The following is a 56,633-nucleotide window of genomic DNA, read 5'->3' as shown; positions in this document are numbered from 1 at the left end:
GGAGAAACGCCCCGGCCCGTAACCGCGGGAGCGCGATTCCGGTACGCCGGCGAACAACTCGCGAATTGGCGTGAACAAGCCGGTGTAGGTCGCCGGGTTGGAGCGCGGTGTGCGACCGATCGGGCTCTGATCGATGTCGACGACTTTATCCAGGTGCTCAAGGCCCTTGATACTGTCGTGAGCCGCCGCTTCCAGTGTCGTTGCCCCATTGAGTGCGGTAGCGCTCAAGGGAAACAACGTGTTGTTGATCAGCGTCGATTTGCCCGAGCCGGACACGCCGGTCACGCAGGTCAGCAGGCCGATTGGAATCTCCAGATCGACATTGCGCAAATTGTTGCCGCGAGCGCCCTTGAGGGATAACGACAACTTCTTGTTACGGGGTGTGCGTTTGGCTGGAACGGCAATCTTCACCCGGCCCGACAAATACTTGCCGGTCAGCGAATCAGGGTGAGCCATGACTTCGTCCGGCGTCCCTTCGGCAACGATATGTCCACCGTGCACACCTGCGCCCGGGCCAATGTCCACCACATAGTCAGCCAGACGAATCGCGTCTTCATCGTGCTCGACCACGATGACCGTGTTGCCGATGTCGCGCAGGTGCTTGAGGGTGCCCAGCAACCGGTCGTTGTCCCGCTGGTGCAGGCCAATTGATGGTTCATCGAGGATGTACAGAACCCCAACCAGGCCGGCGCCAATCTGACTGGCCAGGCGGATACGCTGGGCCTCACCGCCGGACAGCGTGTCAGCACTGCGATCCAGGGAAAGGTAGTCCAGGCCAACGTTGACCAGAAACTGCAGGCGTTCGCGGATTTCCTTGAGGATCTTGTCGGCAATTTCGCCACGGCGGCCGGTCAGCTTCAGCACGCCGAAGTATTCGCAGGCATCGCCGATCGGCAAGTTGGTCACCGCCGGCAAGGTCTTCTCGCCAACCCACACGTGTCGCGCCTCGCGACGCAGACGGGTGCCACGGCAATCCGGGCAAGGCTGGGTGCTGAGGAATTTGGCCAGTTCTTCGCGGACCGAAGCCGATTCGGTTTCGCGGTAGCGGCGTTCCAGGTTCGGCACGATGCCTTCGAACGGGTGCGAGCGCTTGACGATGTCGCCGCGGTCGTTCAGGTACTTGAAGTCGACGTTCTGCGAGCCACTGCCGTGCAGGATGAATTTCTGTTGATCGGCCGGCAGTTCGTTGAACGGCACTTCGAGGCTGAACTTGTAGTGGGCGGCCAGCGAGCCAAGCATCTGGAAGTAATAGACGTTGCGCCGGTCCCAGCCGCGGATCGCGCCTTCGGCCAGGGTCAGTTCACCGTTCACCAATCGTTTGGTGTCGAAGAACTGTTTAACCCCCAGGCCATCGCAGGTCGGGCAGGCGCCGGCCGGGTTGTTGAAGGAAAACAGCTTGGGTTCCAGCTCGCTGATGGCGTGGCCACAGATCGGGCAGGCGAAGCGTGCGGAGAAGATGATTTCTTCGCCGGACTCGTCGTCCATTGGCGCCACGAGAGCGATGCCGTCCGCCAGTTTCAGCGCGGTCTCGAACGATTCGGCCAGGCGTTGTTGCAGATCGGCGCGGACCTTGAAGCGGTCGACCACGACGTCGATCGAGTGCTTCTTCTGTTTATCCAGCTTCGGCAACTCGTCCAGCTCACAGAGCTTGCCGTTGACCCGGGCCCGCACAAAGCCCTGGGCGCGCAGTTCTTCGAAGACCGAGAGGTGTTCGCCCTTGCGCTCGCGGATTACCGGAGCCAACAGCATCAGTTTGCTGCCTTCCGGTTGCGCCAGCACCAGGTCGACCATCTGGCTGACGGTCTGGGCTTCCAGCGGAATGTCGTGGTCCGGGCAGCGCGGAATACCGACGCGAGCGTAGAGCAGGCGCAGGTAATCGTAGATTTCGGTAATGGTGCCAACCGTCGAGCGCGGGTTGTGCGAGGTCGACTTCTGTTCGATGGAGATCGCTGGCGACAGACCTTCGATGGTGTCGACGTCAGGCTTTTCCATCATCGACAGGAATTGCCGGGCGTAGGCCGACAGCGATTCGACATAGCGGCGCTGGCCTTCGGCGTACAGCGTGTCGAAGGCCAGGGACGACTTGCCGGATCCGGACAGGCCGGTGATGACGATCAGTTTGTCCCGTGGCAGGGTCAGGTCGATGTTCTTCAGGTTGTGGGTTCGGGCCCCACGAATCAGGATCTTGTCCAAAGTGGCCTCGCTCGGCGGGCGTCGAAAACGTAGGAGTATACGGCCAAATACTGGATGGATGCACACTATCAAATGAGGGGCGCGCAACCTTGCATGAAGATTGCGTCATCTGCGCGCGTCATAGCGTCGCTATATACCCCGTCAATCGATGGGACTGGTAGAATCGCCGCCGGTTCAGATGAGGTTTTTCCATGCACGATCCCCACAGCGAACGCATGAGTGGCAGTGAGACCCGCGCAGCAAGCGGTCTGGCCCTGGTGTTCGCCTTCCGTATGCTTGGCATGTTCATGGTGTTGCCGGTGCTGGCGACCTATGGGATGGACCTGGCAGGCGCGACCCCGGCCCTCATCGGGTTGGCGATTGGCGCTTACGGCCTGACCCAGGCGATTTTTCAGATTCCCTTTGGCTTCATTTCCGACCGCATCGGTCGTCGTCCGGTGATTTACCTGGGGCTGATCGTCTTCGCTCTGGGCAGCGTGCTGGCGGCCAATGCCGATTCGATCTGGGGCGTCATCGCCGGACGCATCCTGCAGGGCGCCGGGGCGATTTCTGCGGCGGTCATGGCATTGCTGTCGGACCTGACCCGGGAACAGCATCGGACCAAAGCCATGGCCATGATCGGCATGACGATCGGTCTGTCGTTCGCGATTGCCATGGTGGTAGGGCCATTGCTGACCCGTGCCTTCGGCCTCTCGGGGCTGTTCTTCGCCACCGGCGGCATGGCGCTGCTCGGTATCGTCATCGTGATGTTCATGGTGCCGCGCGCCACCGGGCCATTGCAGCACCGCGAGTCTGGTGTCGCGCGTCAGGCACTGATCCCGACGCTCAAGCACCCGGACCTGCTGCGCCTGGACCTGGGCATTTTTGTGTTGCACGCGATGTTGATGTCGAGCTTCGTTGCATTGCCCCTGGCGCTGGTCGAAAAAGCCGGTTTGCCCAAGGAGCAGCACTGGTGGGTGTACCTGGCCGCGCTGCTGATTTCCTTCTTCGCCATGATCCCGTTCATTATCTACGGCGAGAAGAAACGCAAAATGAAACGAGTTTTATTGGGCGCGGTGCTGACGCTGATGCTCACTGAGCTATTCTTCTGGCAGTTCGGCGACAGCTTGCGGGCTCTGGTGATCGGCACGGTGGTGTTTTTCACCGCGTTCAATCTGCTGGAAGCGTCCTTGCCGTCGCTGATCAGCAAGGTTTCACCGGCAGGCGGCAAAGGCACGGCGATGGGGGTTTATTCCACCAGTCAGTTCCTCGGTTCGGCACTGGGCGGGATCCTCGGCGGCTGGCTGTTTCAGCACGGCGGTTTGTCGGTTGTGTTCCTGGGATGTGCCGGGCTGGCTGCACTTTGGCTGGCCTTTGCTGTTACCATGCGTGAACCACCTTACGTCACGAGCCTGCGCTTGCCGTTGTCGCCCGAGGCGATCCGCGAAGCGGGTCTGGTTGAGCGCCTGAAGGCCGTCGTAGGGGTAACAGATGCGGTGATCGTTGCTGATGAAGCGGCGATTTACATCAAATTGGACACAGAACTATTGGATCGCACGACCCTTGAGCGCCTGGTGAACAACCCGGCCGAGGCAGCGTGCGTAGCCTAGGAGAACGTTATGGCCCGTGGGGTTAACAAAGTCATATTGGTCGGCACTTGCGGCCAGGATCCCGAAGTTCGCTACTTGCCTAACGGTAACGCCGTGACCAACCTGAGTCTGGCGACCAGCGAACAGTGGACCGACAAGCAAACCGGTCAGAAGGTCGAGAAGACCGAATGGCACCGTGTTTCGATGTTCGGCAAAGTGGCCGAAATCGCCGGCGAATACCTGCGTAAAGGTTCGCAGGTCTACATCGAAGGCAAGCTGCAGACCCGCGAGTGGGAAAAAGACGGTATCAAGCGTTACACCACTGAAATCGTGGTCGACATGCAAGGCACCATGCAACTGCTGGGCGGCCGTCCACAACAGGGCGACCAACAAGGCGGGGGCAATAACTACCAGCAATCCGCTCCAGCCCCACGCCAGCAGGCTCCGCGTCCGCAGCAGTCGGCACCGCAACAGTCGCGCCCGGCTCCACCGCAGGCTGCTCCGCAACCGGCTCCGGATTTCGACAGCTTTGATGACGATATTCCGTTCTAAGGACTTACCTGAGACTTTTTTGTAAAGTTTAGGTCTGGAACCCCCGATCAGTCCTCTCGACTGGTCGGGGGTTTTCTTTTGCGCACCATATTGTAGGAGCCGGCTTGCTGGCGATGAACGATAACTCGGTTTGCCTGGTTAACCGCGGCGCCTGGATCGCCAGCAAGCCGGCTCCTACAGGGCGGTCATGTTGGCCCGCGCCATGTGCAGTTTTTTGTAGCTCTCGATCAAGCGCAAATGCCTATCGAGCCCCTCCAGTTTCATGCTGGTCGGCGTCAAGCCATGGAAGCGCACGCTGCTATCTACCGATCCGATCGCTGCATCCATCCGCTCGTTGCCAAACATCCGGCGGAAGTTGGCCTCGTAGTCTTCCAGTTCCAGGTCTTCGTCCAGCTTCATCTCCAGCACCACATTCACGGCTTGATAGAACAAGCCGCGCTCAACCGTGTTGTCGTTGTACTGCAGGAACATTTCCACCGCCTCTTTCGCTTCTTCAAATTGTTGCAAGGCGAGATAGATCAGCAGCTTCAACTCCAGGATCGTCAGCTGACCCCAGGCGGTATTGTCGTCAAATTCGATGCCGATCAAGGTGGTGATGTCGGTGTAGTCGTCCAGCTCACTTTCCACCAGACGCTCAACCAGCGCTTGCAGCTCTTCTTCGTCCAGGCGATGCAGGTTCAGGATGTCGGCGCGGAAGAACAGCGCTTTGTTGGTGTTATCCCAGATCAGATCGTCTACTGGATAAATTTCCGAATAGTCTGGCACCAGGATGCGGCAGGCCGTTGCACCGATATGCTCGTAGACCGCCATGTACACTTCCTTGCCCATGCCTTCGAGAATGCCGAACAAGGTCGCGGCTTCCTCGGCATTCGAGTTTTCACCCTGGCCGGAGAAGTCCCATTCCACGAATTCGTAATCCGATTTTGAGCTGAAGAAGCGCCACGACACCACGCCGCTGGAGTCGATAAAGTGCTCGACGAAGTTATTCGGCTCGGTCACCGCATGACCTTCAAATGTCGGCTGGGGCAGGTCGTTGAGGCCTTCGAAGCTGCGGCCCTGCAGCAATTCGGTCAGGCTGCGTTCCAGCGCCACTTCCAGGCTCGGGTGCGCGCCGAACGAGGCGAACACACCGCCGGTACGCGGGTTCATCAACGTGACGCACATCACCGGGAATTCACCTCCCAGGGACGCATCCTTCACCAGCACGGGGAACCCTTGCTCTTCCAGTGCCTGAATCCCGGCCAGTATCCCGGGGTACTTCGCCAGCACGTGAGCCGGCACATCCGGCAGGGCAAATTCACCTTCGATGATTTCGCGTTTTACCGCGCGCTCGAAGATCTCCGACAGGCACTGCACCTGGGCTTCGGCCAGCGTGTTACCGGCACTCATGCCGTTGCTCAGGAACAGGTTTTCAATCAGGTTGGACGGGAAATACACCACCTCGCCGTCGGACTGGCGCACGTAAGGCAGTGAGCAGATGCCGCGCTCTTCATTGCCCGAGTTGGTGTCGATCAGGTGGGAGCCACGCAGCTCGCCGTCGCGGTTGTAAATCTTCAGGCAGTACTCGTCGAGGATTTCGGCCGGCAGTGCATCTTTACGGCCAGGCTTGAACCAGCGTTCGTCCGGGTAGTGCACAAACGCTGCGTCGGCGATGTCTTCTCCCCAGAACTGGTCGTTGTAGAAGAAGTTGCAGTTGAGTCGCTCGATAAACTCGCCCAACGCCGACGCCAACGCGCCTTCCTTGGTCGCACCCTTGCCGTTGGTAAAGCACATCGGCGAGTGCGCATCGCGGATATGCAACGACCACACATTGGGCACGATATTGCGCCAGGAAGCGATTTCAATCTTCATGCCCAGGTCCGCCAGAATGGCCGACATGTTGGCGATGGTTTGCTCCAGCGGCAGATCCTTGCCGGCAATATAGGTGCTCGCCTCTGAGCTGGAAGCAGGCATCAGCAACGCCTGGGCGTCGGCGTCGAGGTTGTCCACTTCTTCGATCACAAATTCAGGCCCGGCTTGCACCACTTTCTTCACGGTGCATCGGTCGATGGAGCGCAGGATGCCCTGGCGGTCCTTGTCGGAGATGTCCGCCGGCAACTCGACCTGGATCTTGAAAATCTGGTTGTAGCGGTTTTCAGGGTCAACAATATTGTTCTGCGACAGGCGGATGTTATCCGTGGGGATATTGCGCGTGTTGCAGTACAACTTCACAAAATACGCCGCACACAGCGCCGACGAAGCCAGGAAGTAGTCGAACGGACCCGGTGCCGAGCCATCGCCCTTGTAGCGGATAGGTTGATCGGCCACCACCGTGAAGTCATCGAACTTGGCTTCAAGTCGCAGGTTGTCGAGAAAGTTGACCTTGATTTCCATGGGGGATTACCAGAATAACGGCTAAACGAATGGCCGCCATTATCCGGCATTTCCGCAGTAAGTCTTGTGGGTGTCTGACGATATGTCGACACCGGGCCTTTTTAGTGGGCGATGGTAGGGTCAGTCGAGTATCAGATGCGGTAAGAACCGGCTCGAATCCTTGGTAATCAAACTGTTGTCCTCACGCACGCCGATGCCGGCTGCCTGATCCCCGATCACCCAGGAACCGATCAGCGTGTAGCTGTCGCCAAATTTCGGCAGCGGGGCAAACTCCTGAAGGATAAACGGCGCATCAGTGTAGGGGCCGTCCTCTTTTACGATCAGGCCATCGGCAGTTTGCAGCTCAATGTTCGCGCCTTCCCGTGAGAAGAATGGCTTGCGCACCCAACCTTTGGGCACCGCTTTACTCGGGTCGGAGTCCAGGTGCGCCGCGAGCAGGTTCGGGTGACCTTGGTTGAACTCCCACAGCAGCGGCAGGATGCCCTTGTTGGAGATGATGGATTTCCAGGGCGGTTCGAAAAACTGCGTATCGCTCTGGGCAATCGCTGCGCCGAAGGGTTCGTGGAAGATGAACTCCCAGGCATGCAGTTTGAACAGGTGAGGGATCCAGCGATCCTCGAGGTCGACGAAACGTCCGTCACTGGTGAGGCCAATGTCTTCGATGTCGATGTGCCGCGATTCAATACCGACCTTTTCCGCGACCAGGCGCAGGTAATCGGTGGTGCCCTTGTCTTCGACCGAGTCTTTCATCGAGGCGAAATAGAAGGGCTGTTTGAGCTGCAGTTGGGCAAAAGCCTGATGCAGCTTGGTGTCGATGCTGTTGAACTGGTCGGCGTGTCTGGGCAGCAAGCCACGCTCGATGCATTGTTCCAGCCAGCCCCACTGAAACGCCGCGGCCTCATACAGGCTGGTCGGCGTGTCGTAGTTGAGTTCCAGCAGCTTGGCTGGCCCGCTGCCGTTGTAGGAGAAGTCCATGCGCCCATACAGGTGCGGGTGGCCTTCGAGCCATGAAGTGCGAACCATGTCGAAGAACGGCGCGGGGATGCTCAGGCGCTCCAGCAACTCTTCGCTTTGCACCACTCGCGCCACCAGGTCCATGCACATCTCATGAACTTCGGTGGTCGGGTCTTCGAGGTCGTTCTCGATCTGCTTGAGCGTGAACTGGTAGTACGCGCTCTCGTCCCAATAGGGTTCGTCGTCGATGGTATGGAACAGGAAGCCGAGGCTTTCGGCGGTCTGTTTCCAGTCATGACGCTCTGCGCAGAGGATTTTCTTCATGGCCTTATTCCCTTAGCTACTCGAACCGCCAAAGCTCTTGCCTGATCCACCCCAGCCACTGCGTGCGCTGGCCTGGTTGCCGAACCCGCCGCGGGAGGTGGACGATGCAACGGACACCGGCTTGCTGCGGGTGATGGTGTCGGTGTAACTGCCACTGCTGCCGTAGCGCGCCTGATTGGACCTGTTGAAGGTTGAACCTGACGATACCCGCTGACTGAGTGTCGAGGACGAGTAGTCACCGCGATCATCGCGATAGCGGTAGACCGGTTCGGAGTAGTAGCTGTTGCGGTTGCTGCTGAGCATGTTGCCGATCAGCAGCCCGGTCAGCAGGCTACTGCCGGAGAAACCCGACCCTGCGGCATTCGCTTCCGATGCGGGCAATTTAGCCTTGGCCGCGTCCACTTCGGACTGCGTCACCTCGCCATCGGCACTCAGCTCGAAACCACCGAGCTTGGGGATGAATTTGCCGGCGGAATCCTGCTGGCACCAGTCGGCGACAAAGTCGGCGTCGCAATCAGCCTGGTTGTCGTACACCGGCGCAATGCTTCGATGCTGGGCCATGGCCTTCATATAAGCGTCAGAACAGATGTCGACCGGGAGCTTTTCATCGGCGCATTGCTGAACGGACTGGAAATTGTACTTTTTGTGTATCTCGTAGGTTTTTTCCGTCGGCCCGCAGCCTGATATCGCCATGGCGACCGATGCCGCCAGCGAGAGCTGAACGTACTTGCTTCGTTTCATCGCAATCTCCGTGGCGCAATCAGTTCTGGGAAGGGGTCATGCACGCGGCGTTCAACATGCCGACGCTGATGGCCACTGCCGCGACATAGATACCCGCAGCGATTTCGCCTTTCTTGATGCGTTCAGAGGCGCCTTTGAGCACCAGGCTGGTCACCAGGAACGCCAGCAGTTGTACGAAAGCGGCGATCACCGCCCAGACGACGAAGTCCAGAATGCTGATCGAGTAGGCGATCACATTGCTGGCCGGAATGGCGAATCCGATGATGGCGCCGCCCAGGGCGATGGCGGCCGCAACGTTGCCCGCACGGATCAACTCGAATTCCCGGTGCGGTGTGATGCGGGTGTAGATGAACTGGAACAGCGCGAACAACACGGCGGCGCCGAGGATGTACAAAACAAACCCGAGCACGGCGGCTTTGTTCAGGGAGATAGAGAGCGCTTCAAGCATGGACTTCTTCCTTTTTAAAAAGTGTTCAGGTCGGTGGTGTACAGCGAAATACCCAGCGAAGTGCTCAAGCTGATGGTGCCTTCGGCATCTTCTTCGACGGAAAACAGCAGGAATTCCCGGCGATCGGTCAGGCCGGTTTCGCGGGCGTACAACATCGAACAGTGCTGGATGCTGTATGTTTCGTCCGGATTCTTCAGGTGTTCGCTCAACGGCACCAGTTCGGTCTGGCCGTTCTCGGTGCCCCATTCGCGGGTGTATTCGACACCGTTGAGGGTGTAGGTCGGCAGCCCGATCAGGCTTTGAGGGCCGGCCAGCCGCCGCAGCTCCGCTTCACTGTTGATGGTGACGTAACTGAGGTAGTTGAACAGGATCACCGACTCGACCTGCCCGGCGATGTCGCCGGTGGTGTGCACTTGCAGCCAGTAGTCTTCGTCGTTCATGTAATAGCGCGACAACCAGGTCGACTGCCCGAGCTCAATGGTGCCGGCGCTCCAGATTTGCTGGGAGCCGGGAATGGTTACCGCGGTTTTTTCGTCGAGCAACAGTTTCAGGGTCGTGTCGAACATCACGCCCTTGCCCAATGCCAGGCCCAGCGGGCCGGTGACTGGCAGGTTATCGTTGGCTGTCCATTTCGAATCGGTATTCGTGCCCGCGTTCGGGGCCTCAAGCCCCAGCAACTGTTTAAACCATCCCATTGGAGATTTCCTTGAGGCGAGTAGAGGCGATGTAGAAGAGTTCGCCGCCCTTGACGCGAGTGGCGCCGGGCGGGTTGATTGAAGGCTGTCGGGCGCCTTTGGCGCGGTAGCCGATAAGGGTCGCGTTATGGCGTTCTTTCATCTGTGCGTACAGATCGCCGAACGTTGCTTCAAAGGTTTCGGGCAGTCTCATCAGGTATTGGGTGGCGCCTTGGCCCACGCACAGCAATTCATTGATGACCACTGACGAGCCCGGATCCTGGGAGGCGCGCACCAACATCTCGATGGCCATGCTTGAGGTGCATTCCAGGCTGGGCGCGTAGGCGCTGGCGAGCGCGGCGATTTCACTTTCATTGAAGTGGGCGACCACATGCCCGACCGGGCTCAGTTGATTGACCGCCAGTACGGTGGCCAGGGTCAGATCGTCTGAATGGGTGCGCACCAGTACGCGTTCGGCGCCAGGTACGCCGGCACGCAGCAAAAGCGCGACAGAGGACAGGCTTTCACCTTTGATAAAGGCCGCCTTGCCCGGCATGGGGTTTTCTTCGAGATCGCAATCGCAAATGACGATCAGGTTGTCATTGGACGTTTCGTCCTGCAGCAGCAACTCAATAACCCGCTCGCTGGACGCGCCTTCCCAGCCGATGAGAACGGTATGGCCGACCTTGCCGGTGAAATCGCCTTTGCCCTTCATGCCTTTTCTCCATACATCGATGACACTGCTGGTGGTTTTGCCGATGGCCGCCGTCAGCAGCGCAATGCCCCCGAGCATGACCCAGGTAGCCACGAAAATCCGTCCCGCGGCTGTCTGTGGCGCAAGATCGCCGTAGCCGACGGTGAGCGTGGTGGTGAGATAGAAGTAGGTGAACGTGGCGGGAGCGATGAGGTGTTGTTCGCCCAGAAGCACCAGGCCCAGCCAGGCCGTGCTCAGGTGTACGCCCAGCGCAATGGCCAGGCCGGCCCAGCCGAAGCGATGGAAGAAGGACGCCGCGTACGCGCGCAATAAAAGGAAAATCGACATTACATCCCTGACTCCTTGGGGGCTCATTCCTGGCGACGTAATCGCTCGGGCATCTAAGTGCTCGAGTGTGGTTACCGGGCGGCATTAAACCTGCTGCGCGGCGTAGATAACAGTACCTTGGCTGCAATATACCCGGCGATTGCAGCAAAAATATGCCCTTCGAAGGAAATGCCCCGGCGCGGAAGGAAGCCAACAATCAGCCCACCATAGAGCAGGGCCACGACACTGGCCGTTATCAGGTTGCTCCAGCTCCTCTGAAACCAGGCGCGCGACAGGAGATACGCCCACAGCCCGAACACCCAGCCGCTGGCACCGATATGCACGTCGGCAAAACCGAACAGCCAGATCAGCGAACCGCCCAGCAAAATGATGATAGCGCTGACGGCCATGAACCGGTTGAGCCCTTCGGCGATGACCAGGGTACCGAGGATCAAAAAGGCAATCAGGTTGGCACTCAGGTGCGCAAAGGATGTGTGCAAGAAAGGCGAGGTGATGATGCCGACCAGTCCGTGCAAGGTTCTCGGAACCAGGCCGAAGGCGTTAAGGCTGTAGCCGGTCGCCACATTGAGCAGTTGCAGCGCAACCATGAAGATGGCCAGGCCAGCGATTGTCTTGAAACCCTTCAGGGCATCCATCCTTGACCTCGACTCGGCAGTAAAGAAGGGCGATCAATTAATGCCTGCCAGTTAAGAGATAGAACAAGCACTGAGTAAAGTTGTGGCGAGGGAGCTTGCTCCCGCTGGGCCGCGAAGCGGCCCCTCTTATCCCCAAAAAGAAGGGACTGCTGCGCAGTCCAGCGGGAGCAAGCTCCCTCGCCACAGGGTCAGTGCACTTGACTGACTGGCATCAGGGCAATGAATGCCCTTTCTGCCGGGGTATTGCTTACTCGGCCGATTTTTTCTTCAGGCGTTCCAGGATCGCATTGGCGCTGCCTGCGTCCGGCGTGATGCCGGCTTCGCGCAGTTTGCGCTCCAGGTCGGTGCCGGTCGACGCATCGGCCAGTTCGTCCTGGGCTTGCAGTTCAGCGGCGCGTTGCTGCTGCTTGGCTTGCAGGCGGTTCAGTGTACCGACGGCGGTTTCCAGCTTGCCGTTGGCGCCGCCACTGGCGATCGAGGCGCTGACCTGGGCTTTCTGTACGCTTTCACGAGCCTTGGCCATATCCACTTGCTGGCGCAGGCTTTTGATGCGGTTTTCAGCCTTGGTGATGTCTTTGCGCATGTTGTCGGCGTAACCACCGAATTCGGTGGCCTGCTTTTGCTCGACATCCAGTTCATTGGTCAGGGTCGAAATGGCTTCGGCCACTTCCAGTGCCAGGTCTTCGCGGTTGGCCTGGATGGCGGCCAGGGCCTTGGATTCCAGGTCCTTGATCTTGGCGTTGTACTCGCTGACGCGGTCAGCCGACAGTTTGTGCTTGGCCATGATGGTGACCAGCTCACGCTTGGCGTTGGCCAGCGCGCTGTCAGCATCGCGAATTTCCTGGTCGAGAATGCGCAGGGCCTGTTGGTCGACGATCGATTCGCCGACTTCGTTGGCACCGCCACGCAGCGCGGTGAACAATTTGCTCCAGATGGACTGAGTCATTGGATATATCCTGTTCCCGAATAATTAATTGAAGAAGCGTTCAAAGGCTTCGCTGGCGCGCTGGACGTTGTCGACGAGGGTTTTGATCTCAGTCACGACGTTGGTCAGGCTGGAGTCGGAGCTCAGCGCGCCGAACATGTTGTAAACGACCTGCCCGTTGGGCATGGACTCGATACCGATCGAGGACAGCGGGAACATTTCCCGGCTGCGCAGAACGGCATCGTTGAAGGCCGGGACGTTGTTGATCGATTCGACATCGACCAGGACCGTATCGACGATGATCTGATCGCCAACCACCGCGATGTAAATCGGCAAGCCACCGAAATCGTTCATTTCCAGCTTGATGCTGGATTCGGAGCCTTGAACGAGGGAGAGGGTGATTTCGTTCGCAACCACTTCGTCGAGGGCCTGGAGGGCGCTGTAGAGGCGATCGATGTTCCAGTTATTACCTGCGCTCATGTAATTCTCCGACATGAATGAGCCAGCCAGAATCGGTTGGCGTAGCTGTTTCTCCATCTGCTTGAGCAGGCTTCGATTTTCGGGAAGCACCCAAGTCTCGTGTTTCACATAGCCGGCGGCACCCAGGCCCGCGCGCATCTGCTTCATGTAAAAGCTCGATGGTTTTTTCGCGGAGGGTTTCGAGCGCTCTCCTTTGCGGCTCGCTGAATCGGTAACAGACCCGGTAGGCGGATCTGATGGAGAGCTGCTTTTCATGGTGCTGATCCCGTTGTGAAAAAACTCACGCGTGATAACACTACAGGCTATTTTTGCAGCCCTCAATAGCTCACGCGTGAGATTTTTTCGACGGTTGCGCAGGTGTATGAAAAAGAAGGGAAGCAACATGATTCCGATCAGTTAAGCGCAATCCTGTGGAACGAGCTTCTTATCTAACCAGCCAGAAAGTCATCGGTGGACACCACGCTGGCATAGGCAAAACCCAAAGCCGACATGAACGCGGCATGCACATGGGCGGCCGGGACGGTGACGCCGTTGAACTCCAGATCAAGGGTGGCACAGGCGTCGTGGATCACCGTGACCGTATAGCCGAAGTCCGCTGCGGCACGGGTGACGCCGTCGATGCACATGTGGCTCATGCTGCCGACGACCACCAGGTGTTCGATACCTTGCTGGTCGAGGATGGCCTTGAGTTCGGTTTCGCGGAACGCGTTGACGAAGTGCTTGAGCACCACCGGTTCATCGGCGCGGTTGAGGACTTTGGGGTGCAGCTTCGCGCCGTCGGAGCCCGGGGTGAAGAACGGCGCGGCGTCGGAGGTGAATTCGTGGCGGATGTGCACCACCGCGTCACCGGCCTCGCGAAAGGCCTGGATCAGCCGTGCAGCGTTGTCTGCGGCGGCATCGGCGCCCGCCAAAGGCCACTTGCCCTGGGGGAAGTAGTCGTTCTGGATATCGACTACGATGAGTGCTTGCTTGGCCATGAGTGTTTCCTCGAAGTGCTTGTTGGGTGTGATTCAAGTATCAGGTTCTGCAGGCCGTCCGAGGATTGGCCGCACCGACAATAGAAGGGGGAAAACTGACAATGGGCGTAGAAAGGGCAGTCGTCGAATTGGGCGTGCTGATCTATCCCGGCGCGCAGATGGCGGCGGTGCATGGGCTGACGGATCTGTTCGGGGTGGCCAACCGGATTGCCGCCGAGCATCAGACGGCGCAGTTGCCGTTGTTGCGGATCAGCCATTGGCGGGTCGAGGGCGATCAGGTGCCAGAGCGGGTCTATGACAGTCAACCCGGCCCGGCCGAAGCGTTGGTCGCGGTGTTGATCCCGCCGTCGATTGGCGGCTTTTCCGCGGGCCAGGCACCGCAGGGGCTGATCCGCTGGATTCGTCAGCAACACGCCAGTGGTGCGACGTTGGGCGGGGTTTGCGTGGGGTCGATCCTGTTGGCTGAAAGCGGCCTGCTCGACGGCCGTAGCGCCACCACTCATTGGACCTCGGCCAAAGCCTTCGCCGAGCGTTACCCGGCGATCAAGCTCAAGGCTGACACGCCCATCGTCGATGACGGCGATCTGATTACCACCGCCGGGCTGATGGCCTGGTCAGAGCTGGGGTTACGGCTGGTGAACCGCTTGCTGGGGCCGAGCATTGCCACTAGCACGGCACGCTTTCTGGTGGTGGAGCACAGCGACAGCGCGAGCGAATGCGGCAGTAATTTTTCACCGATTCTCAGCCATGGCGATGCCTCGATTCTCAAGGTCCAGCATTGGCTGCAAAGCACCGGGGCGGTCGATGTCTCGCTGGCGGCAATGGCCGATCGGGCGGGGCTGGAAGAGCGCACCTTCCTGCGGCGATTCCGCGCGGCGACCGGGTTGAAACCCACCGAGTACTGCCAGCACCTGCGCGTCGGCAAGGCGCGCGAGATGCTCGAATTCACCAACGGCACCATTGATCACATTGCCTGGACCGTGGGTTATCAGGACCCGAGTGCGTTTCGTGCGACGTTCAAAAAGATTACCGGGCTGGCGCCGAGTGATTACCGGACGCGGTTTGGCGTGACGCCGCCAGCTGTTGTGGCCCGGTAGCCAGAGCACGCCAGATCAAGAAAATGTGGGAGGTTTGAGTCGTGCAAAATGCCGGAGTCCTGAAGGGCGTCGTGCATAATCAAACAGGCGTAATGCCATTACTGTCTGGGCAACCGGCTGATTTAACAGTCGTTCTTCATCAGCCGCCATTGGCCTGATCCCTGCACCCCTCCAGATACATTTATCCAACGCAGATTGAAGGGGGACGCATGACCCCAACAAATCGCCAGAAACTGGTACTCGCCCATTCGGTACGGCCCGATGCCCCGCTGCACGAAGTTGAAACCAATCGGGCGCTGGCTCGTTGGCTGGCGCAGATCGTCGGGCTCGAATACGGCGGCAGTTACGACCCGCAACTGCACAGCGGTCGTGACCGCTATCTGTTGCCGACCCAGACGCTGGTGGGCGCCGCTATCGCCCGGAAGCTGGGCGTCAAAGGGCCGGAGGATTTGTGGGGCGGTTACGTCGACCACGATTTCATCTGCACCAAAGCCATCAGTCATGGGCTGTTGAACCGCTATGCGTTCGCGCCCGAAGGCTGGGCAACGTTGTTTTGCGAACGGGTGCGCAGCGTCGTGCTCGATGGCCTCAGCGTGTTCTCCCTGGACGATGCGCGCCCGGCGGCGGAGCACCTGCTCTACAGCGGCCCGATCCGCATCAAGCCTATTCACGCCTGCGCCGGACGCGGTCAGGAAGTGATCAAGAGCCTCGACCAGTTCGACGCCATCCTCGCTCGCCCCGAGGCCAAGACACTGTTCACCGAAGGCGTGGTGTTGGAACAGGACTTGACCGAGGTGATCACCCACAGCGTCGGCCAAAGCTTCATCGGCGACAAAGTGCTGAGTTATTGCGGTGATCAATACTTGACCGAAGACGCTCAGGGCGAGCAGGTTTATGGAGGGTCCAATCTGTTGGTGGTGCAGGGTTATTACGAGGACCTGCTGGCGCTGGAACTGCCGGATGACGTGAGGCTGGCGATCCAGCAGGCACAGGTATTCGACAGTGCGGCGGATGAAGCCTACCCCGGTTTCTATGCTTCGCGGCGCAACTACGACATCGCCCAGGGGCTGGACTGCAACGGCCGACAACGCAGCGGCGTGCTCGAACAATCCTGGCGTTTGGGCGGTGCCAGCAGTGCCGAAGTCGCAGCGTTGCAGAGCTTCGTCCACGACCCCGGCCTGCGTGCGATTCGCGTGTCGTCGGTCGAAACCTATAGCGATCAAACGCTGCCGGCGAACGCTATCGAGGTGTACCGCGGGCCGGCGGAACACAGTGATTTTCTTCTCAAGTACGTGACGGTCAAATCCTATGACGGCTAGAAGCGAAACCATTCAGATCGACATCGACGATGAACAGATGAGCGGGACCTTCCTCAGCCCCAAATCGAAAGTCCCGGGGGTGCTTTTCGTCCACGGCTGGGGCGGTAGCCAGGAGCGCGACCTGGAGCGGGCCAAAGGCATTGCCGGGTTGGGTTGTGTGTGCCTGACGTTCGACTTGCGTGGCCATACCGGCGGGACCGGCATTCCGTTGTCCAGGGTCACCCGCGAAGACAACCTGCGCGACCTGCTGGCAGCCTACGACCGCTTGCTCGCCCACCCGGCGCTCGACACCTCTGCGATCGCGGTGGTCGGCACCAGTTATGGCGGTTATCTGGCGGCGATCCTGACGACGTTGCGTCCGGTGCGCTGGTTGGCGCTGCGGGTGCCGGCGTTGTATCGCGACGACTTGTGGCACACGCCCAAGCGTGAGTTGGACAAAGCCGACTTGCGCGACTATCGCGGCACGCTGGTGCGCGCCGACAGCAATCGCGCGTTGCACGCCTGCTCGCAATTCACCGGGGATGTGTTGCTGGTGGAGTCCGAGACCGATGCCTATGTACCCCACGCGACGATCATGAGTTACCGCGCCGCGTGTCAGCAGACTCACTCGCTGACTCACCGGATCATCGATGGTGCGGATCACGCCTTGAGCGACCCGGTTTCGCAACAGGCGTACACCTCGATTCTGGTGGATTGGATCACCGAGATGGTGGTGGGTGAGCGGTTGAGCATCATTCAATCGAGTTGAGAGAGGCGGTGGTCTTGCGGTCGTTCGCGGGCAAACCACATCTCACCGAGATTTCTTCGAGATCCGCAACGACTTGGCCTTGGCTTCCACCACCAGGTACATCACCACGGTTATCAGCAGCGGCAGAATGAAATAGATCGCCCGATAAGCGATCAACCCCGCCACCAGGCTGCCCCGCGATACTTCGTGCTGCAGCAGCGCCACGAACACCGCCTCCAACACACCGAGCCCGGCCGGGATATGGGTGATGACCCCGGCAATGGCGCTGATCAGCAACACACCAAGCACCGGCGGATAGTCCAGTTTGCTCGGCAGCAACGTGAAGATCACCGCCGCCATCAGCGCCCAGTTCAGTGCGCCGAGGGCCAGTTGCAGGATTGCCATGCGCAGCGACGGCAGAATGATATCTACGCCGCGAACCGACCATTTCCGGCGCCTGGAATACCGGCAGGCCGCCAGATATCCCATGCTCAACAACAGCAACAAAATCCCCACGTCCTGCAGTGCATTGCTGCTCACTTTCCAGCCCGGCGGCATTCGCATCAGGCCGCTGCTGAACACCGCGCCGGCAATTACCATGTAGCCGAACCAGTTGGTCGCCAGGCTCAGCCCGAGGATTTTTGCGATGTTGCCTTTGCTCACGCCGAGCCGCGAATACAGCCGATAACGCATGGCGACACCGCCGACCCAGGCGCTCAGGTTGAGGTTGAAGGCATAGCTGATGATCCCCACCGGGAGGATCTGCCGCCAGGTCAGGTTCTGCCGGATGTAGGTGCGCCCGATCAGGTCGAAACAGGCATAGACCAGAAAGCTTGCCAGGGTCACACCTGACGCAATGATCAACGTGCGTACTTTGAAATCAGCCAGGGTATCGAACACTTCGTTCCATTCGATGCGCTGGGCGAGCATCGTGAACAATACGATCAGCGCCAGGAAAAACAGCATCGTCAGCGGCCTTTTCCAGCGGTGCCAGTGGTGTTTGCCCGGCGTGTCGGAGTGCGACGCAGGCTGCGCTTGGGAATGGCTCATGCCTTGGCGCTCCCGGGTGGATGGATGAAGGGCTTCAGGCGCGGTTTATGCGCCGGCAACCAGCCGGCCCATGCGGGGAAATGCCGCAGGAAGTGAAACACCAGAAAGCCGATGGTCATGTCCCAGATCCGCCCGCGAGGGGCTGTGTCCACCGACATGACCTTGCAATGGTTGCTGCTCAACTCGTCGAGACGCTCGTACAGATCGCGGTTGAAGGCACGGTCGCGGATCAGCACGTTGGCTTCCAGGTTCAGGGACAGGCTCAGCGGATCGAGGTTGCTTGAGCCGACAGTGCTCCAGTCCTCGTCGACCAGGGCGACTTTGCCGTGCAGTGGGCGGTCGCAATATTCGTAGATCACCACCCCGGCCCGCAGCAGGTAATCGTAGGTCATGCGCGCGGCGAGCCTGGCCACCCGCAGGTCCGGTTGTCCCTGAAGAATCAGGCGCACCTCGACCCCCCGGCGTGCCGCATTGCGAATCTCGCGCAGCAGCCGATAGCCTGGAAAGAAGTAGGCATTGGCGATCACCACGCGACGCCGGGCACTGCGCAGCACCTGCAAATACACCTCTTCGATATCGTTTGGGTGTTCTGCGTTGTCGCGATACACCAGCCGCACCTGACCGTCATGATCGCTGACCGCCAGTTCAGCGTGCCGCTGCCGGCGGCGCTGCCACCAGTATTTGGCCCGAGCCGGTCGACCGCTTTTTAGCAGGGCGAAATGATGAATATCGGCCACTGCCGGGCCTTGCACTTCAACCGAATAATCCTGCTTGGCCTCGGGGCCGAAGTCGGCCAGATGGTCGGCGGAAAAATTGATCCCACCGAGGAACGCAATCGTGCCGTCGACCACCACAATCTTGCGGTGCAGACGGCGGAACCAGTTGGTGCGGATGCCCAGGTGACGCGGGGCAGGGTCGAATATTTGCAGGTGCACGCCTGCGTTGCTCAGGGCGGCGAGGAACGCCGTACTCAGTTCGCCACAACCAAAGCCGTCGAGACTGACCGTGATACGCACACCGCGTTGCGCCGCTTCAATCAGGATCTGTTGAAGCTCATTGCCGACCTTGTCTTCGAACAGAATGAAGGTTTCCAGGAGGATTTCCCTCTGGGCCTGGCGCAGCACTTCAAACACCCGTGGAAAGTACGCCTCACCGTTTTCCAGCAACTCGACCCGGTTGTTACCGTGCCAGCCGTATTCAACTTCAGTCACCGCAGGCTCGCGCACGGGGGGAGGAGGGGAGACGTGTTCGACCGTGGTTTTTTCCATCGATGGGCTGCTCATAACTCGATCTCCACCGACAGGGGCGCATGGTCGGAAAGGTGTGACCAGGGGCGTGCCGCCAGCACTTGCGGATGGCTGGCCTTGAGATGGCGCACGTAGATGCGGTCCAGGCGTAACGCCGGCAAACGCGCGGGGAAACTGCGCGCCGGTTTGCCATGCTGCTCGGCAAAGACCTCACGCAAACCGCAAGGCTTGAGCAACGCATCGGCGCGTTGGCGCCAGTCGTTGAAGTCGCCGGCGACCACCACCGGGGCATCTTGCGGTAACTCTTCCAGGCGTCGGATCAGCAGCTTGAGCTGTGCCGTCCGGTGGCTTTCGCGCAGACCCAGATGGACGCAAATGGCATGCACTTCCCGGCCATCGCCGGGCATCCGCAACACGCAATGCAGGACTCCACGGTTTTCATGGCCGCTGATGGACACGTCGAGGTTGTCGTGGCGAATGATCTGGAATTTCGACAACAGTGCATTGCCGTGATCGCCCGCCGGATAGACCGCGTTGCGCCCGTAGGCGAATTGCGGCCACAGGCTATCGGCAAGGAATTCGTACTGGGGCATCGCCGGCCAATTGTTGTAGCGCTGGGGATGCTGTTCGTGGGTGCCGTGGACCTCCTGCAAAAACACCACATCGGCGGACACACTGCGCACCGCTTCGCGCAACTCGGGCAGGATGAAGCGCCGATTGAGTGCGGTGAACCCCTTGTGGGTGTTGACCGTCAGCACGGTGAAGCGGCTCACGGCATTGATGATGGGTTGCTGTTCATCCGTTCCGCCGACCGGTTCGGGAATGCTCATGGCAGCGCTCCTTCGGCAACCGGCTCGCCGGGGGCCGTGACCAGGTCTTTGTCGAGATGCAAACGCTCAAGCAGGTGGCGGGCATCGAAGGGCGCGCGGACTTTGATGTCGTTATCGAAATAGCAGAACACTTCCCGGGATCTGCGAGTCTTGGGTTTTTGCCGGGGCGCGATCAATTGCGGATCTGCCGGTTGCTGGCCGTGATGCCAGGCCTCGATCCGCTCGCTCCAGCGTTGCAGCGCTTGAGGGGTGTAACCGCTGGCGTAGAGTTCTTCGGCGCCGTGCAGGCGCAGGTAGACGAAATCGCTGGTGAGGTCTTCGCGATACGGCCATTTGCCGGCGGTGTCGGCAATCACCAACGCGGTGTTGTAGCGTTTGAGCAGCCGGACGAAGGCCGGATCGACAAAGCTTTCGTGGCGAATTTCCACGGCATGACGCACTGGTTTTTTGCCGTAGGCCTTCATGCTGGCGTGACCGTTCAGACGTGGTTCGTGCTGGCGGGCAAGGGCGGCGGCCTGTTCGGTGTCGTGGGGCAGTTGTTCAAGGAAATGTTCGAACAGCTCCAGGTCGAATTTGAAGCTGGGCGGAAACTGCCAGAGGATCGGGCCGAGTTTTTCCTTGAGCTCCAGCACCCCGGAGGCGAAGAAATTCGCCAGGGGTTTATGGATCTCCCGCAAGCGCTTGATGTGGGTGATGAAACGCGGCGCCTTGACGCTGAACACGAAGCCCGCCGGGGTTTCGGCGTACCACTGGGCGTAACGTTCGGGCCGTTGCAGGGCGTAGAATGATCCATTGATTTCGATGCTGTTGACCGCCCGTGACGCGAATTGCAATTCGCGTTTGTGGGTCAGCCCCTTCGGGTAGAAGGCTCCCCGCCAGGGCGTGTAGCGCCAGCCTGAAATGCCGATATGAATCGCCGCCATGTCGCCTCCCATCCTCGGACAGCCCTGTCTTTTGATGACTGCCAGGCGTGCGAGAAAGTTTCGACGGGGCTACGGACGGTAAAAGCAAAAGATCGCAGCCTTCGGCAGCTTCCCACAGGCGTGCAGGCGTTGCCGAAGGCTACGATCTTTTGATCTATCAGTGCCCGACAACGATCCGGGCCGAACCTTCAGCCGGCTCGGCATACACCGGACCCAATCGATCGAGACGACCACTCCAGGCGGTCAGTGCCAATGCCACCAACACCACCAGGCCACCGATCCACGCGGTATGGATCAGGCCCATATGCGCCACGATCAAACCACCACCCCACGCACCACCGGCTATGCCGAGGTTGAACGCCGCAATGTTCAGGCCCGACGCCACGTCCACCGCATGCGGGGTGTGATGTTCGGCCTGACGCACCACATATACCTGCAGCCCCGGCACGTTGCCGAACGCCACCGCACCCCAGACCAGCACAGTGGCCAGGGCCAGCCATGGATTGGCGGCGGTGAAGGTCAGCGCGAACAGCACGGCGGCGAGCAGGGCGAAGATGATTTTCAGGGCGTTGATCGGGCCGCGTTTGTCCGCCAGCTTGCCGCCCCAGATGTTGCCGACGGCCACCGAGATGCCGTACACCAGCAGCACCAGGCTGACGGTGCTGGCGCTGAAGCCCGCAATGTCCTGAAGAATCGGTGCCAGAAAGGTGAAGGCGATGAACGAGCCGCCGTAGCCGACCGCCGTCATGGCATACACCAACAACAGGCGCGGTTGCTTGAGCACTTGCAACTGCTGCAACAGCGAAGCCGGTTTGCTGTGGGCGACGTTCTTCGGTACGTAGAGCAGGCTGCCGATGAAGGCGATCACACCCAGTGCAGACACCGCGAGGAAGGTTTCACGCCAGCCGAAATGCTGACCGATAAACGTCCCCAGCGGCACGCCAGTGACCAGCGCCACAGTCAGGCCGGTGAACATGATGGCAATCGCGCTGGCGGCTTTTTCCTTAGGCACCAGGCTGGTGGCGATGATCGAGCCAATTGAGAAAAACACCCCGTGGGCCAGGCCGGTGACGATCCGCGCAATGATCAGCGACTCGTAGCTCGGCGCTTTCCAGGCCAACAAGTTGCCGAGGGTGAACAGCACCATCAGCGACAACAGCAGCAATTTACGCGGGACTTTGCCGGTGAGGGCGGTCAGTACCGGCGCGCCGACGGCCACCCCGAGTGCATACAAACTGACCAGCAAACCGGCAGACGGCAGGCTGACGCCGAGGTCGGCGCCGATGGTGGGTAACAGGCCAACGATGACGAACTCCGTCGTCCCGATGGCGAAAGCGCTAAGGGTCAGCGCCAGCAAGGCAATGGGCATGGCTGCAACTCCGATGGATTGATTGATGGAGCGCAGTGTCGGGGTTTGGGACGTGCGGAAAAATACAGGGATGGGCATTTGATATTTGCGTGCAGGTCAAATATCTCACGGCTGGTATTAAACCTTGTGGCGAGGGAGCTTGCTCCCGCTCGGCTGCGGAGCAGTCGCAAAGCCATACAGCGCGGTGCATCCGGGAGAAATTGGTTTACAGGTTTTGGGGGCGCTTCGCACCCCAGCGGGAGCAAGCTCCCTCGCCACAGGAGATTGAATCCTACAGGGGGGAGTGGCGGATCAGTGTGTTGCGTACTTCTGTAGTCGATTGCTGATCCAGCTCCAGCCAGAACTGCTGCTTGCCGGCGATCTCGGCGGCAGCCGGCAAGCCATCGCGATACACCAGCCGATTGCTCGCGAGCGCCGGCACTTTTACGCCCGGCAGCAAGGTGCCGGCGAGGTTCAGCGGATCCACCCCGCACACCGCGATCAAACTACCGTCATGGGGGCGCCGCCTGACTTCGCGCAACAACGGGATCGCCTCGGGCAGGGCAAACTGTTCGCCGGCCAAACCACTGACAAACCGCCCGCCACGAATCTCGCCCCGGGCCTCGAGCCGATGGAACGTGCGCAGCAATTCCCGCCAACTCGGCAACCAGTCCGCCTCTCGCTCCAGCAAGCGCCAGAACACCACGCCGTAACGGCGCAGTAAGGTCATGGCGATGTGTTCCAGGGTTTCTGTGGGCGTGGACGTCGGGCGTTGTTTATCCACAACCGGCTTATCCACAGCCGGCGCGGCAGCACCGCGGCGCAGCAAGGCCCAGCGCCCGGCGTCTTCCATCCCGCCGACAAACGCTCCACGCCCGCGTCGGCTGCTGCGATTCTGGCGTTTGCTGGCCGGGGTGATCAGCGCCCGCAACCCGGCGAAACTGTCGGCGTTGACCAGTCCGGCACCGACCAGTTCCTGCAAGGCGATTTCCAGTTCCGAGCGCAGCAGATGGGCCTCGTGCATCAGCTCATCGAAAAACAGCGCGCCGTGCTGGCCGAGTGCTGCATGGACCTTTTGTGTTTTGGGCGACAGCTCGTGGACCGGCGTCTGCTCGGTCAAGCTGCTCCACAACCCGACCTGATTACGCGGCAGCAGCAGAATCGGCGTGCTGCGCAATGCCGTGCCGGTGCTCTTGTTGCGCGCGGTCAGGCGGGTCCAGACCAGTTTGCCGCTGCGGCATAACTCATCCAGCCAGCTCGCCGAATAGTCTTTGAGCCGCGCCGGCAGAATGTCGCTGTCCCATGCCGAAGCGGCGGCGGGGTAGCCTTCGAACTGGCTGATGATCGCCGGCAACACTGCGCTGCCCTGGCCTCGGCTCATGCTGGAAAGATGCTGCCAGTCGAACAGGAAACGCATGAAATCCTGCAACGCCACTGGCTCGATTTCCCGGCGCAGCCGTTTGACCGTGTAGCGATGAATCCGCGCCAGCAGATGCCGTTCGCAACATTCCTCTTCGCGGGCGCCGGGGCTGAATTGCCCGCGCAGCACGTAACCTTCACGTTCCAGTTGGGCCAGGGCCTGAGTGACTTGAAGCGCCGGTAAACCGAGTGGTTCGGCAATCGCTTTCAGCGGCAATGGACCAAACGCACTGAGCCGCGCACGGACCACTTCCAGCACCGCTTCGTCCGGCTCCCAGGTTTCATCGAAACCGGGCAACGCCTCCAACGACGGAAACAAGGAGGCCTGTGGATAAATCGCCCGCAGGCAGGTCAGTCGCTCCAGTGGCAGCCACAGCGATTGCTTGGCGTTGATCTGCAAACGGCTGGCGCGGCCACTGTTGGCCAGGGTGTTCAGCCATTCGAGCCAATTGGGGTTGGCCCGGGCCTCGGCGTCGGTGATGCACGCCAGGCTCATCAAGGCCTCATGCATTTCATCGAGGCCGGTTGGCGTTGGCCAGGCTTCGTCGCGCACCGCGGCAATCGCGTCGGCGTCCAGCGCACCGAGGTCGTCGGTGGACTGCGGATCGCTCCAGCGACGGTTGAGTACCGCCTGAGTACGGCGTTCTTCCAGCGGCGCGTCGTCGAGGAAGGTGTAGGGGCGGGCACTGAGGATTTCCGCCGCCAGTGGCGAAGGCGCCGGCAGGTCGCGGCTGATCAGGCGGATATCGCCCTGTTCCATGCGCCGCAACAACGCCAGCCAGCCTTCGCTGTCCATGGCCTCGTGCAGGCAATCGTCGAGGGTTTGTTCCACCAGCGGATGGTCGGGAATCTCGCGCTCGCCGGCGAGGTTTTCCACGCAGGCGATCTGATCGGGAAACACGCTGGCGATCAGGTCTTCGCTTTTCATCCGTTGGATCTGCGGCGGCACTTTGCGGCCGCCGCTGTAGCGTGGCAGCGCGAGGGCGACCCCGGCATTCCAGCGCCAGCGTACGCCGAACAGCGGGGCTTCGAGCACCGCTTGAGTCAGGATATGTTCGGCGCTGTTGCTGTGCAGGTAGCGCCAGACGTCGTCCAGCTCGAAGCTGTGGCTGGTGGACAGCGACAACACGATGGCGTCCTCGCTGGCGGCGGCCTGCAATTCGAAGTTGAAGGTGCGGCAGAAACGCTTGCGCAGGGCCAGGCCCCAGGCGCGGTTGATGCGGCTGCCGAACGGTGAGTGGATGATCAGTTGCGTACCGCCTGACTCGTCGAAAAAGCGCTCCATCACCAGTGTGTCCTGGGACGGCAAGGCGCCGAGGGTCAGGCGGGCCCGGGCCAGGTAGTCGACCAGTTGCTCGGCGCTGGCGAGGTTCAGGCCGAGGGTGTCGGTCAGCCAGTCGAGGGCTGGTTGCAGATCGCCGGGTGTGGCGCCGAGCCGCTCATCGAGTTGCGCTTGCAGACGGGCCACGGCGAACGACAGTTCATTGCTGCGACCGGGTGCTTCCCCGAGCCAGAACGGAATGGTCGGCGGCTGGCCCTGAGCGTCTTCGACCCGGACCTTGCCGGTTTCGACCCGCAGGATTCGATATGACGTATTGCCCAGCTGAAAGATATCCCCGGCAATGCTTTCCACTGCGAAGTCTTCGTTGACGCTGCCGATGTTCAGCCCCTGAGGCTCCAGCAACACGCTGTAGTCGGCGTTGTCCGGAATCGTCCCGCCGCTGGTCACGGCGGTCAGTTTGGCGCCCCGACGGCCGCGCAAGGTGCGGCTTACCGCGTCCCGGTGCAGGTAAGCGCTGCGAATGCCCAAGCGACCGTTGTAGCCCTCGGCGAGCATGTGCAGCAACGCCTGATAATGTTTTTCGTCGAGCTTGGCGTAAGGCGAGGCTTTACGCAGCGTCTCCAGCAATGCCTGCTCGTGCCATTCCTGGCAACTGACCTCGGCGATGATCTGCTGGGCCAGCACATCCAGCGGCGCTTCGGGGATCAGCAAGGTGTCGAGTTCACCACGGCGCACGCAGTCGAGCAGGGCGGCGCACTCGATCAGGTCATCGCGGGTGGTGGCGAACAATCGGCCCTTGGGCGTGCCGCCGACCTGGTGCCCGGAGCGGCCGACCCGTTGCAGAAAACCGGCAATCGAGCGTGGCGAAGCGATCTGGCACACTAGGTCGACGTCGCCGATATCAATCCCCAGTTCCAGCGAGGCGGTGGCGATCAGCACTTGCAGCTCGCCGCGCTTGAGCCGTTGCTCGGCGTCCAGGCGAAATTCCTTGGCCAGGCTGCCATGGTGGGCGGCCACCGCGTCTTTGCCGAGGCGTTCGCTCAAGTGTCGGCTCAGGCGTTCGGCCAGGCGCCGGGTGTTGACGAAAATCAGCGTGGTCCGGTGTTCGCGGGCGAGGGCGGCGAGGCGGTCATAGACCAGCTCCCAGACGTCGTTGGCCATCACCGCCGACAGCGGCACGGGCGGCACTTCGATATCGAGATCCCGTGGGCGGGCATGGCCGATGTCGATGATTTCGCAGGCGCGATCACGGCCAACCAAAAAACGCGACACCGCTTCGATGGGTTTTTGCGTGGCGGACAGGCCGATCCGCACCAGCGGTTGCGGGCAAAGCGCTTGCAGGCGCTCCAGGCTCAGGGCCAGGTGACTGCCGCGTTTGCTGGCGGCGATGGCGTGGATTTCGTCGACGATCACCGTTTGCGTGGTGCCGAGCATTTTCCGGCCGGAGTCGGAGCCGAGCAGCACATAAAGGGATTCCGGGGTGGTCACCAGAATGTGCGGCGCGGTTTTGCGCATGGCCGAACGGTCTTTTTGCGGCGTATCGCCGGTGCGCACGGCAGTGCTGATCGGCACGTCGGGCAGGCCCATCAGGCGTAACTGCTCGGTGATGCCGGCCAGCGGGTTTTGCAGGTTGATCCGGATGTCGTTGGACAGGGCCTTGAGCGGCGAAACGTAGACCACCAGGGTTTCGTCCGGCAGGCCATCCGGGTTTTCCAGGCCGCGATGGACCAGATCGTCGAGCACGGCCAGAAACGCGGTGAGGGTTTTGCCGGAGCCGGTGGGCGCGGCAATCAGCGTTGAACGGCGCTGGCGGATCAACGGCCACGCCCGGGCCTGGGCGGCGGTAGCCGTCGCGAAGGTGTTGCTGAACCAGGCGCTGACGGCGGGGTGGAAACCGTTCAGCGCGCTGTCTGCGGGGATGGGCAGGTTCATGAACCAATTTATGCGGGTGGGGACGGGAAGTTGCAAGTACCGCTTAGGCTCTGTGTTGCTCCTGAGGCCAGTAGCGGCACCACAAATCCCCGGGAACTACACTTTACGGGTGACGGTTGCGCACTAAACCCGCAAAATGCAACGATTCCGGCAATTATTGAGGACATCGCCTGCGGGCGCTGTCGATAAAGCCATCGTTCCAATCAGACTGGGCCTGCTGACTCTATGCGAATGCGCCTTATGTTACTGGGCGGCGGAAATGCCCTTGGGCAGGCGCTGATTCGCCTCGGTGCGGAGGAAGACATCGGTTTCCTCGCCCCCCGCCCACCACAAGACGGCTGGGACGCCGCGAGCCTGACGCAACTGCTCGACGATACCCGTCCGGATGCGTTGATCAATCTCGCCTACTATTTCGACTGGTTCCAGGCGGAGACCGTCAGCGAACAGCGTCTGGCCGGGCAGGAGCGCGCCATCGAGCGTCTGGCCGAATTGTGCCAGCATCACAACATCGTGCTGGTGCAACCGTCGAGTTATCGCGTGTTCGATGGCTCCCGGGCGACCGCCTACAGCGAAAAAGACGAACCGGTACCGTTGGGCCTGCGCGGTCAAGCTTTGTGGCGCATTGAGCAAAGCGTGCGCGCCACTTGTCCACAGCATGTGTTGCTGCGTTTCGGCTGGCTGCTCGATGACAGCCCCGAGGGCACCCTCGGGCGATTCCTCGCCCGGGCCGAGAAAGCTGAAGAACTGCTGTTGGCGGATGATCGTCGCGGTAATCCGACGCCGGTGGACGACGCTGCCCGAGTGATCATCTCGGTGCTCAAGCAACTCGATTGTGCTGCGCCGCTGTGGGGCACCTACCACTACGCCGGGCATGAGGCGACCACACCGCTGGCACTGGGGCAGGCGATTCTCACTGAAGCGCGCGCCCTGCACCCGCTGGCCATCGAATCGCCGACCGCCCAGGCTCACGCCGCACGTCCCGACGCAGCCGAAGAACCGCAACACGCGGTGCTGGCCTGCAAGAAAATTCTGCACACTTTCGGGATCAAACCCCGCGCCTGGCGCGCGGCACTCCCGGGCTTACTGGATAGGTTTTATCGCCATGGCTGACGGCCCTGTTTTAATCACCGGCGGCGCCGGTTTCATCGGTTCGCACCTGACCGATGCCTTGCTCGCCAAAGGTCATTCGGTGCGAATTCTCGATGACTTGTCCACCGGCAAACGCAGCAACCTGCCGATGGACAATCCCCTCGTCGAACTGATCGAAGGCGATGTCGCTGATGCCGCCCTGGTGGCGCAGGCGATGCTCGGTTGCAGCGCGGTGGCGCATCTGGCCGCGGTGGCTTCGGTGCAGGCTTCGGTGGATGACCCGGTGAAAACTCACCAGAGCAACTTCATCGGCTCGCTGAACGTCTGCGAGGCCATGCGTCAGGCCGGTGTCAAACGCGTGTTGTACGCGTCCAGCGCAGCGGTCTATGGCAACAATGGCGAGGGCGAGTCGATCGACGAAGACACGCCCAAGGCACCGTTGACACCGTATGCGGCGGACAAGTTGGCGAGCGAGCACTACTTCGATTTCTATCGCCGCCAGCATGGTCTGGAGCCGGTGATTTTCCGCTTCTTCAACATCTTTGGCCCGCGCCAGGATCCGTCCTCGCCGTACTCCGGAGTGATCAGCATTTTCAGCGAGCGCGCGCAGAAAGGCTTGCCGATCACTGTGTTCGGGGATGGCGAGCAGACTCGGGATTTTGTCTACGTCGAAGACCTGGTGGACGTGCTGGTGCAAGCCATCGAGAAACCGCAGGTTGAGGTCGGCGCGGTGAATGTCGGCTGGAATCAGGCGACGACCCTCAAGCAAATGCTTGAAGCCCTTGAAGCCGTAGTGGGCAAGCTGCCGCCCGTTAGCTTTGGCCCGGCGCGTTCCGGTGACATCCGCCATTCACGAGCGAATAACCGGCGTTTGCTGGAGCGGTTCACCTACCCGGAGCAGACGCCGATGAGCGTTGGCCTGGCGCGGTTGTTGGGGCACTGAGGTTTTACCCAGTCGTGAAAAAGGCGCCTTGAGAAAGGCGCCTTTTTCACGGCTGGAATTTGCGTTACCGCTGATGCAATCCCTGTGGTGGGGGAGTTTTACTCCAGGTCGACCGTGTATCGGCCGCCATCAGTTCTGAGTCTGCCCATCACAACGCCTCATTCACCACCACGTGAACGTTCTTTAGAACTTGTAACCCAGACCGACCATGTAGATGAACGGATCGACGTCCACGTTCACCCGTGCGCGGGTGCCCGGAGCCACGGCGTTGTTTTCCACGGTGGCACGGGTGTCGATGTCGATGTAGCGCACCTGGGCGTTGATCATCACCTTATCGGTGAGCATGTAGTCGGCACCGACTTCCCAGGCCAGGCCCCAGGAGTTTTTCGCGTTGAAGTTGCTGAAGCCATTGGCGCTGGCTTCGCTGCTGACGTGCTCGTCGTAGATCCAGGTGTAGTTGATCCCGCCGCCGACATACGGCTGGAATGCGGACTTGGCATCCATCGGATAGTAGACCAGGCTCAGGGTCGGCGGCAGGTGTTTCAGGGTGCCGAGTTTGCCGTTGGCGGCGCCGAGCGCGGTGCCTTTGAGCTTCACGTCATGCTCGAACGGCGAGGCCGCGAGCAGTTCGATCCCCAGGTGGTTGGTGATCATGTAGGCGAAGTTCAGGCCCAGTTGCGTGTCGCTGCTCATGGTGGCCTTGCCACCCAGGTCGGCGCCCTTCAGCGGGCCTTGATCGACCTTGACGCTGGAGCTGTCGGCTGTCGGATTGACGGTGATCGCACCGGCCCGAACGATGATATTGCCAGCCTCATGGGCATGGGTGAGCGGGGCTGCGAGCGCGAGGGCAAGCAGCGAAGCGCTGAGCAGGGACTTGTGCATGGGGGCTCCAAAGGACGTTAAAAATGCTTGATGTCCAATGGTAGGGATCCAACTGATACGGTCTTTTGACTCAGCTCAACGAAACAGTGATGGGCTGATTTTGAGGGCCTCATCGCGGGCAAACCCGCGATGGCAGTCTTGTAGGCGACAGATCACCACCGGATTCACTCCGGCAGTTCATACACATAAATCTTCTGCGCCTCCATCTGATACCCGGCATCCGCCAGTTCGCTGGTGGACGCCTTGACCTGCAACGCACCTTCGACCCAGTACGGCTGGTACAGCTCATCGAGCTTCACGCCGACTTCGCTTTTGACGTGCACGATCTGGTTCGACGGCGGAGGCGGTACGTGGATGCAGGCGCCGAAATACGGCACCAGCAGAAACTCCGTGGTGCGGCCTTCTTCACTGACCTCCAGCGGCACGATGTACCCCGGCAAGCGAATGTTCTGGCCATCGAGACTTTTCACCACCGGCGCGTTCGGCATGTCCTGTTTGGCGGCCGGGGCCGACTCCGCGGACAACGCATCGCTCATCTTCGACAGGTCGTGCAGCGGCGTCATGTTCGGCACTTCCGGCGGGGCATCCGGCGGGATCATTTCCGACCAGGTCAGGTCTTTCGGCTCGGCCGCCCACAGCGGCAAAGCGACCAGCATCAACAGCGCAAGCAGAGCGCGGGGCATGTTCAACGTCCTCACAGGCGGATCGACAGGCCATCGGCCAAGGATTGGCGATAAGCGCGCCAGGCCGGCACGCTGCCCATCAGCAGCGCGGCGATCAGGATGCCACCGAGCAGCGTCCATTCATATTCGCTTGGCCAGGCCAGCGGCAGGTACAAACCGTAATTCGACTGCACGTAACCCTGCGCCACGGCGATGCCCACATACAGCAGCGCCACGCCGGCAATCACTCCCGACAGCGCCAGGGCAAACGCTTCCAGCACCAGTAAAGTCGCGATATGCCATGGCCGCGCGCCCACCGAACGCAGAATCGCCATCTCCCGGCGTCGCTCGTTGAGGCTGGTGAGAATCGCCGTGAGCATGCCGATCAACCCCGTCAGCACCACGAACAGCGAGACGACGAACAAGGCTTTTTCCGCCGTGCTCATCAAACTCCACAGCTCCTGCAACGCCACACCCGGCAGGATTGCCAGCATCGGTTCGCCACGGAACTCGTTGATTTCACGTTGCAGCGCGAAGGTCGAAATCTTGTTGTTAAGGCCGAGCATGAACGCGGTGATCGCTTGCGGCGTCAGGTCCATATTGCGCGCCTGATCGGCACTGACCCGACCGTTACCCCGCGCCGGTACACCGTTGTGCCAGTCGATGTGGATCGCTTCCATGCCGCCGAGGCTGATGTGCAGCGTGCGGTCCACCGGGGTGCCGGTGCGTTTGAGAATGCCGACCACGGTGAACGGTTTGTCGTCATGCTTGACCAGGCTGATTGCCGCCACGCCATGGGCCAGCACCAGTTTGTCGCCGAGTTTGTAGTGCAGCGCGTCGGCCACTTCGGCACCGAGCACCACTTCGAACGGATCGCTGGCGAAGGCACGGCCGTCGGCCAGTTCCAGATGCTGTTGATGGCCGTACTGGTAATGCTCGAAGTACGCCTCAGTGGTGCCCATCACCCGATAACCACGATGGGAATCGCCGAGGGACATCGGGATCGCCCACTTCACTTTCGGGTTGTTGGCGAACTGCTCGAAGCTGTCCCAGCGGATGTTGTTGGTGGCGTTGCCGATACGGAATACCGAATACAGCAGCAGGTTCACCGAGCCGGAACGCGCGCCGACGATCAGATCGGTGCCGCTGATGGTGCTGGCGAAACTGGCCTTGGCCTCGGTGCGCACCCGCTCCACCGCCAGCAGCAGGCAGACCGACAGGGCGATGGCGAACGCGGTGAGGATCGCGGTGAAGCGACGGTTAGCGAGGCTGGCCATGGCTAGACGAAACAAATACATCTCAAACCTCGGACGGGGTGGCGGCGCGATTGAGATCGGCCAGCGACAGGTGGCGATCGAACAGCGGCGCGAGGCTCTGATCGTGGCTGACGAACAACAGGCTCGAGCCGGCTTCGCGGCATTCGGCGAACAGCAGGCGAATGAAGTTTTCGCGGGCGTCGTAATCCAGTGCCGAGGTCGGTTCGTCGGCGATCACCAGTTCCGGCTGACCGATCAGCGCACGCGCGGCAGCGACTCGCTGCTGCTGGCCGATGGACAGCGAATCGGCACGACGGCCCAGAATGTTTTCGTCCTTCAGGCCCAGATGGGCGAGCAGGGTGGCGGCGGCCTGATCGACGCTGCCGTGGCGCTGTTTCGCCCGCTCGGCGCGCAGTTTCGAGAAGTGACAGGGCAATTCGACGTTCTCCCGCACCGACAGAAACGGCAGCAAGTTGAACTGCTGGAAGATGTAGCCGGTGTGATCGACCCGGAAGTGGTCGCGAGCCCCGGCAGACAGTTCAGTCAATTCCTGGCCGAGCAGCCGGATGCTGCCGCGATCAGGCTTTTGCACACCGCCGAGCAAGCCGAGCAGGGTGGTCTTGCCGCTGCCGCTGGGGCCTTTGAGGAACAGGGTTTCACCAGGCTCCAGGCGAAACGCCGGGATGTCCAGCAACGGTGGGTGACCGGGCCAGCTGAAGCCCAGGTCGGACAGTTCGATGAGTGCTTGGGTCATGTGAAACCGGTCAGGTTGATGGTGAACCCTGTGGGAGCGGTGTCGGATCAGAATTTCAGGGCGGCGGTTTTGGCCGTCACTTCAACCCCTTGCTGCCCGCTCGGGCTGACCAGTTGTACCTGAATCTTCTGGGTAGCCGGGAACGTGTTGAAGACAGTCGCCAGGTCCAGGGTCTTCAGCGCGCCCGGGGCCGAGCAGCTGAATTGGTAACGGGCGTGGATTTCGCTGTGGTCATGTTGATGCTCGTGACCGTCCTTGGCTTCTTCATGCTCATCGTCGGTATCCGGTTTGTCACCGAACAACGGGCTTTCCAGCTCCTGGGTCGCGACCACGCAACCGGCGGCTTTCGGCAGGTTGAACAGTGTCATTGGTTTTTCCAGTTGGGCGCGGACGGCAGCGACTTTGGCCTTGTCGGCATCGGTGGTGGCGGCGTGCTCGAAACCCACCAGGTTCATTGCCGGGCTTTCCAGTTCCAGCTCCAGGGTCTGGCCGTCCAGCGCCGCATTCAAGCGACCGACGCCGTGTTCGTGGGCACCGAGGCTGCCGTGCTCATGGTCGTGATCTTGCTCGACAGCCGCGTGGGCGACAGCCAGCGGTAACAAGGCAAACGGCAAAGCGAGCAGCAGACGGCGCATGACGGGTCTCCGAAAAGTAAAATGAAAAATTTGTTATGTAATCTTATAACGAAAGTGCCGAGAGTTTGACCGTCTGCTTGGCGTTGTGCAAGACCCATGGGAGCATGCGAGTCAGGTATGTGCTGGAGCAGACTTATGTTGCGAATACGCGGAAGCATCGGCGACTGGCCGGTGGATTTGACCCTTGAACTGGATGAGGGCGACTGGGCGCAGCTCGGTGCGCAGTTGCAGGCTGCCAAACCCGAGGCGAGTGCAACACCGGTCAAACCGGTGAATCAGGATGATGCGCTATGGCAGATCGCCAAAGAATTGCTGCGCAAGGCCGGGCAATTGAGTGGGCCGGATTTGCTGGAGCAGCTGGAAGGGCTGACCGGCAGCGCAGCGGCGGGCAAGCGCTTGTTGGTGCGCTTGCGCCACTGCGCAGATGTCAAAGTGGTGAGCGGCGGGGATACACCGCTCTACAGCTGGATCGAGTAAGCCGCAAAAAAGAGCTTAATAGAGCGCGGCAAACAGCTTGCGACGGTACGTGGTCACCAACGGGTGATCGTTGCCCAGCAGTTCGAACACTTGCAGCAAGGTCTTGTGTGGCAAGCCTTCGTTGTAGCTGCGGTTGCGGATGAACAGTTTCAGCAACGCATCCAGCGCCGCATCGTATTGCTGACGGGCCAGTTGCTGGATCGCCAACTGATAGACCGCCTCATCATCCTGCGGATTTTTCGCCAGGCGTGCTTTCAGGTCTGCCGCATCCGGCAAATCCCTGGCCTGGCCGAGAAACTGGATCTGCGCCTTGGCGCCGGCCAGCGCGGCCTTGTGTTCATCGGTCTTGACCGCGTCGAGTACGGCTTGCGCTTCACTCAGTTCGCCGCGCTCGGTAAGGCAGCGGGCGTAGAGGATCAGTGCCTTGGCATTGGTGTTGTCTTCAGTCAGCAAGATTTTGAGCGTGGCTTCGGCGTCGGCGAAACGGCCTTCATCGAACAGCGCCTGAGCCTGTTCAAACGGGTCGGCGGCGGCTGGAGGCGGCATTTGCACATGAGGTTCGAGCATCGTGCGCACTGCGGATTCCGGTTGCGCACCGGCAAAACCGTCCACCGGCTGACCGTCCTTGAACAGCACCACGGTCGGCAGGCTGCGAATGCCGAAACGCGCAACAATGTCCTGCTCGATGTCGCAGTTGACCTTGGCCAGCAGCAACTCACCCTGATAGCTCTCGGCGATGGTTTGCAGCATCGGCATCAAGGCCTTGCACGGCGCACACCATTCGGCCCAGAAATCCACCAGTACCGGTTTGTGGAAAGAGTTCTCGATCACCGACTGGTCGAAATCGGCAGTCGTGGCGTCGAAGATGTACGGCGTTTCCTGACTCATGGGGGATCTCGTAAAAGCGTGGATGAGGCCACTATAAGGCTTGGTGGGGGGCGGCTGAAAGCGGGGGTGATCCAACTCTTGCCCGTGAAGCTTTTTGCTAACCGCGCCGCGCGTGGTAAAGGCTCACATGCCGAAACTCTTCGGGCTCGGCCAGGTCCGGCAAGGTCATCGCCTCCAGCATCTCGATGCGCCGATACAGCGGATGGCGAAAATCCCGCACCCGTGAATCCGCCACCAACGCTTCCCGGCCACGGCTGAGAAACTCGTCGAGTAGCGGCAGATTTTCCCGGTCGTACAACACGTCGGCCACCAGAACCAGATCAAATCGATCCGCTTCGGCGAAAAAATCCGTCGAGTAGCGCAGCTGCACATCATTGAGTTCGGCGTTCGCCCGACACGCGGCAATCGCCAGCGGGTCCAGGTCACAGGCCACCACTTCCAGCGCCCCCGCCTTCACGGCCGCAATCGCAGCCACGCCGGAACCGGCGCCGAAATCCAGCACCCGTTTGCCTACGACCCAGTGCGGGTGTTCGGCGAGATAGCGGGCCACGGCCAGCCCACTGGCCCAGCAGAAACTCCAGTACGGCGGCTCGTGGAGAATCCGCCGGGTTTCTTCGGGGCTGAAAGCGCGGTCCATGTTGTCGCCGTCGATCAGCCAGAGTTTCAGCTTGGTGCCCGGCAATTCACAGGCTACAAGCTGTGCGTCACCGAGCAGTTCACCCAACGCCTGTTGCAGGTCGAGCGGTGCAATCATGGCGCTTTGACGAATTGCAACTGACCCAGGGCCTGGGTCGTCGGCTGGGTGATGAGTTGCGCCGGCAGATGCAGAATCAACTGCCCGGACTGGCTGGCGCGGCCGCGCAGTTCAACGCGAGCGCCAACCGGGAAGGATTCAGGGTTGAAACGCAGGCGAAACGGCAACACCTGATTGGTGCCGATCAGGTTGGCACTGGCGAGCAATTGTTGCGGGCGATCCTTTTCGTCGATCACCAGCAGCGCCAGTTCGACTTCGGCGTCGGCCGGCACGCCCATCAGGGTGCCACTGATTTCACGTTGGTAAGCCGGCAGCGGGCCGAGCTCGGCAGACGCCTTGGCCTTCTTCTGCGCCTGTTGCGGCGCTGGGCCTGGTGTTGGTGGCTGGGGCTTGGGTGCATCGCTGCCACAGGCCACCAGCAGGCTGAAAAGACTGAGCAAAACGAGCGGTCGTAACGACATTGGCGGCTCCAGCAAGGTGAAAACATTATAGCCCGTCTGTATACCGCAAACCCTATGGCTTGTCTTGCCACGGGGATGCGCTACCATGGCCCTCCCATTTTTTGTTGCCTGCCACCATGCACTGTCCCTTCTGCGGTGCCAACGACACCAAGGTCATCGACTCGCGTCTGGTCGCCGAGGGCGAACAGGTGCGCCGCCGGCGTGAATGCCTGGCCTGCGGCGAACGCTTCACGACGTTCGAAACCGCTGAACTGGTGTTGCCGCGCCTGATCAAAACCGACGGCAGTCGCCAGCCGTTCGACGAAGAAAAACTGCGTGCCGGCATGCAGCGAGCGCTGGAGAAGCGCCCGGTGAGTGTCGAGCGCCTGGAATCGTCGCTGGTGCACATCAAACACAAGCTGCGCGCCACTGGCGAGCGCGAGGTCAAATCCCTCGTGGTCGGCGAACTGGTGATGGCCGAGCTGAAAAAGCTTGATGAAGTCGCCTATATCCGCTTCGCTTCGGTGTACCGACGCTTCCAGGACCTCAACGAGTTCCGCGAAGAGATCGATCGCCTCGCCCGTGAACCGGTGAAAGAATGACCACCTCCCCGGAACAAGCCATCCTCGACGCCCATTACATGGCCCGTGCCCTGGAACTGGCGCGCAAAGGTCATTACACGACGCACCCCAACCCGCGGGTTGGCTGCGTGGTGGTGCGTGACGGGCAGATTGTCGGCGAAGGCTGGCATGTGCGCGCCGGCGAGCCCCATGCCGAAGTCCACGCCTTGCGTGCCGCCGGTGACAAGGCGCGAGGCGCCACGGCTTACGTGACCCTGGAACCGTGCAGCCACCACGGACGTACACCGCCCTGCGCCGATGCGCTGGTGAATGCCGGTGTGGCGCGCGTCGTTGCGGCGATGCAGGACCCGAACCCGGAAGTTGCCGGTCGCGGTCTGCAACGTCTGGCCCAGGCGGGAATCGCCACCGAAAGCGGCGTGCTGGAAGGTGAGGCGCGCAAGCTCAATGAAGGCTTCCTCAAGCGCATGGAACACGGCTTGCCGTTCGTGCGGGTCAAGTTGGCCATGAGCCTCGACGGTCGCACAGCGATGGAAAGCGGCGAGAGCCAATGGATTACCGGCCCGGCGGCGCGCTCGGCGGTACAACGGCTGCGCGCGCAGGCCAGCGTGGTGCTGACCGGCGCCGACACGGTGCTGGCGGACAATGCCCGCTTGACCGTGCGTGCCGATGAATTGGGCCTCGATCCCGAACAAACCGCCTTGGCCATGAGCCGTCCGCCACTGCGCGTGCTGATCGACGGTCGCCTGCGGGTGCCTCTGGACGCGCCGTTTTTCAAGGCTGGTCCGGCGTTGGTTGCGACGTGCATGGCGATCGAAGAGCAATACGCCAACGGTCCGGAGTGCCTGATCGTGGCGGGCGACGATGGCCAGGTCGACCTGCGCAAGTTGCTGGTTGAACTGGCTGCCCGTGACGTCAACGAGGTGCTGGTCGAAGCCGGTCCGCGTCTGGCCGGGGCGTTTGCTCAGCAAGGGTTGGTGGACGAGTTCCAGATTTTCATTGCCGGCAAGTTTCTCGGCTCCACGGCGCGACCGTTGCTGGACTGGCCGCTGGCGCAGATGAAAGATGCGCCCGAGCTCAAAATTACCGAAATCCGCGCGGTTGGCGATGACTGGCGAGTCATTGCCATACCTGTCCCAACGGTCAGCGTATAATTCCCGGCTGCAGCCCAGAAGGCCCTGTTCTCGAGGAGGACTCCATGTTTACCGGCATCATCGAATCCATCGGCAGTATTCGTGCATTGACCCCAAAAGGCGGAGATGTGCGGGTTTACGTAGAAACCGGCAAGCTCGACCTGAGCGACGTCAAACTGGGCGACAGCATTGCCGTCAACGGCGTGTGCCTGACGGCGGTTGAACTGCCGGGCAATGGTTTTGCGGCGGACGTCAGTCGCGAAACCCTCGACTGCACCGCCATGAATGACCTCAAGAGCGGCAGCCCAGTGAATCTGGAAAAAGCCCTGACCCCGACCACCCGCCTCGGTGGGCACTTGGTCAGCGGTCACGTCGATGGTGTCGGCGAAGTGGTCTCGCGCACCGACAATGCCCGCGCCGTGGAATTTCGCATCCGTGCGCCGAAAGAACTGGCCAAGTACATCGCCCATAAAGGTTCGATCACCGTCGACGGCACCAGCCTGACGGTGAACGCGGTCGATGGCGCCGAATTCCTGCTGACGATCATTCCGCACACCCTGAGCGAAACCATCATGGCTTCTTACAAGCCAGGTCGCCGGGTGAACCTGGAAGTGGACTTGCTGGCACGTTATCTGGAACGCCTATTGCTGGGCGACAAAGCTGCTGAACCGGGCTCTTCACAAAAGTCTGGCGGCACTATTACTGAAAGCTTTCTGGCCCAAAACGGCTACCTCAAATCCTGACTCAAGGGGGTGCCTTGTGGCGCTCAATAGCATCGAAGAACTGGTTGAAGACATCCGCCAAGGCAAGATGGTCATCCTCATGGATGACGAAGACCGCGAGAACGAAGGCGACCTGATCATGGCCGCCGAGTGCTGCAAGGCTGAGCACATCAACTTCATGGCCAAGCACGCCCGTGGCCTGATCTGCATGCCAATGAGCCGCGAGCGCTGCGAACTGCTCAGGCTGCCATTGATGGCGCCACGCAACGGTTCCGGCTTCGGCACCAAGTTCACCGTGTCCATCGAAGCCGCCGAAGGCGTGACCACCGGTATCTCTGCAGCCGACCGTGCGCGTACCGTACAAGCCGCTGCCGCCAAAGACGCCAAGGCCGAAGACATCGTCAGCCCCGGCCACATCTTCCCGCTGATGGCCCAGGCCGGCGGCACCCTGGCCCGCGCCGGCCATACCGAAGCGGCTTGCGACCTGGCACGCATGGCCGGTTTCGAGCCGAGCGGTGTGATCTGCGAAGTGATGAACGACGACGGCACCATGTCCCGTCGCGCCGAACTCGAAGCGTTTGCCGCCGAGCACAACATCAAGATCGGCACCATTGCCGACCTGATCCACTACCGGATGATCCACGAACGTACCGTTCAGCGGATTGCCGAGCAGCCATTGGACAGCGAACTGGGCCAGTTCAACCTGGTGACCTATCGTGATTCGGTGGAAGGCGACGTGCACATGGCCCTGACCCTGGGCAACGTGTGCGCCGAAGAACCGACCCTGGTTCGGGTGCACAACATGGACCCGCTGCGTGACCTGCTGATGGTCAAGCAACCGGGCCGCTGGAGCCTGCGCGCCGCCATGGCCGCGGTTGCCGAGGCTGGCAGCGGTGTGGTGCTGTTGCTCGGTCACCCGCTCGATGGCGACGTGTTGCTGGCGCACATCCGCGAAACCGCCGACCACAGCGCAGTGAAAAAGCCGACCACCTACAGCATCGTTGGTGCCGGTTCGCAGATCCTTCGGGACCTGGGCGTGCGTAAAATGCGCCTGATGTCTGCGCCGATGAAATTTAATGCGATATCCGGTTTCGATCTGGAAGTTGTAGAATACGTGCCCTCCGAATAATGACCGGTTGTTTCCAGTCCTTGATTCGCGGCTAACACATCACTGAGGGATGCGTAGAAAACGCGTCCCGGCTCTTTAAGAGATCTAACGAATGACCCTGAAGACCATCGAAGGTACCTTCATCGCCCCTAAAGGCCGCTACGCTCTGGTAGTGGGCCGTTTCAACAGCTTCGTGGTTGAAAGCCTGGTCAGCGGTGCAGTTGATGCCCTGGTTCGCCATGGCGTGAGCGAAAGCGACATCACCATCATCCGTGCGCCTGGCGCCTTCGAAATCCCGCTGGTTGCGCAGAAAGTCGCTCAGAAGGGCGAGTTCGCGGCAATCATCGCCCTGGGCGCGGTCATTCGTGGCGGTACTCCGCACTTCGAATACGTGGCTGGCGAGTGCACCAAGGGCCTGGCCCAGGTGTCCATGGAGTTCGGCGTACCGGTCGCTTTCGGCGTACTGACCGTTGACTCCATCGAACAAGCCATCGAACGTTCCGGCACCAAGGCCGGTAACAAAGGTGCTGAAGCAGCCCTGTCCGCTCTGGAAATGGTCAGCCTGCTGGCGCAGTTGGAGGCCAAGTGATTAGCGACGATAGCGATCGTTTCAACCCGCGCGATCCAAAGCCTGCGGATGCCGGCAAGCCATCGAAAAGCGCCAAGCGTCGCGAAGCCCGTCAGCTCGCGACCCAGGCGCTGTACCAATGGCATATGGCCAAGCAGTCGCTGAACGAGATCGAAGCGCAGTTCCGGGTCGATAACGATTTTACCGATGTCGATGGCGCGTACTTCCGCGAAATCCTGCACGGGGTTCCGCAGTTCAAGACCGAGATCGACACCGCGCTCAAGCCTTGCCTGGACTTGACCATCGAAGAGCTGGACCCGGTTGAACTGGCGGTTCTGCGCCTGTCCACCTGGGAACTGCTCAAGCGTGTCGACGTGCCATACCGCGTGGTGATCAACGAAGGTATCGAACTGGCCAAGGTCTTCGGCTCCACCGACGGCCACAAGTTCGTCAACGGTGTGCTCGACAAGCTGGCCCCGCGTCTGCGTGAAGCCGAAGTGAAGGCGTTCAAGCGCTGATTGGCGCTTGAACTGCCATTGCCATGGGTGAGTTTGAGCTGATCCGCAACTTCTTCGCCGCCGCGCCTTGCGCGCAGGGCGGTGAAGGCGTTGCCCTCGGGATCGGCGACGACTGCGCCTTGCTGGCTATTCCTCCCGGGGAGCAGTTGGCGATTTCTACCGATACGCTGGTGGCCGGTGTGCATTTCGCCGACCCCTGCGATCCGTTTCTGCTCGGCCAGCGCTCGCTGGCCGTGGCCGTCAGCGACCTGGCCGCCATGGGCGCCACCCCCGTTGCCTTTACCCTTGCCTTGACCTTGCCGACCGGGACTTCCGATTGGCTGGAAGCGTTCGCCCGTGGTTTGAACCTCATGGCGCAGAATTGCCGTGTGGCACTGGTGGGCGGCGATACTACTCGCGGGCCGTTGAGCCTGACCATGACTGTGTTCGGTCGAGTGCCGACCGGTCTGGCGCTGACCCGCAGTGGCGCACGACCGGGTGATTTACTCTGTGTGGGCGGTGAACTGGGTAACGGCGCGGGCGCATTGCCGCTGGTGCTCGGCCAGCGGACTGCGGACGCGGCCATCGCCGATCCATTGCTGGCCCACTACTGGTCGCCGCAACCGCAACTGGCGTTGGGGCAGGCCTTGCGTGGCAAGGCCACCGCCGCGTTGGACATCTCCGACGGCCTGCTCGCCGACTGCGGGCATATTGCCCTGGCGTCGAAAGTCGGGATTCGGGTAGAGCGCAGCAGGCTGCCGTTGTCGAAGGCGCTGCTGGCTTTCCTCGGTCAATCCGGCGCTGAGCAGGCTGCCCTGAGTGGCGGTGACGATTACGTGCTGGCCTTCACCTTGCCGCCTGCCGAGTTGCCATCGTTACTGGCGGACGGCTGGCCGATCCATGTGCTCGGGCAGGTGGTTGCAGGGCAGGGCGTGATTCTGCTGGACGCCGACGGACACGACATCACCCCGCCAATCCGGGGTTACCAACATTTTCGGGAGACACCGTGACAGATCATCCCAAACAGGTTCCGTCGGAGTTCGTACCACCGTCGGTCTGGCGCAATCCATGGCATTTCCTGGCGTTCGGCTTCGGCTCGGGCACCCTGCCAAAAGCGCCGGGCACCTGGGGTTCGTTAGTGGCGTTACCCTTTATTCCGTTGTGGCAGATGCTGCCCGACTGGGGCTACTGGCTGATGCTCGGCATCACCATGCTGTTCGGCTTCTGGCTGTGCGGCAAGGTCGCCGACGATTTGCGCGTGCACGACCATGAAGGCATCGTCTGGGACGAAATGGTCGGGATGTGGATCACCCTGTGGTTGGTGCCGCAAGGTTGGTATTGGTTGCTGGCGGGGTTCCTGATGTTCCGCTTCTTCGACATCCTCAAGCCGTGGCCGATTCGCTGGATCGACCGGCATGTGCACGGTGGCGTCGGGATCATGCTCGACGACGTGCTTGCGGGGGTGTTCGCGTGGTTGGCGATGCAAGGGCTGGTCTGGCTTTTCGCCTGAAGGCTACAGTCGAGGACGAAAGATGGCCCGCTGGTTGATGGTGATGGTTTTCGCGACGTTTTGCTCGTTCGCCCAGGCGGGGGATGCACCGACGACGCCGTCCGTGATTCACCTGGCCAGCGAAGCGTGGGAAGACTTTACCGCCGCCGAAGGTCGTGGTTTGGGCTGGGACGTGTTGCGCGAAGTGTTCGAGCCTGCGGGCGTCAAACTGGATATTCGAATCGAACCGTATACACGCGCCACGGGCCTGGCACAGCGTGGCGAAGTGGACGCGTGTGTCGGTGCCTATCGGGATGAAGTCAGTGACGTGCTCTATCCGCGCTGGAGTTTCGATACCGATCCGATCTATGCACTGGGCCTGGCCACCAATCCGGCGCCGACCCCGGAAAATCTTGGCAATTACCGTTTGGCCTGGGTACGCGGCTACAAGTACCAGGCTTACCTGCCCAACGTGCAGCGCTATAACGAAGTCGCGCGGCGTACCGGGATTCTGCCGATGCTGATCCACAACCACGTCGACTACTACATTGACGCGCTGGACGAGGTTAACTCTATCGTCAGCCGAGCCAAGGATCCGTCGCAGTTCCGCCGCACGCACATCGCGGATTTACCGCTGTACCTGTGCTTCGCCGATACCCCTCGGGCACGGCAGTTGATGGTGCTGTTCGACCAGCGTATGGAATTGCTGGTAAAAAGCGGTCAGCTGAAACCGGTCTTCGAACGCTGGAAACAGCCCTATCCGTTCGGCTCGAAATGAAAACGTTCAATGCGGGCGCGGGGCAGATATCAAACTTTTTGATCGTTATGGCCGATAATTCAGCCTAAGCGTCTGTAGGAACGTGCTGTTACAATGCCGCCTCTGCGAATCTTCAGTACTTATAGATCAGGAGCACACCGGTGCCTGTCGTTTTTGTCGCCGCTTCCAAGCTGCCAACGCCTTTTGCGCAATTCACCATGCACGGCTTTCTCGATGAAGAGAACGGGCGCGAGCACGTGGTGTTGAGTCTGGGTGAGATCGCCGACGGTGCGCCGGTACTCGGCCGGTTGCACTCCGAATGCCTGACCGGCGATGCCTTGTTCAGCCAGCGTTGCGACTGCGGTTCGCAACTCGAGGCGGCGTTGCAGGCGATCGCCCGTGAAGGCCGTGGCGTATTGCTCTACTTGCGTCAGGAAGGTCGCGGCATTGGCCTGCTGAACAAGATCCGCGCCTATGAATTGCAGGACGGCGGTGCTGACACCGTTGAAGCCAACGAACGTCTGGGCTTTGCCGCCGACCAGCGCGACTACGCCATGTGCCTGCCGATGCTGGAGCACCTGGGCGTGAAATCCCTGCGTCTGATGACCAACAACCCACGCAAGGTCAAAGCCTTGACTGACATGGGCATCGTGGTTGCCGAGCGCGTGCCGTTGCACACCGGGCACAACCCGCATAACAAACTCTACCTGGCGACCAAGGCCAGCAAGCTCGACCACATGATGGGCAACGAGCACCAGGGCGAGGCTGACAGGGCGTGACCCGCGGTCAGGTACGGCGACGACTGGCCGTCAACTGGTGGCAATACCTGGCGTTGGCCTTGCTGCCGCTGTTCGTGGTCAATGGCTTATTCGGCCAAAGCGAGGCGATTCTGCCGGTGCTGGCCATGCCGTTTTTCATTGCCGGTGTGGCCTCGATGTTTGTCAGCCTGAAGTTCTTTGGCGGTTACAAACATGCGCTGATCGCGACCCAAAAAGCCCTCGATACCCCTGAAGAACCCGCCGCCTGGATCGCCCTGGCCGCGAAACGCCGTGCTGCGTTTCTGGTCGCTGGCCTGCCCGCCTGGATCGGCGCACTGGCAGTCTTCGTTGGTCTGGAAGCCGTGCCGCTGATGCTGCTGGCGTTGTCGACGGCGGTGCTGTTCTACCTCTATCGTATCCCGCGTCAACTCGGCTGATGCGATGCGTCTGGCTGGCAGTCCTGTTGCTGGCCATCGGTGGTCCGGCAGCTGCGGCCGAGCGTGTTGTCAGCCTGGCACCGTCGCTTTCCGAAATCGTGATTGAACTGAATTCGGCTGACCTGCTGGTCGGAGTGCTGGATGCCGGTGAGCGTCCGGCCGAGCTCAAAGACATTCCTTCGGTGGGCCGCTACGGTCAGTTGGACATGGAGCGATTGCTCAGCCTCAAGCCCGATTTACTGCTGCTCTGGCCAGGCAGTGTGGGGCCGGCTCAGCGTGAACAGCTCAAACGGCTGAACATTCCCACCTATGTCGCCGAACCGCATAACCTCGAACAACTCACTGTGCAGATCGAAGCGATAGCCACGCAACTCGGGCGAGCGGAGCGGGGCGTTGCATTGGCCAAAAAACTGCGTCAGCGACTCGACTCCCTGCGCCAGCGCTATCGAAGGGACGAGCCGCTGCGGGTGTTTTATCAAGTCTGGGATCGGCCGCTGTACACCGTGGGCGGTGGGCAGATCATCAGCGATGCGCTACAGGTTTGCGGGGCAAGCAATGTGTTTGCCGATCTGCCACAGCCTGCACCGCAGGTCAGTGTGGAGGCGGTGTTGCAGCGCAACCCCGAGGTGATTCTGGCCAGCGATCAGGCGCAGCTCGAGGCGTGGAAGGCCTGGCCCCAGGTGACGGCGGTGGCGCAGGGGCAATTGCTGTTGGTGACGGATAAAGGCCTGGAACGACCGAGTGGGCAGATGATCGAAGCGACGGCCAAGCTCTGTCAGTTGATCGCACCCGATCTTTAACCTGTGGCGAGGGAGCAAGCTCCCTCGCCACAGGGTTTTGCATGTAGCCAGAGGATCAGATATTCAGCAATTGCAGGCGCTGACGCACCGCCTCTTCGATCCCGGCTTCATCCAGCCCGCATTCGGCGAGCATTTGCGCAGGCTTGGCGTGTTCGACATAGATGTCTGGCAAGCCCAGGTGCAGCACCGACTTGAGGATGTTCTCGCGGGCGAGGAACTCGCTGACCGCGCCACCGGCGCCGCCCATGATCGCGTTCTCTTCGACGGTCACCAGCAATTGGTGACTGCCGGCGATTTCGCGAACCAGTGCTTCGTCGAGCGGTTTGACGAAACGCATGTCGACGACCGTCGCATCCAGCTTCTCGGCGACTTTCAGTGCCTCGGCCAGTTGCACGCCGAACACCAGCAGGGCGACTGTGCTGCCCTGGCGACGAACCACGCCCTTGCCGATTTCAATCGGTTCGAGGTCTTTCGCGATCGGTGCATTCGGGCCGGTGCCACGCGGGTAACGCACCGCTGCCGGGCCGTTGTACAGGTGGCCGGTGCTGAGCATTTTGCGCAGTTCGTTTTCGTCGCTCGGGGTCATCACCAGCATGCCGGGGATGCAACGCAGGAACGACAGGTCGAAGCTGCCTGCGTGCGTCGGGCCGTCTTCGCCCACCAGGCCGGCGCGGTCGATGGCGAACAGTACGTCGAGGTTTTGTACCGCGACGTCATGAATCAGCTGGTCGTAACCGCGTTGCAGGAAGGTCGAATAGATCGCCACCACCGGTTTGGCGCCTTCACAGGCCATGCCGGCTGCCAGGGTCACGGCGTGTTGCTCGGCAATCGCCACGTCGAAATAGCGCGTCGGGAAGCGTTCGCTGAAGGCCACCAGGTCGGAGCCTTCCTTCATCGCCGGGGTGATCCCGACCAGGCGCGGATCGGCTGCGGCCATGTCGCACAGCCACTCACCAAACACACCGGAATATTTCGGCCCGCTGGCTTTTTTCGGCGCGGCGGCCGGAGCGTCCAGCGGTTCGAGTTTGGTAATGGCGTGGTAACCGATCGGGTCGACTTCCGCCGGGGCGAAGCCTTTGCCTTTCTTGGTGACCACGTGCAGGAATTGCGGGCCTTTCAGATCGCGCATGTTGCGCAGGGTGGCGATCAGGGTCGGCAGGTCGTGGCCATCGATCGGGCCGATGTAGTTCCAGCCCAGCTCTTCGAACAGCGTGCCAGGGACCAGCATGCCTTTGGCATATTCTTCCGTGCGACGGGCGATTTCCCAGGCGCCGGGCAGGCGCGACAGGACCTTTTTGCTGCCTTCGCGCATGCTCGCGTAAGTGCGGCTGGAAAGGATTTTCGCCAGATAGTTCGACAACCCGCCGACGTTGCGCGAGATCGACATGTCGTTGTCGTTGAGGATCACCAGCATGTTGGCGTCCACTTCCGGCGCGTGGTTCAGCGCCTCGAAGGCCATGCCGGCGGTCAGTGCGCCGTCGCCGATCACCGCGATCGCCTTGCGATCACTGTGTTGCAGGCGGGCGGCAATCGCCATGCCCAGCGCTGCGCTGATCGAGGTGCTGGAGTGGCCGACGCCAAAGGTGTCGTACTCGCTCTCGGAACGACGCGGGAAGGCGGCGATGCCATCCTTCTGGCGCAGGGTGCTCATGCGCGCGCGACGGCCGGTGAGGATTTTGTGCGGATAGGCCTGATGACCCACGTCCCACACCAGCCGGTCGTCCGGGGTGTCGAAAACGTAGTGCAACGCGATGGTCAGCTCGATCACGCCCAGGCCGGCACCGAAATGCCCACCGGTCTGGCCGACCGTGTAGAGCAATTCCAGGCGCAACTCATCAGCCAGGGTTTCCAGCTCGGCTTCGCCTAACCGGCGCAGGCCGTCCGGCGTGTTGGCACGGTCGAGCAGGGGCGTGGTCGGGCGCTTACGGGGAATCTCATGAAACGTCGTGGGCATCAGGCGAATCGTTATAGGTATAAAAGATGCGGCAGTTTACCTGATGCATCGCCCCCTGCCCACGCGTTGGTCTTTTTTGGCGGATACGCCGTCAGTTGCGGCGGTCAACGATGTACCGGGCCAGATCGCGCAAGGGCTCGGCTGCCGCGTCAAACGGTCGCAGCGCGTGCAGGGCCTGGTCGCGCAGTTCCAGAGCGTAGGCCTTGGCCACGTCGAGACCGAGCAGTGCCGGGTAGGTCGGCTTGTCCCGGGCGATGTCGGCGCCCTGGCGTTTACCTAGGGTGGCGGTGTCACTTTCGACGTCGAGAATGTCGTCCTGGACCTGAAATGCCAGGCCGATGGCCTGTGCATAACTTTGCAGCGACTTCAGTTCGTCCTTCTCGGCACGGCCACTGGCCAGGGCACCGAGTTTGACGCTGACTTCGATCAACGCGCCGGTCTTGTGCCGATGCATGTATTCAAGGGCTTTTTGATCGAGCTTCAGTCCCACCGAGCCAAGATCGATGGCTTGCCCGCCGACCATGCCCGCCGGGCCTGCCGCCAGCGCCAGGGCGCTGACCATCTGCAGCCGGGTTTCGGTATCCGACGAGCTCAGGCGTGGGTCGAGCAGGGCGCTGAAGGCCAGGCTCTGCAAACCGTCGCCGGCGAGAATCGCGCAGGCTTCGTCGAATTTCTTGTGGGTGGTCGGCTGGCCGCGACGCAGGTCGTCATCGTCCATGGCCGGCAAATCGTCGTGCACCAGCGAATAGGCATGGATCAGCTCAACCGCGCAGGCTGCGCCGTTGGCTTGCTCGGCCTTGCCGCCCAGCGCTTCACACGCGGCGTAGGCCAGCAGCGGACGTACGCGCTTGCCGCCATTCATCACGCTGTAGCGCATGGCTTCATAGAGGCGGGCGAGCTCAGGGCTCGGCGGGTTGAACAGGGTTTCCAGTGCTGCATTGACGCGGGCCTGGCTGGCTGCCGAATACGCTGCAATCATTCTGGCTGATCCGCGTCGAAGGGTTCCTCGGCCAACTCGCCATCACGCTCGAGCAGCACTTGAACCTTCTGCTCGGCCTGGGCCAGCGCCGCCTGGCAATCACGGGTCAGCCCGATGCCCTGCTCGAAAGCGGTCAGCGAGTCTTCCAGCGACAATTCGCCGTTCTCCAGACGCTCCACCAGCGTTTGCAGGTCAGCGAGGGATTGTTCGAAATCCAGTGCAGCTTTTTTGCGGGCCATGGCGGCTATTTCCGGTTGACGTTAAACCGGCGCGACACTAGCAGACATGGGGGGTATGGGCAAATGAGCTGGGCCATTTGGAGCAGCAGTTCCGGGGTGACAACACACCTTGGGGCGAGGGAGCTTGCTCCCGTTCGGCTGCGCAGCAGTCGCGAGCCTCTGGACGCGGTAGGCCTGAATAAACGCGATGTATGGTTTTGGGGCCGCTACGCTACCCAGCGGGAGCAAGCTCCCTCGCCACAGATGTATGTCGTCTATATAGGTTGTGTGGATTATTCGGCTCACTTTATGAGCCGAATAAGATCGCTATTCGGCTCACGCCCAACAAACACCGTGATTCTCACCGCAAATATAGATGTATCTGATTGTTAAAAAACTGCCGAATGGCTAATCTTCGCGCCTTCAACGACCCTATATTCAGGGTCTTCTGACGAAACGCAGTTTTTTTGATCTGTAACGCGCCGAGGATCAGGCGCCAGGTTTCGTTATGCATGGCAGGAGGCGTCACATGCGTTGGGTTCTTTCACTGCTGATTACGCTGGTTTGCGCTCAAGTGGCGCGGGCCGAGCCCATGGCCGAGCTATCGGAACCGGTGGGCGGCTGGCGCTATCACGGCTTGCTGGACCGCAGTGAAAACCCTCGCGTCGCCTATCCCACACCGCCCATCGACCGGGGCGTGCAGCGCAATCGCACAATGATCGAAGGCCAGCTCAAGGCCCTCGGCACGCTCCGTCCGCCCCACAGCCTGGCGGTCAACGGCAATCCCCTGAATCTGTACACCGACGATCAAGGGCGTTTTGCCCGCCCGTATGCGTTCGGCGCCGGTTCCAACAGCGTCGAAGTGCGCAGTTCCGAGGGCAAGTCGCTCAAGCGCGTTCAATTCTATGAAGCCAATAACCTGCGCACCCCGGCGCGGATTCGCGTGGTGCTGGGCTGGGACGATCCCAAGGCCGAACTCGACCTGCACATCATTACCCCCGACGGCCAGCACGCGTTCTGGGCCAGTCCGGCGATGAGCAACGGCGGTGGGCTGGACCCGGACGGTGTCGATGGCCCTGGCCCTGAAATGTTCACCATGACTGCGCCGATGCACGGCACCTATCTGGTTTACGTGAACTATTGGGGCAACTACGGCAGCGGCGGCTATAACTTCGATGAGAACAGCAACCAGAACGAGGTGATCACCTCGCAAATCAATCTGGTGCTCAATGAAAACACCGTCGACGAAAAACGCGAGACGTTCATCGTGCCCTTGCGGGCGATCGGCGACCTGCTGCTGGTCAAGACTTTCAACTATTAAACATCCCGCACCTCGGTTGAATTCAGCCTTGTGAAAATGAGCGTGAACATGAGTGATAACACTGTTTCCCCGGCCGCCGACGCACCCGCTGCCAAACCTCCTCGCCGCTGGCCAGCGCTGGTGATCGGGCTATGCCTGGTGGCCGGAGTGGCGGGCGGATTGGGCTGGTTCCTGCACAAACCCAAGGCCCCGCCTGCGCAGTTGGCCAGTGACAAACTGGGCATGAGCCGGCCGGACGGTCTGCTCGAAACACATTCCTTGAGTCAGCTGCCCAAGGATTTGCTGGCCGTGCCGTTCCTCAAGGAAACCCTGACCGAAGATTTCGTCTTCTATTACGAAGCTCACGCCGACCGTCTCGGTTTGATTGGCAGTCTGCGGCGGATTATTTACGAGCATGACCTGAAGCTGCAGGACAGCCTGATCGAGCAGCTCTTCGACCAACCGGCGGATGTGGCGCTGTGGCGTGGGGCGGATGGGCGTCTCAAGGATTTCCTGTTGGTGATGGATCGCGGCGGACTGGCCAAGGTGCTGGAGCCGCTGGCGAAAGTGGCGCTGGATGATTCGCAACTGAGCAAGCTCGGCGAAGTGAAAGTCGGTGCCGACGCCGTCACCCTCTATCAGCTCAACTACAACGCCAGCAAGTCGTTGGTGTTTGCTTCCCATGGCGACAAATTGGTGGTGCTGTCCAATCCGGCCAAACTCTACGACCCGGATAACGGGGCTTTGGAGGAAACCGGCGGCGTTTCGACCAAGGCGATCGCCGCCTTGCTCAACGGCGACAAACTGTTCCCCGAAGCCTTCGGCCTGCCGCCGCGTGCGCCCGAGGTAAAACAACGCCTCTCGGTCAACTCCAGCGTGTTGGCCATGGGTTATCAGCGCTTCATCCCGAACTTTGCCGGCCTGCGTTTCGACATGGATGACAAGGGCTGGCACAGCTTCCTCGCCATGGACGAACTGGACAAGCAGCCGGACTTCGACTTCAAACCGATCTGGCAAGCCATGCCGATGGGCGCCAGCGCTTGCGTGGCCTTGCCGTTGGCCGCCGAACAACAGAAACCGCTGCTGGTGAAACTTGGCGCCGAAGAGTCCGTGGCCCAGGCCCTGACCGAACATATGGCCGGTGCCGCCGGCCTGTGCTGGTACGCCGATTCGCGGCTGTACACGCCGCTGCTGGTGGCCAGCCTGAATGACGATGACAGTGCCAAACTCGACGGTGACTTGGGCAACCTGTTCGGCTCGATGGTCGGTGCCTACGAAGGCAATGTTGCCGAGCACGCATTCCCGGTGGTCGAGAAACAGGACGGTAAAACCCACCAGTGGCAGCGCCAGGTCAGCTCCAACTTCGGCCCCTATAAGGCCAAGGATGCCGAGCAGCCGGACGCGATCACCGGCAAAGCCTTCATGCGCGTCAGTCTGGCGCGCCACGGTTCGACGCTGCTGTTCTCCCTCGACGACAAACTCGTCGACAAAGCGCTGGGCACCCTCGACAAACGCTTCCCGCCGCTGGCTGACGTGCTGCCGAAAGACCTGCTGATGCCGATCTATTTCGGCCCCGACTCCATGGCGCAACTGATGCAGCAGGAAACCCTCGACAGCCTGCCGCAGGACATGGAACCGGTGTTCTACAACGCCGCGCAAACCTACCTGATCCCGAAACTGCGCACCCTTGGCGGCTACGGCAAATACGCCCTGACCTTGCCCAAAGGCAGCGAGCCCGACGGCCATTGGCAATGGCTGCCGCTGGAGTGGAAAGCCCTGTGACCGCACTCATCCGAGGCCTCGGCTTGCTGGCGTTGCTGCTGGGGACCCGCACATTCGCCAGCGAAGCCGCCGCGCTCGACCCGCAGCAATCCCAGGTATTCCGTGCCTGGTTCGTGCGCATCGCCCAGGAACAATTGACCCAAGGCCCGAGCCCGCGCTGGTATCAGCAGGACTGCGCCGGGCTAGTGCGGTTTGCCGCCAACGAAGCGCTGAAAGTCCATGACGACAAATGGCTGCGCAGCAATGGCCTGTCCAACCGCTACCTGCCGCCGGAGTTGCAGCTGAGTGACGCCCAACGCGGCCTCGCCCAGCAATGGCAGCAGGGCGGCGGCAAGGTCGGGCCCTACGTCAACGCGATCAAACTGATTCAGTTCAACAGTCATCTGGTCGGCCGCGACCTGGCCCAGGCCCGGCCCGGCGACCTGATGTTTTTCGATCAGGGCGATGACCAGCACCTGATGATCTGGATGGGCCGCTTCATCGCCTATCACACCGGCACCACCACCCCCACCGACAACGGCATGCGCTCCGCAAGCCTGCAGCAACTCATGACATGGAAGGACACCCGATGGATACCCGACGCAGCCAACCCCAACTTCATCGGCGTCTATCGACTGAACTTTCTCTCCCAATGATCGGTGCCCGCATGCTGCGCATTTGCTCAAAACTGCCTCTTTTGCTTGCGTTGGTTCTGCCGCTGTCGGCAGTCAACGCCGAAGACACCGTCGAGCCGAGCGGCTATACGCCGGTGGCCGGTGAAAGCTTTTTCCTGTTGGCCGACAGCAGTTTCGCCAGCGACGAACAAGCGGTGGTACGCCTCGAAGCGCCGGGTCGTGACTATCGCCGGTTCCGCATGGAGCCTTACGGCGGTGCGGACATTCGGGTGTATCGCATCGACAAGCCGCTGGATTTCCTCAAGCGCCAGAAGAACCTGCACCGTGTGGTCAGCGACGGCCAGTTCAAGGGCGAAGGCCTGTCGAACACCCTCGCGTACCTGTGGGACAACTGGTACCGCAAATCCCGTCGGGTGATGCAGCGGGCGTTTTCCTACGAGTCGCGTAAACAAGTCACCGAGGAAGTGCCGGAACTGAAGATGGGCACCGCCATCGCCGCGCCAACGCCCTACGACGCACAGCCACAATTCGCGTTGATTCCGGGCCTGCCGGTGGTCAGTCAATTCCGTTATCCGCTGTGGCAAGCCAAACCGATCCAGCCGCCTGAAGGCGTGAAGTTGGTTGGTTCTTCCAGCGAGTTCGTCAGCGTCTCGCCGGGCAACGTGTACATCCCGTTGGGCAACCTGAAACCGGGCCTGTATCTGGTGGAAGCGCTGATCGGCAAGTACCGCGCGACCACCATGGTGTTCGTCTCCAACACCGTGGCCGTGAGCAAGATTGCCGGTGATGAATTGCTGGTGTGGGCTGCGCGCAAACACGAAGGCAGTTCGGTGCCCAAGGTTAATGTGCTATGGACCGACGGCCTGGGCGTGATGAGCAGTGGCGCTACCGATGCCGATGGTTTGCTGCGCCTGAAACACGTCAGCCCCGAGCGTTCGTTCGTGATCGGCGAGGACGAAGAGGGCGGGGTGTTCGTCTCCGAGAACTTCTATTACGACAGCGAAATCTACGACACCAAACTCTATGCGTTTACCGATCGACCGCTGTACCGGCCGGGTGATTGGGTGTCGTTGAAAATCGTTGGTCGCGAGTTCAAGAATGCCCGGGACTCCGTGGCGCCGACCGCTGCCGATGTCAATGTGACGGTGCTCGATGCCACCGGTACTGCGCTGCAGTCGTTGGCGTTGAAGCTCGATTCCAAGGCCGGCACCCAGGGCCGTTTCCAGTTGCCGGACAATGCGGTGGCGGGCGGTTATGAGCTGCGTTTCAGCTACAAGGATCAGGCCTACAGCAGCGCCTTCCGCGTGGCTGAGTACATCAAGCCGCACTTCGAGATCTCCCTGAACCTGGCCAAGCAGGATTACCGTACCGGCGAGCCGGTCAAAGGCAGCCTGGTGTTGTTGTACCCGGACGGTAAACCGGTGGCCGACGCCAAGGTGAGCCTGAGCCTGCGCGCCCAGCAGTTGTCGATGGTCGATAACGAACTGCAATACCTGGGGCAATTCCCGGTGGAGCTGACCAGCGCCGAACTGACCACCGACGCCAAGGGCAACGCGACGCTTGACCTGCCCGCCGCCGAGAAACCGAGCCGCTACATGCTCACCGTGTTCGCCAGTGATGGCGCGGCGTACCGGGTCAAGACCACCAAGGAAATCCTCATCGACCGTGGTGCCGCCAGTTTCCGCCTGAGCGCGCCGCAACGGTTCAGCGCGGTGGGCGACAAGGTTGCCTTCAGCTATGCCAACGAAGGTGGCAGCGAGCAGAGCAAAGCGGTCAACCCGAGCAGCTACAGCTGGGTGCGACTCGAAGATCAGACCACTGGCGAAGGAAAACTCGCCGCCAAGGACAAAGGCTTCAGCCTGGCCTTCGACCGTCCGGGTACTTACAACCTGACGCTGAAGGATGATCATGGCCGCGTGCTTGGCGCGACCGGTCATTCGGTCACGGGTGATGGCGTCAAAGCCGTGCCCGGCACCGTGGAAATCGTCCTCGACAAACCCGAGTACAAGGCTGGTGACGAAGCCCTCGCGTTGATCACCTTCCCCGAGCCGGTCAGCGATGCGTTGTTGTCGCTCGAGCGCGACAAGGTCGAGGCCACGGCGTTGCTGTCCAAGGGTGGCGACTGGCTGAAGATGGAAAAACTCAGCGACACCCAATACCGCGCGCGCATCGCGGTGAAGGACAACTTCGCGCCGAACCTGACGTTCTCCGTGCTCTATACCAAGGGCGGTCAGTACAGCTTCCAGAACGCCGGTATCAAGGTGGTCGCGCCACAGATCGATGTGGCGATCACTACCGACAAAGAGGCGTATCAACCCGGCGATACCGTGTCCGTGGACCTCTCCACCCAGTTCGCCGGCAAGCCGATTCCGGCGCACCTGACGGTCAGCGTGGTCGACGAAATGATCTACGCGCTGCAACCGGAAGTGGCGCCGACCATCGACCAGTTCTTCTACCACCCGCGCCGCAACAACGTGCGCACCAGCGCCAGTTTGTCGTTCATCAGCTACGACGTGGCACTGCCGGGCAGCCCGGGCGCGCCGGGCAAAGCCAACCGCAGCGAGCGTGGGGTGAAAGTGCTGGAGCGGCCGCGTCGTGAAGACGTCGACACCGCCGCGTGGCAGCCGGAATTGATCACCGACGCCAACGGCAAGACCCGCTTCACCTTCAAGATGCCGGACTCCTTGACCCGCTGGCGCATCACCGCCCGCGCCATCGCCGATGACGGTCAGGTCGGGCAGAAGAAGCAATTCGTGCGCTCGGAAAAACCGCTGTACCTGAAGTGGAGCGGCCCGACCAAATTCCGTAACGGCGACAAACCGGATCTTGGCGTATTCGCTTTCAGTCAGGCCGAGAAACCGGTCAAGGCTGAGCTGGTGATTCATTACGCCGGTGCCGAGCAACGTGTGCCGGTCACACTGAACAACGGCGTCAACTACGTCCCATTGCCGGCATTCACATTGGCCAATGGCGATTGGACCGCCGAGCTGGTGCAGGATGGCAAAACCGCTGACGCCTTGGCCGTACGCCTGACCGCGACTGGCGAAGGCTGGCAGGTGACCCAGAGCCAAAGCCTGGACGCGGTCAGCGGCGACACGCCGTTGACCTTGCCGACGGACGCCACGGATATTCGCCTGCGTCTGGATGACAGCCCGCAAGCGGTGTTCCGTTCGGCCCTCGACGATCTGCTGAGCTATCCGTATGGCGGTGTCGAACAAACCGCCAGCCGTCTGCTGCCGCTGAGCATCGCCTATCCAACGCTGTCGTCGAACCCGCAGATCCGTGATCGCTTGCGTTTGATCATGCAGAACAGCCGCCTGCGTCTGGTGCAAATGGCCGGGCCGTCGGCGTGCTTCACTTGGTGGGGCTTTGACGGCGAGCCGGATGCATTCCTCACCGCTTACGCCTATTACGCCGACTGGCACGCCAGCAAAGTGCTGGAACTGAGCCTGCCGCCGGAGCACTGGCAGCGGGTGTTGGAGGTGTACGCGAAACAGGCGCAGAACACACCACTGTTGCAGCGGGCGTTGATTCTGTCGTTTGCCAAACAGATGCAATTGCCGGTGAACACGCTGCTCAGCGGTTTGATCGACGACCTGGTGAAAGCCGGCGAAGGCAATGCCGCGAGCGTGATGGACGATGGCGCAGAGAGCCTGGTCATGAACGATCCGGATTCGGCCTTGGGGCTGGCCAGTGCTCGGGTGTTGACCGCGTCTTTGGCGCGTCAGGCCAAGGTCAATCTGCCGCCGGCGTTCAGTCGTCAAGTGGATGCTGCGCAACAGCAAGTGGCCGCCAGCGCTCAACCGTTTGTCGAAGCCCTGAACCTGTCACTGCAAGCTTTCGATCAGGCTCATGCGCAAGCGTTGTTGCAACGCCTGTTGCCACAGCAATCGACCCTGGAACGCGCGTTGGCGCTGACCTGGTTGCAACGCAGCATCGAGCAGGCCTCTCCGACCATCGCATTGGCACCGGGTGAGGGCTGGAAGAAACGTTACAGTGATACCGGTGAGATGTATTGGACGTGGCAGGGCTCTTCGCCAGTGCCGGCGGCATTGTCGCTGAGCGGAACGCAAGAGCGCCCGCTACGGGCCATGTTGAGCTTTCAGACCAAACAACCGGCAATCGATCCGATGGCGGTGACCATCACCCGTCGCCTGTCGCGTCTGGTGCCGGGTGATGAAGCGTTCGAATTCAAACTCGAAGCGGTCGGCACCAAGCCGTTATCCAGCGACAGCCTGTACCTGGACGAAGTAATCATCACCAGCAAAGCGGCGAAACCGCTGCGCTACGGCATGCTCGAAGTGCCGCTGCCACCGGGTGCGGACGTCGAGCGCACCACGTGGGGCATCAAGCTGATGGGCAAGGCCGGCACCGAGCCGACCGCGCTGGAGAAAGCCCGTTTCGAGCCGGGGCAAATGGCGTATGCGGTGCCAGTGGATGCGCTGAGCGGCGAGTTGCGCCTGCGTCATCTGGTGCGCTTCTCGCAAAAAGGCCAGTTCAACCTGCCGCCGGTGCGTTTCACGCAGGTCTACGCGCCACAGCATCAGGCTCAGGAACAGAAACCGGCACTCGGTCAGGTCACGGTCAACTGACATGACCCGGTGTCTGGTCTGGTGGTTGCTGTGTTTGATCTCTGCGCTGGCGACAGCGCAGGACGAGCCGCTGCGCCTGGGCTTCAAGGGTGAATTGCTTGCGTTGAGCCAGACTCAGGTGATCTCGCGTGAGCCATTGCCTGATGATTTGCAGACGCCGTTGGGCAGCTTGTGGAAGCTGTTTGTCTACGGTTGGCTGGTGGACACCGGCGCGCGCGAACCCGCTTATGAATGTCGCGGGCAATCGAAGGAAGAAGTTTATTGCTGCACGGCGGGCGGCACGATCGGGCGTGATCAGGCGTTGGTGAAGTCTTGCGGCTTGTACTTTGAGCCTGCGCGCCTGGGCATTGCCGGCGCACAGTGGCGCGAGTATTGGCAGGCCAGACAAGCGCCGAAATGGTTGCTGGATTTGCCGTCGTTGCAACCGCAGACCCGGGTTTCGGTGGCTGAGCTGCTGAAGGTGCTGGCCGTAATGCCCGCGCAGAATCAGGCCCGAAGGGTATTGCT

General features: G+C 61.1%; 53 protein-coding genes (2 of these 53 cut by a window edge). 25 read left to right on the top strand and 28 right to left on the bottom strand.

Annotation, left to right across the window (positions count from 1 at the left end):
- Positions 1 to 2,193: the 5' portion of an excinuclease ABC subunit UvrA gene (gene uvrA / locus FFH90_RS27490; RefSeq protein WP_138866384.1), read on the bottom strand. 642 nt of this gene lie to the left of the window's left edge; only the first 2,193 of its 2,835 coding nucleotides appear in the window; the start codon lies at positions 2,191 to 2,193; its stop codon lies beyond the left edge, outside the window.
- Positions 2,194 to 2,384: 191 nt separating this feature from the next.
- Between uvrA and FFH90_RS27485 the strand changes: the two genes are divergently transcribed.
- Together FFH90_RS27485 and FFH90_RS27480 are read left to right on the top strand one after the other, a co-directional pair.
- Complete coding sequence (locus FFH90_RS27485) at positions 2,385 to 3,782, top strand: MFS transporter (protein WP_019650831.1); 1,398 nt, start codon at positions 2,385 to 2,387, stop codon at positions 3,780 to 3,782.
- A 9-nt stretch (positions 3,783 to 3,791) separates the two neighbouring features.
- Positions 3,792 to 4,313, top strand: a complete 522-nt coding sequence (locus tag FFH90_RS27480; RefSeq protein ID WP_007933689.1) for a single-stranded DNA-binding protein — start codon at positions 3,792 to 3,794, stop codon at positions 4,311 to 4,313.
- 174 nt (positions 4,314 to 4,487) lie between these two features.
- Here the strand turns inward: FFH90_RS27480 and FFH90_RS27475 are convergent, their stop codons facing one another.
- The 10 genes from FFH90_RS27475 to FFH90_RS27430 form a co-directional block, all read right to left on the bottom strand.
- Complete coding sequence (locus FFH90_RS27475; RefSeq protein WP_138866383.1) at positions 4,488 to 6,686, bottom strand: OsmC domain/YcaO domain-containing protein; 2,199 nt, start codon at positions 6,684 to 6,686, stop codon at positions 4,488 to 4,490.
- 120 nt (positions 6,687 to 6,806) lie between these two features.
- Positions 6,807 to 7,964, bottom strand: coding sequence for a glutathionylspermidine synthase family protein (locus tag FFH90_RS27470; protein WP_086945160.1), 1,158 nt, complete (start codon positions 7,962 to 7,964; stop codon positions 6,807 to 6,809).
- Between the two features lie 12 nt (positions 7,965 to 7,976).
- Positions 7,977 to 8,705, bottom strand: a complete 729-nt coding sequence (locus tag FFH90_RS27465; protein ID WP_138866382.1) for a DUF1190 domain-containing protein — start codon at positions 8,703 to 8,705, stop codon at positions 7,977 to 7,979.
- A gap of 19 nt (positions 8,706 to 8,724) precedes the next feature.
- Positions 8,725 to 9,153, bottom strand: coding sequence for a DUF350 domain-containing protein (locus FFH90_RS27460; protein WP_007933682.1), 429 nt, complete (start codon positions 9,151 to 9,153; stop codon positions 8,725 to 8,727).
- A gap of 14 nt (positions 9,154 to 9,167) precedes the next feature.
- Positions 9,168 to 9,848 (bottom strand): DUF2491 family protein, encoded by a 681-nt coding sequence (locus FFH90_RS27455; RefSeq protein WP_111454178.1) that lies wholly within the window; start codon positions 9,846 to 9,848, stop codon positions 9,168 to 9,170.
- Positions 9,835 to 10,869 (bottom strand): ion channel, encoded by a 1,035-nt coding sequence (locus tag FFH90_RS27450; RefSeq protein WP_138866381.1) that lies wholly within the window; start codon positions 10,867 to 10,869, stop codon positions 9,835 to 9,837. Before FFH90_RS27450 ends, FFH90_RS27455 begins: the two co-directional genes overlap by 14 nt.
- Before the next feature lie 71 nt (positions 10,870 to 10,940).
- Positions 10,941 to 11,504 carry a rhomboid family intramembrane serine protease gene (locus FFH90_RS27445; protein ID WP_138866380.1) on the bottom strand — a complete coding sequence of 188 codons (564 nt, stop codon included), beginning with the start codon at positions 11,502 to 11,504 and terminating at the stop codon, positions 10,941 to 10,943.
- 247 nt (positions 11,505 to 11,751) lie between these two features.
- A complete protein-coding gene (locus FFH90_RS27440; protein ID WP_138866379.1) occupies positions 11,752 to 12,450 on the bottom strand; it encodes a PspA/IM30 family protein in 699 nt (232 codons plus the stop codon).
- A 24-nt stretch (positions 12,451 to 12,474) separates the two neighbouring features.
- On the bottom strand, positions 12,475 to 13,056 hold the full coding sequence (locus FFH90_RS27435) for a YjfI family protein (protein WP_086945165.1): 582 nt from the start codon (positions 13,054 to 13,056) through the stop codon (positions 12,475 to 12,477).
- A gap of 281 nt (positions 13,057 to 13,337) precedes the next feature.
- Positions 13,338 to 13,886: a cysteine hydrolase family protein gene (locus tag FFH90_RS27430; protein ID WP_018925668.1), complete on the bottom strand. Its 549-nt coding sequence runs from the start codon at positions 13,884 to 13,886 to the stop codon at positions 13,338 to 13,340.
- A 101-nt stretch (positions 13,887 to 13,987) separates the two neighbouring features.
- Here FFH90_RS27430 and FFH90_RS27425 point away from each other — a divergent pair, with 101 nt between their 5' ends.
- The 3 genes from FFH90_RS27425 to FFH90_RS27415 all read left to right on the top strand — a co-directional run bounded on the left by FFH90_RS27425 (position 13,988) and on the right by FFH90_RS27415 (position 17,050).
- Positions 13,988 to 14,983, top strand: a complete 996-nt coding sequence (locus FFH90_RS27425) for a GlxA family transcriptional regulator (protein ID WP_138866378.1) — start codon at positions 13,988 to 13,990, stop codon at positions 14,981 to 14,983.
- 209 nt (positions 14,984 to 15,192) lie between these two features.
- Positions 15,193 to 16,302, top strand: a complete 1,110-nt coding sequence (locus FFH90_RS27420; protein WP_138866377.1) for a DUF3182 family protein — start codon at positions 15,193 to 15,195, stop codon at positions 16,300 to 16,302.
- The gene (locus tag FFH90_RS27415) at positions 16,292 to 17,050 is read left to right on the top strand and encodes a S9 family peptidase (protein WP_018925671.1); all 759 of its coding nucleotides are present in this window, start codon (positions 16,292 to 16,294) and stop codon (positions 17,048 to 17,050) included. The genes FFH90_RS27420 and FFH90_RS27415 overlap by 11 nt, the downstream gene beginning before the upstream one ends.
- A gap of 42 nt (positions 17,051 to 17,092) precedes the next feature.
- Here the strand turns inward: FFH90_RS27415 and FFH90_RS27410 are convergent, their stop codons facing one another.
- The 6 genes from FFH90_RS27410 to FFH90_RS27385 form a co-directional block, all read right to left on the bottom strand.
- Positions 17,093 to 18,079, bottom strand: a complete 987-nt coding sequence (locus tag FFH90_RS27410; RefSeq protein ID WP_138866376.1) for a lysylphosphatidylglycerol synthase domain-containing protein — start codon at positions 18,077 to 18,079, stop codon at positions 17,093 to 17,095.
- A complete protein-coding gene (clsB, locus tag FFH90_RS27405) occupies positions 18,076 to 19,362 on the bottom strand; it encodes a cardiolipin synthase ClsB (RefSeq protein ID WP_138866375.1) in 1,287 nt (428 codons plus the stop codon). The genes FFH90_RS27410 and clsB overlap by 4 nt, the downstream gene beginning before the upstream one ends.
- A complete protein-coding gene (locus FFH90_RS27400; protein WP_018925674.1) occupies positions 19,359 to 20,156 on the bottom strand; it encodes an endonuclease/exonuclease/phosphatase family protein in 798 nt (265 codons plus the stop codon). The genes clsB and FFH90_RS27400 overlap by 4 nt, the downstream gene beginning before the upstream one ends.
- Positions 20,153 to 21,079, bottom strand: coding sequence for a DUF72 domain-containing protein (locus FFH90_RS27395; protein WP_138866374.1), 927 nt, complete (start codon positions 21,077 to 21,079; stop codon positions 20,153 to 20,155). Before FFH90_RS27395 ends, FFH90_RS27400 begins: the two co-directional genes overlap by 4 nt.
- Positions 21,080 to 21,236: 157 nt before the next feature.
- On the bottom strand, positions 21,237 to 22,448 hold the full coding sequence (locus tag FFH90_RS27390) for an MFS transporter (protein WP_138866373.1): 1,212 nt from the start codon (positions 22,446 to 22,448) through the stop codon (positions 21,237 to 21,239).
- Positions 22,449 to 22,719: 271 nt separating this feature from the next.
- Positions 22,720 to 27,060, bottom strand: coding sequence for a DEAD/DEAH box helicase (locus FFH90_RS27385; RefSeq protein ID WP_138866372.1), 4,341 nt, complete (start codon positions 27,058 to 27,060; stop codon positions 22,720 to 22,722).
- A gap of 225 nt (positions 27,061 to 27,285) precedes the next feature.
- On the opposite strand from FFH90_RS27385, the gene FFH90_RS27380 reads away from it, so the two are divergent.
- Entirely contained in the window at positions 27,286 to 28,170 is an 885-nt protein-coding gene (locus tag FFH90_RS27380; RefSeq protein WP_138866371.1) for a sugar nucleotide-binding protein, read from the top strand.
- Positions 28,163 to 29,092 (top strand): NAD-dependent epimerase/dehydratase family protein, encoded by a 930-nt coding sequence (locus FFH90_RS27375; RefSeq protein WP_138866370.1) that lies wholly within the window; start codon positions 28,163 to 28,165, stop codon positions 29,090 to 29,092. Before FFH90_RS27380 ends, FFH90_RS27375 begins: the two co-directional genes overlap by 8 nt.
- 183 nt (positions 29,093 to 29,275) lie before the next feature.
- On the opposite strand, the gene FFH90_RS27370 is transcribed toward FFH90_RS27375, so the two are convergent.
- From FFH90_RS27370 to FFH90_RS27350, 5 genes are all read right to left on the bottom strand, one after another.
- Positions 29,276 to 29,974, bottom strand: coding sequence for an OmpW family protein (locus FFH90_RS27370; protein ID WP_064620668.1), 699 nt, complete (start codon positions 29,972 to 29,974; stop codon positions 29,276 to 29,278).
- Between the two features lie 164 nt (positions 29,975 to 30,138).
- On the bottom strand, positions 30,139 to 30,657 hold the full coding sequence (locus tag FFH90_RS27365; protein ID WP_018925681.1) for a DUF3299 domain-containing protein: 519 nt from the start codon (positions 30,655 to 30,657) through the stop codon (positions 30,139 to 30,141).
- Between the two features lie 11 nt (positions 30,658 to 30,668).
- Positions 30,669 to 31,934: an ABC transporter permease gene (locus FFH90_RS27360; RefSeq protein ID WP_007933653.1), complete on the bottom strand. Its 1,266-nt coding sequence runs from the start codon at positions 31,932 to 31,934 to the stop codon at positions 30,669 to 30,671.
- A 1-nt stretch (position 31,935) separates the two neighbouring features.
- Positions 31,936 to 32,646, bottom strand: a complete 711-nt coding sequence (locus FFH90_RS27355; protein WP_019650853.1) for an ABC transporter ATP-binding protein — start codon at positions 32,644 to 32,646, stop codon at positions 31,936 to 31,938.
- Positions 32,647 to 32,693: 47 nt separating this feature from the next.
- Positions 32,694 to 33,281, bottom strand: a complete 588-nt coding sequence (locus FFH90_RS27350; protein WP_138866369.1) for a DUF2796 domain-containing protein — start codon at positions 33,279 to 33,281, stop codon at positions 32,694 to 32,696.
- 135 nt (positions 33,282 to 33,416) lie between these two features.
- On the opposite strand from FFH90_RS27350, the gene FFH90_RS27345 reads away from it, so the two are divergent.
- On the top strand, positions 33,417 to 33,758 hold the full coding sequence (locus FFH90_RS27345) for a hypothetical protein (protein WP_111454190.1): 342 nt from the start codon (positions 33,417 to 33,419) through the stop codon (positions 33,756 to 33,758).
- Between the two features lie 15 nt (positions 33,759 to 33,773).
- On the opposite strand, the gene trxA is transcribed toward FFH90_RS27345, so the two are convergent.
- The 3 genes from trxA to FFH90_RS27330 form a co-directional block, all read right to left on the bottom strand.
- A complete protein-coding gene (trxA, locus tag FFH90_RS27340) occupies positions 33,774 to 34,646 on the bottom strand; it encodes a thioredoxin (RefSeq protein WP_138866368.1) in 873 nt (290 codons plus the stop codon).
- 97 nt (positions 34,647 to 34,743) lie between these two features.
- Complete coding sequence (locus FFH90_RS27335) at positions 34,744 to 35,400, bottom strand: methyltransferase (RefSeq protein ID WP_138866367.1); 657 nt, start codon at positions 35,398 to 35,400, stop codon at positions 34,744 to 34,746.
- On the bottom strand, positions 35,397 to 35,861 hold the full coding sequence (locus FFH90_RS27330) for a YbaY family lipoprotein (RefSeq protein WP_018925687.1): 465 nt from the start codon (positions 35,859 to 35,861) through the stop codon (positions 35,397 to 35,399). The genes FFH90_RS27335 and FFH90_RS27330 overlap by 4 nt, the downstream gene beginning before the upstream one ends.
- Positions 35,862 to 35,977: 116 nt before the next feature.
- Here FFH90_RS27330 and nrdR point away from each other — a divergent pair, with 116 nt between their 5' ends.
- From nrdR to FFH90_RS27270, 12 genes are all read left to right on the top strand, one after another.
- Entirely contained in the window at positions 35,978 to 36,442 is a 465-nt protein-coding gene (gene nrdR / locus FFH90_RS27325; RefSeq protein WP_007906838.1) for a transcriptional regulator NrdR, read from the top strand.
- Positions 36,439 to 37,572: a bifunctional diaminohydroxyphosphoribosylaminopyrimidine deaminase/5-amino-6-(5-phosphoribosylamino)uracil reductase RibD gene (gene ribD / locus FFH90_RS27320; RefSeq protein WP_018925688.1), complete on the top strand. Its 1,134-nt coding sequence runs from the start codon at positions 36,439 to 36,441 to the stop codon at positions 37,570 to 37,572. Before nrdR ends, ribD begins: the two co-directional genes overlap by 4 nt.
- A 44-nt stretch (positions 37,573 to 37,616) precedes the next feature.
- On the top strand, positions 37,617 to 38,294 hold the full coding sequence (locus FFH90_RS27315) for a riboflavin synthase (RefSeq protein ID WP_064620656.1): 678 nt from the start codon (positions 37,617 to 37,619) through the stop codon (positions 38,292 to 38,294).
- Between the two features lie 16 nt (positions 38,295 to 38,310).
- The gene (ribBA, locus tag FFH90_RS27310; protein ID WP_111454193.1) at positions 38,311 to 39,402 is read left to right on the top strand and encodes a bifunctional 3,4-dihydroxy-2-butanone-4-phosphate synthase/GTP cyclohydrolase II; all 1,092 of its coding nucleotides are present in this window, start codon (positions 38,311 to 38,313) and stop codon (positions 39,400 to 39,402) included.
- 91 nt (positions 39,403 to 39,493) lie between these two features.
- A complete protein-coding gene (gene ribE / locus FFH90_RS27305) occupies positions 39,494 to 39,970 on the top strand; it encodes a 6,7-dimethyl-8-ribityllumazine synthase (protein WP_003228649.1) in 477 nt (158 codons plus the stop codon).
- Positions 39,967 to 40,467, top strand: a complete 501-nt coding sequence (gene nusB / locus FFH90_RS27300; protein WP_007933632.1) for a transcription antitermination factor NusB — start codon at positions 39,967 to 39,969, stop codon at positions 40,465 to 40,467. The genes ribE and nusB overlap by 4 nt, the downstream gene beginning before the upstream one ends.
- Positions 40,468 to 40,490: 23 nt before the next feature.
- Positions 40,491 to 41,456 carry a thiamine-phosphate kinase gene (gene thiL, locus FFH90_RS27295; RefSeq protein WP_064620653.1) on the top strand — a complete coding sequence of 322 codons (966 nt, stop codon included), beginning with the start codon at positions 40,491 to 40,493 and terminating at the stop codon, positions 41,454 to 41,456.
- A complete protein-coding gene (locus FFH90_RS27290; RefSeq protein WP_018925692.1) occupies positions 41,453 to 41,956 on the top strand; it encodes a phosphatidylglycerophosphatase A in 504 nt (167 codons plus the stop codon). Before thiL ends, FFH90_RS27290 begins: the two co-directional genes overlap by 4 nt.
- A gap of 22 nt (positions 41,957 to 41,978) precedes the next feature.
- Positions 41,979 to 42,713 (top strand): transporter substrate-binding domain-containing protein, encoded by a 735-nt coding sequence (locus FFH90_RS27285; protein WP_138866366.1) that lies wholly within the window; start codon positions 41,979 to 41,981, stop codon positions 42,711 to 42,713.
- Between the two features lie 140 nt (positions 42,714 to 42,853).
- Positions 42,854 to 43,471: a GTP cyclohydrolase II gene (gene ribA / locus FFH90_RS27280; RefSeq protein ID WP_018925694.1), complete on the top strand. Its 618-nt coding sequence runs from the start codon at positions 42,854 to 42,856 to the stop codon at positions 43,469 to 43,471.
- Complete coding sequence (locus tag FFH90_RS27275; protein ID WP_019581376.1) at positions 43,468 to 43,887, top strand: hypothetical protein; 420 nt, start codon at positions 43,468 to 43,470, stop codon at positions 43,885 to 43,887. The genes ribA and FFH90_RS27275 overlap by 4 nt, the downstream gene beginning before the upstream one ends.
- Positions 43,887 to 44,687: a cobalamin-binding protein gene (locus tag FFH90_RS27270; RefSeq protein WP_138866365.1), complete on the top strand. Its 801-nt coding sequence runs from the start codon at positions 43,887 to 43,889 to the stop codon at positions 44,685 to 44,687. Before FFH90_RS27275 ends, FFH90_RS27270 begins: the two co-directional genes overlap by 1 nt.
- Before the next feature lie 55 nt (positions 44,688 to 44,742).
- On the opposite strand, the gene dxs is transcribed toward FFH90_RS27270, so the two are convergent.
- The 3 genes from dxs to FFH90_RS27255 form a co-directional block, all read right to left on the bottom strand.
- A complete protein-coding gene (dxs, locus tag FFH90_RS27265; protein ID WP_018925697.1) occupies positions 44,743 to 46,641 on the bottom strand; it encodes a 1-deoxy-D-xylulose-5-phosphate synthase in 1,899 nt (632 codons plus the stop codon).
- Positions 46,642 to 46,732: 91 nt separating this feature from the next.
- Positions 46,733 to 47,620 (bottom strand): (2E,6E)-farnesyl diphosphate synthase, encoded by an 888-nt coding sequence (ispA, locus tag FFH90_RS27260; RefSeq protein WP_064620644.1) that lies wholly within the window; start codon positions 47,618 to 47,620, stop codon positions 46,733 to 46,735.
- Entirely contained in the window at positions 47,617 to 47,859 is a 243-nt protein-coding gene (locus FFH90_RS27255) for an exodeoxyribonuclease VII small subunit (protein ID WP_007894317.1), read from the bottom strand. Before FFH90_RS27255 ends, ispA begins: the two co-directional genes overlap by 4 nt.
- Before the next feature lie 508 nt (positions 47,860 to 48,367).
- Here FFH90_RS27255 and FFH90_RS27245 point away from each other — a divergent pair.
- The 5 genes in view from FFH90_RS27245 to FFH90_RS27225 are tightly spaced (at most 48 nt apart) and all read left to right on the top strand, a layout consistent with a single transcriptional unit that may run on beyond the window.
- Complete coding sequence (locus tag FFH90_RS27245; protein WP_138866364.1) at positions 48,368 to 49,159, top strand: YfaP family protein; 792 nt, start codon at positions 48,368 to 48,370, stop codon at positions 49,157 to 49,159.
- Positions 49,160 to 49,207: 48 nt separating this feature from the next.
- Positions 49,208 to 50,920: a DUF2138 domain-containing protein gene (locus FFH90_RS27240; protein ID WP_138866363.1), complete on the top strand. Its 1,713-nt coding sequence runs from the start codon at positions 49,208 to 49,210 to the stop codon at positions 50,918 to 50,920.
- Positions 50,890 to 51,555, top strand: coding sequence for a DUF1175 family protein (locus FFH90_RS27235; RefSeq protein WP_064620638.1), 666 nt, complete (start codon positions 50,890 to 50,892; stop codon positions 51,553 to 51,555). The genes FFH90_RS27240 and FFH90_RS27235 overlap by 31 nt, the downstream gene beginning before the upstream one ends.
- A gap of 11 nt (positions 51,556 to 51,566) precedes the next feature.
- Positions 51,567 to 56,126, top strand: coding sequence for an alpha-2-macroglobulin (locus tag FFH90_RS27230; protein WP_372240831.1), 4,560 nt, complete (start codon positions 51,567 to 51,569; stop codon positions 56,124 to 56,126).
- 1 nt (position 56,127) lies between these two features.
- A protein-coding gene (locus FFH90_RS27225; RefSeq protein WP_138866361.1) for a DUF2300 domain-containing protein crosses the window boundary here: on the top strand, positions 56,128 to 56,633 show its 5' end (the start). The gene runs 1,114 nt beyond the window's last position; 506 of the gene's 1,620 nt are visible here — the first part of the coding sequence; the start codon lies at positions 56,128 to 56,130; its stop codon lies beyond the right edge, outside the window.

This window comes from Pseudomonas sp. ATCC 43928, from assembly GCF_005938665.2.
In the GTDB taxonomy this organism is placed as follows: Bacteria; Pseudomonadota; Gammaproteobacteria; order Pseudomonadales; family Pseudomonadaceae; genus Aquipseudomonas.
This window is presented reverse-complemented; position numbering and strand designations above follow the sequence as displayed.

Excerpts from the sequence above, each read along its gene's own strand:
- FFH90_RS27380 (WP_138866371.1), top strand. The coding sequence starts at position 27,286 with ATGCGAATGCGCCTTATGTTACTGGGCGGCGGAAATGCCCTTGGGCAG.
- FFH90_RS27365 (WP_018925681.1), bottom strand. The coding sequence starts at position 30,657 with ATGCCCCGCGCTCTGCTTGCGCTGTTGATGCTGGTCGCTTTGCCGCTG.
- FFH90_RS27240 (WP_138866363.1), top strand. The coding sequence starts at position 49,208 with ATGAGTGATAACACTGTTTCCCCGGCCGCCGACGCACCCGCTGCCAAA.
- FFH90_RS27235 (WP_064620638.1), top strand. The coding sequence starts at position 50,890 with ATGGCTGCCGCTGGAGTGGAAAGCCCTGTGACCGCACTCATCCGAGGC.
- trxA (WP_138866368.1), bottom strand. The coding sequence starts at position 34,646 with ATGAGTCAGGAAACGCCGTACATCTTCGACGCCACGACTGCCGATTTC.
- FFH90_RS27435 (WP_086945165.1), bottom strand. The coding sequence starts at position 13,056 with ATGAAGCAGATGCGCGCGGGCCTGGGTGCCGCCGGCTATGTGAAACAC.
- FFH90_RS27375 (WP_138866370.1), top strand. The coding sequence starts at position 28,163 with ATGGCTGACGGCCCTGTTTTAATCACCGGCGGCGCCGGTTTCATCGGT.
- clsB (WP_138866375.1), bottom strand. The coding sequence starts at position 19,362 with ATGAGCAGCCCATCGATGGAAAAAACCACGGTCGAACACGTCTCCCCT.
- ribD (WP_018925688.1), top strand. The coding sequence starts at position 36,439 with ATGACCACCTCCCCGGAACAAGCCATCCTCGACGCCCATTACATGGCC.
- ribE (WP_003228649.1), top strand. The coding sequence starts at position 39,494 with ATGACCCTGAAGACCATCGAAGGTACCTTCATCGCCCCTAAAGGCCGC.
- FFH90_RS27245 (WP_138866364.1), top strand. The coding sequence starts at position 48,368 with ATGCGTTGGGTTCTTTCACTGCTGATTACGCTGGTTTGCGCTCAAGTG.
- FFH90_RS27395 (WP_138866374.1), bottom strand. The coding sequence starts at position 21,079 with ATGGCGGCGATTCATATCGGCATTTCAGGCTGGCGCTACACGCCCTGG.
- FFH90_RS27480 (WP_007933689.1), top strand. The coding sequence starts at position 3,792 with ATGGCCCGTGGGGTTAACAAAGTCATATTGGTCGGCACTTGCGGCCAG.
- FFH90_RS27335 (WP_138866367.1), bottom strand. The coding sequence starts at position 35,400 with ATGATTGCACCGCTCGACCTGCAACAGGCGTTGGGTGAACTGCTCGGT.
- FFH90_RS27345 (WP_111454190.1), top strand. The coding sequence starts at position 33,417 with ATGTTGCGAATACGCGGAAGCATCGGCGACTGGCCGGTGGATTTGACC.
- FFH90_RS27255 (WP_007894317.1), bottom strand. The coding sequence starts at position 47,859 with ATGGCCCGCAAAAAAGCTGCACTGGATTTCGAACAATCCCTCGCTGAC.
- thiL (WP_064620653.1), top strand. The coding sequence starts at position 40,491 with ATGGGTGAGTTTGAGCTGATCCGCAACTTCTTCGCCGCCGCGCCTTGC.
- FFH90_RS27270 (WP_138866365.1), top strand. The coding sequence starts at position 43,887 with ATGCGATGCGTCTGGCTGGCAGTCCTGTTGCTGGCCATCGGTGGTCCG.
- FFH90_RS27355 (WP_019650853.1), bottom strand. The coding sequence starts at position 32,646 with ATGACCCAAGCACTCATCGAACTGTCCGACCTGGGCTTCAGCTGGCCC.
- FFH90_RS27390 (WP_138866373.1), bottom strand. The coding sequence starts at position 22,448 with ATGCCCATTGCCTTGCTGGCGCTGACCCTTAGCGCTTTCGCCATCGGG.
- FFH90_RS27445 (WP_138866380.1), bottom strand. The coding sequence starts at position 11,504 with ATGGATGCCCTGAAGGGTTTCAAGACAATCGCTGGCCTGGCCATCTTC.
- FFH90_RS27450 (WP_138866381.1), bottom strand. The coding sequence starts at position 10,869 with ATGTCGATTTTCCTTTTATTGCGCGCGTACGCGGCGTCCTTCTTCCAT.
- FFH90_RS27465 (WP_138866382.1), bottom strand. The coding sequence starts at position 8,705 with ATGAAACGAAGCAAGTACGTTCAGCTCTCGCTGGCGGCATCGGTCGCC.
- FFH90_RS27400 (WP_018925674.1), bottom strand. The coding sequence starts at position 20,156 with ATGAGCATTCCCGAACCGGTCGGCGGAACGGATGAACAGCAACCCATC.
- FFH90_RS27460 (WP_007933682.1), bottom strand. The coding sequence starts at position 9,153 with ATGCTTGAAGCGCTCTCTATCTCCCTGAACAAAGCCGCCGTGCTCGGG.
- FFH90_RS27330 (WP_018925687.1), bottom strand. The coding sequence starts at position 35,861 with ATGTCGTTACGACCGCTCGTTTTGCTCAGTCTTTTCAGCCTGCTGGTG.
- FFH90_RS27360 (WP_007933653.1), bottom strand. The coding sequence starts at position 31,934 with ATGTATTTGTTTCGTCTAGCCATGGCCAGCCTCGCTAACCGTCGCTTC.
- FFH90_RS27475 (WP_138866383.1), bottom strand. The coding sequence starts at position 6,686 with ATGGAAATCAAGGTCAACTTTCTCGACAACCTGCGACTTGAAGCCAAG.
- FFH90_RS27370 (WP_064620668.1), bottom strand. The coding sequence starts at position 29,974 with ATGCACAAGTCCCTGCTCAGCGCTTCGCTGCTTGCCCTCGCGCTCGCA.
- FFH90_RS27230 (WP_372240831.1), top strand. The coding sequence starts at position 51,567 with ATGCTGCGCATTTGCTCAAAACTGCCTCTTTTGCTTGCGTTGGTTCTG.
- FFH90_RS27425 (WP_138866378.1), top strand. The coding sequence starts at position 13,988 with ATGGGCGTAGAAAGGGCAGTCGTCGAATTGGGCGTGCTGATCTATCCC.
- nrdR (WP_007906838.1), top strand. The coding sequence starts at position 35,978 with ATGCACTGTCCCTTCTGCGGTGCCAACGACACCAAGGTCATCGACTCG.
- FFH90_RS27430 (WP_018925668.1), bottom strand. The coding sequence starts at position 13,886 with ATGGCCAAGCAAGCACTCATCGTAGTCGATATCCAGAACGACTACTTC.
- FFH90_RS27385 (WP_138866372.1), bottom strand. The coding sequence starts at position 27,060 with ATGAACCTGCCCATCCCCGCAGACAGCGCGCTGAACGGTTTCCACCCC.
- FFH90_RS27350 (WP_138866369.1), bottom strand. The coding sequence starts at position 33,281 with ATGCGCCGTCTGCTGCTCGCTTTGCCGTTTGCCTTGTTACCGCTGGCT.
- FFH90_RS27440 (WP_138866379.1), bottom strand. The coding sequence starts at position 12,450 with ATGACTCAGTCCATCTGGAGCAAATTGTTCACCGCGCTGCGTGGCGGT.
- FFH90_RS27410 (WP_138866376.1), bottom strand. The coding sequence starts at position 18,079 with ATGAGCCATTCCCAAGCGCAGCCTGCGTCGCACTCCGACACGCCGGGC.
- FFH90_RS27315 (WP_064620656.1), top strand. The coding sequence starts at position 37,617 with ATGTTTACCGGCATCATCGAATCCATCGGCAGTATTCGTGCATTGACC.
- FFH90_RS27470 (WP_086945160.1), bottom strand. The coding sequence starts at position 7,964 with ATGAAGAAAATCCTCTGCGCAGAGCGTCATGACTGGAAACAGACCGCC.
- FFH90_RS27485 (WP_019650831.1), top strand. The coding sequence starts at position 2,385 with ATGCACGATCCCCACAGCGAACGCATGAGTGGCAGTGAGACCCGCGCA.
- dxs (WP_018925697.1), bottom strand. The coding sequence starts at position 46,641 with ATGCCCACGACGTTTCATGAGATTCCCCGTAAGCGCCCGACCACGCCC.
- FFH90_RS27285 (WP_138866366.1), top strand. The coding sequence starts at position 41,979 with ATGGCCCGCTGGTTGATGGTGATGGTTTTCGCGACGTTTTGCTCGTTC.
- FFH90_RS27420 (WP_138866377.1), top strand. The coding sequence starts at position 15,193 with ATGACCCCAACAAATCGCCAGAAACTGGTACTCGCCCATTCGGTACGG.
- ispA (WP_064620644.1), bottom strand. The coding sequence starts at position 47,620 with ATGATTGCAGCGTATTCGGCAGCCAGCCAGGCCCGCGTCAATGCAGCA.
- FFH90_RS27455 (WP_111454178.1), bottom strand. The coding sequence starts at position 9,848 with ATGGGATGGTTTAAACAGTTGCTGGGGCTTGAGGCCCCGAACGCGGGC.
- FFH90_RS27415 (WP_018925671.1), top strand. The coding sequence starts at position 16,292 with ATGACGGCTAGAAGCGAAACCATTCAGATCGACATCGACGATGAACAG.